This is a genomic window from Desulfobulbus alkaliphilus (assembly GCF_016918545.1).
Taxonomy (GTDB): Bacteria; Desulfobacterota; Desulfobulbia; order Desulfobulbales; family Desulfobulbaceae; genus Desulfobulbus; species Desulfobulbus alkaliphilus.
The window spans coordinates 1-57,671 of sequence record NZ_JAFFQC010000022.1; the positions used below are offsets into that span (position 1 = coordinate 1).

39 protein-coding genes and 1 tRNA gene (1 of these 40 running past the window's edge) are annotated in these 57,671 nt (G+C 56.1%); 15 read left to right on the top strand and 25 right to left on the bottom strand.

The window, feature by feature from the left end; translation table 11 throughout:
• Positions 1-476: 476 nt before the first annotated feature.
• From JWG43_RS12080 to JWG43_RS12105, 6 genes are all read right to left on the bottom strand, one after another.
• Entirely contained in the window at positions 477-884 is a 408-nt protein-coding gene (locus JWG43_RS12080) for a bacteriohemerythrin (RefSeq protein ID WP_205243192.1), read from the bottom strand.
• Between the two features lie 38 nt (positions 885-922).
• A complete protein-coding gene (locus JWG43_RS12085) occupies positions 923-5,083 on the bottom strand; it encodes a response regulator (protein ID WP_205243193.1) in 4,161 nt (1,386 codons plus the stop codon).
• A 105-nt stretch (positions 5,084-5,188) separates the two neighbouring features.
• Positions 5,189-5,890: a PilZ domain-containing protein gene (locus JWG43_RS12090; RefSeq protein ID WP_205243194.1), complete on the bottom strand. Its 702-nt coding sequence runs from the start codon at positions 5,888-5,890 to the stop codon at positions 5,189-5,191.
• 147 nt (positions 5,891-6,037) lie between these two features.
• Positions 6,038-8,470: a PAS domain S-box protein gene (locus tag JWG43_RS12095; RefSeq protein ID WP_205243195.1), complete on the bottom strand. Its 2,433-nt coding sequence runs from the start codon at positions 8,468-8,470 to the stop codon at positions 6,038-6,040.
• A gap of 356 nt (positions 8,471-8,826) precedes the next feature.
• Complete coding sequence (locus JWG43_RS12100) at positions 8,827-9,120, bottom strand: hypothetical protein (protein WP_205243196.1); 294 nt, start codon at positions 9,118-9,120, stop codon at positions 8,827-8,829.
• Positions 9,121-9,230: 110 nt separating this feature from the next.
• Entirely contained in the window at positions 9,231-9,701 is a 471-nt protein-coding gene (locus JWG43_RS12105) for a GNAT family N-acetyltransferase (protein ID WP_205243197.1), read from the bottom strand.
• Between the two features lie 94 nt (positions 9,702-9,795).
• Between JWG43_RS12105 and JWG43_RS12110 the strand changes: the two genes are divergently transcribed.
• Positions 9,796-10,203 carry a transposase gene (locus JWG43_RS12110; RefSeq protein WP_205243198.1) on the top strand — a complete coding sequence of 136 codons (408 nt, stop codon included), beginning with the start codon at positions 9,796-9,798 and terminating at the stop codon, positions 10,201-10,203.
• A 201-nt stretch (positions 10,204-10,404) separates the two neighbouring features.
• Here the strand turns inward: JWG43_RS12110 and JWG43_RS12115 are convergent, their stop codons facing one another.
• From JWG43_RS12115 to JWG43_RS12180, 14 genes are all read right to left on the bottom strand, one after another.
• On the bottom strand, positions 10,405-14,121 hold the full coding sequence (locus tag JWG43_RS12115; RefSeq protein ID WP_205243199.1) for a PhnD/SsuA/transferrin family substrate-binding protein: 3,717 nt from the start codon (positions 14,119-14,121) through the stop codon (positions 10,405-10,407).
• Between the two features lie 360 nt (positions 14,122-14,481).
• A complete protein-coding gene (locus JWG43_RS12120; protein WP_205243200.1) occupies positions 14,482-17,544 on the bottom strand; it encodes a hybrid sensor histidine kinase/response regulator in 3,063 nt (1,020 codons plus the stop codon).
• A 174-nt stretch (positions 17,545-17,718) separates the two neighbouring features.
• The gene (locus JWG43_RS12125; protein ID WP_205243201.1) at positions 17,719-18,678 is read right to left on the bottom strand and encodes a GGDEF domain-containing protein; all 960 of its coding nucleotides are present in this window, start codon (positions 18,676-18,678) and stop codon (positions 17,719-17,721) included.
• A gap of 3 nt (positions 18,679-18,681) precedes the next feature.
• Positions 18,682-19,326, bottom strand: a complete 645-nt coding sequence (locus JWG43_RS12130) for a cobalamin B12-binding domain-containing protein (protein WP_205243202.1) — start codon at positions 19,324-19,326, stop codon at positions 18,682-18,684.
• 2 nt (positions 19,327-19,328) lie between these two features.
• Positions 19,329-19,814: a hypothetical protein gene (locus tag JWG43_RS12135; protein ID WP_205243203.1), complete on the bottom strand. Its 486-nt coding sequence runs from the start codon at positions 19,812-19,814 to the stop codon at positions 19,329-19,331.
• A 314-nt stretch (positions 19,815-20,128) separates the two neighbouring features.
• Positions 20,129-23,317, bottom strand: a complete 3,189-nt coding sequence (locus tag JWG43_RS12140; protein ID WP_205243204.1) for a PAS domain S-box protein — start codon at positions 23,315-23,317, stop codon at positions 20,129-20,131.
• A 300-nt stretch (positions 23,318-23,617) separates the two neighbouring features.
• On the bottom strand, positions 23,618-27,229 hold the full coding sequence (locus JWG43_RS12145) for a PAS domain S-box protein (protein ID WP_205243205.1): 3,612 nt from the start codon (positions 27,227-27,229) through the stop codon (positions 23,618-23,620).
• 254 nt (positions 27,230-27,483) lie between these two features.
• Positions 27,484-29,682, bottom strand: a complete 2,199-nt coding sequence (locus tag JWG43_RS12150; protein WP_205243206.1) for a histidine kinase dimerization/phosphoacceptor domain -containing protein — start codon at positions 29,680-29,682, stop codon at positions 27,484-27,486.
• A gap of 302 nt (positions 29,683-29,984) precedes the next feature.
• Complete coding sequence (locus JWG43_RS12155) at positions 29,985-30,215, bottom strand: hypothetical protein (RefSeq protein ID WP_205243207.1); 231 nt, start codon at positions 30,213-30,215, stop codon at positions 29,985-29,987.
• Positions 30,216-30,228: 13 nt separating this feature from the next.
• On the bottom strand, positions 30,229-30,690 hold the full coding sequence (locus JWG43_RS12160) for an EVE domain-containing protein (protein WP_205243208.1): 462 nt from the start codon (positions 30,688-30,690) through the stop codon (positions 30,229-30,231).
• A 269-nt stretch (positions 30,691-30,959) separates the two neighbouring features.
• A tRNA-Met gene (locus JWG43_RS12165) sits at positions 30,960-31,036 on the bottom strand.
• Between the two features lie 45 nt (positions 31,037-31,081).
• Positions 31,082-31,546: an acyl-CoA thioesterase gene (locus JWG43_RS12170; RefSeq protein WP_205243209.1), complete on the bottom strand. Its 465-nt coding sequence runs from the start codon at positions 31,544-31,546 to the stop codon at positions 31,082-31,084.
• Positions 31,536-32,771, bottom strand: a complete 1,236-nt coding sequence (locus JWG43_RS12175) for a cofactor-independent phosphoglycerate mutase (protein ID WP_205243210.1) — start codon at positions 32,769-32,771, stop codon at positions 31,536-31,538. Before JWG43_RS12175 ends, JWG43_RS12170 begins: the two co-directional genes overlap by 11 nt.
• 16 nt (positions 32,772-32,787) lie before the next feature.
• Positions 32,788-34,095 carry a homoserine dehydrogenase gene (locus JWG43_RS12180; protein ID WP_205243211.1) on the bottom strand — a complete coding sequence of 436 codons (1,308 nt, stop codon included), beginning with the start codon at positions 34,093-34,095 and terminating at the stop codon, positions 32,788-32,790.
• Between the two features lie 317 nt (positions 34,096-34,412).
• Here JWG43_RS12180 and JWG43_RS12185 point away from each other — a divergent pair, with 317 nt between their 5' ends.
• The 5 genes from JWG43_RS12185 (at position 34,413) to cobA (ending at position 39,407) form a co-directional block, all read left to right on the top strand.
• Positions 34,413-35,087, top strand: a complete 675-nt coding sequence (locus JWG43_RS12185) for an adenylate kinase (protein WP_205243212.1) — start codon at positions 34,413-34,415, stop codon at positions 35,085-35,087.
• A gap of 105 nt (positions 35,088-35,192) precedes the next feature.
• On the top strand, positions 35,193-35,777 hold the full coding sequence (locus JWG43_RS12190; RefSeq protein ID WP_205243213.1) for a D-sedoheptulose-7-phosphate isomerase: 585 nt from the start codon (positions 35,193-35,195) through the stop codon (positions 35,775-35,777).
• Positions 35,778-35,810: 33 nt separating this feature from the next.
• A complete protein-coding gene (locus JWG43_RS12195) occupies positions 35,811-36,764 on the top strand; it encodes a GSU2086 family protein (protein WP_205243214.1) in 954 nt (317 codons plus the stop codon).
• A 77-nt stretch (positions 36,765-36,841) separates the two neighbouring features.
• Positions 36,842-37,780 (top strand): hydroxymethylbilane synthase, encoded by a 939-nt coding sequence (gene hemC, locus JWG43_RS12200; RefSeq protein ID WP_205243215.1) that lies wholly within the window; start codon positions 36,842-36,844, stop codon positions 37,778-37,780.
• Between the two features lie 46 nt (positions 37,781-37,826).
• The gene (cobA, locus tag JWG43_RS12205) at positions 37,827-39,407 is read left to right on the top strand and encodes a uroporphyrinogen-III C-methyltransferase (RefSeq protein WP_338033264.1); all 1,581 of its coding nucleotides are present in this window, start codon (positions 37,827-37,829) and stop codon (positions 39,405-39,407) included.
• A gap of 43 nt (positions 39,408-39,450) precedes the next feature.
• Here the strand turns inward: cobA and JWG43_RS12210 are convergent, their stop codons facing one another.
• A complete protein-coding gene (locus JWG43_RS12210; protein ID WP_205243217.1) occupies positions 39,451-39,648 on the bottom strand; it encodes a hypothetical protein in 198 nt (65 codons plus the stop codon).
• Between the two features lie 514 nt (positions 39,649-40,162).
• Between JWG43_RS12210 and JWG43_RS12215 the strand changes: the two genes are divergently transcribed.
• From JWG43_RS12215 to JWG43_RS12225, 3 genes are all read left to right on the top strand, one after another.
• Positions 40,163-40,843 carry a hypothetical protein gene (locus JWG43_RS12215; RefSeq protein ID WP_205243218.1) on the top strand — a complete coding sequence of 227 codons (681 nt, stop codon included), beginning with the start codon at positions 40,163-40,165 and terminating at the stop codon, positions 40,841-40,843.
• 148 nt (positions 40,844-40,991) lie between these two features.
• Positions 40,992-42,710 carry an FG-GAP repeat domain-containing protein gene (locus tag JWG43_RS12220; protein ID WP_205243219.1) on the top strand — a complete coding sequence of 573 codons (1,719 nt, stop codon included), beginning with the start codon at positions 40,992-40,994 and terminating at the stop codon, positions 42,708-42,710.
• Between the two features lie 243 nt (positions 42,711-42,953).
• Positions 42,954-44,159: a hypothetical protein gene (locus tag JWG43_RS12225; protein ID WP_205243220.1), complete on the top strand. Its 1,206-nt coding sequence runs from the start codon at positions 42,954-42,956 to the stop codon at positions 44,157-44,159.
• A gap of 311 nt (positions 44,160-44,470) precedes the next feature.
• Here the strand turns inward: JWG43_RS12225 and JWG43_RS12230 are convergent, their stop codons facing one another.
• Positions 44,471-46,303 (bottom strand): response regulator, encoded by a 1,833-nt coding sequence (locus JWG43_RS12230; RefSeq protein WP_205243221.1) that lies wholly within the window; start codon positions 46,301-46,303, stop codon positions 44,471-44,473.
• Positions 46,304-46,659: 356 nt separating this feature from the next.
• On the opposite strand from JWG43_RS12230, the gene JWG43_RS12235 reads away from it, so the two are divergent.
• Genes JWG43_RS12235 through JWG43_RS12250 form a run of 4 tightly spaced genes read left to right on the top strand, consistent with a single transcriptional unit; the run spans position 46,660 to position 51,101 of the window.
• Entirely contained in the window at positions 46,660-47,094 is a 435-nt protein-coding gene (locus JWG43_RS12235; RefSeq protein ID WP_205243222.1) for a HEAT repeat domain-containing protein, read from the top strand.
• Complete coding sequence (gene yoaA / locus JWG43_RS12240; protein WP_205243223.1) at positions 47,087-49,141, top strand: DNA repair helicase YoaA; 2,055 nt, start codon at positions 47,087-47,089, stop codon at positions 49,139-49,141. Before JWG43_RS12235 ends, yoaA begins: the two co-directional genes overlap by 8 nt.
• 10 nt (positions 49,142-49,151) lie before the next feature.
• Positions 49,152-50,168, top strand: a complete 1,017-nt coding sequence (locus tag JWG43_RS12245) for a polyprenyl synthetase family protein (protein WP_205243224.1) — start codon at positions 49,152-49,154, stop codon at positions 50,166-50,168.
• A 9-nt stretch (positions 50,169-50,177) separates the two neighbouring features.
• Complete coding sequence (locus JWG43_RS12250) at positions 50,178-51,101, top strand: divergent polysaccharide deacetylase family protein (protein ID WP_205243225.1); 924 nt, start codon at positions 50,178-50,180, stop codon at positions 51,099-51,101.
• Between the two features lie 49 nt (positions 51,102-51,150).
• Here JWG43_RS12250 and ispH read toward each other — a convergent pair whose 3' ends face one another.
• Together ispH and JWG43_RS12260 are read right to left on the bottom strand one after the other, a co-directional pair.
• Positions 51,151-52,071: a 4-hydroxy-3-methylbut-2-enyl diphosphate reductase gene (gene ispH, locus JWG43_RS12255; protein ID WP_205243226.1), complete on the bottom strand. Its 921-nt coding sequence runs from the start codon at positions 52,069-52,071 to the stop codon at positions 51,151-51,153.
• A 1-nt stretch (position 52,072) separates the two neighbouring features.
• Positions 52,073-53,596, bottom strand: a complete 1,524-nt coding sequence (locus JWG43_RS12260; protein ID WP_205243227.1) for an AAA family ATPase — start codon at positions 53,594-53,596, stop codon at positions 52,073-52,075.
• A 779-nt stretch (positions 53,597-54,375) separates the two neighbouring features.
• Here JWG43_RS12260 and aat point away from each other — a divergent pair.
• Entirely contained in the window at positions 54,376-55,074 is a 699-nt protein-coding gene (gene aat / locus JWG43_RS12265) for a leucyl/phenylalanyl-tRNA--protein transferase (RefSeq protein WP_205243228.1), read from the top strand.
• Between the two features lie 159 nt (positions 55,075-55,233).
• On the opposite strand, the gene JWG43_RS12270 is transcribed toward aat, so the two are convergent.
• Positions 55,234-57,339: a RelA/SpoT family protein gene (locus JWG43_RS12270; protein WP_205243229.1), complete on the bottom strand. Its 2,106-nt coding sequence runs from the start codon at positions 57,337-57,339 to the stop codon at positions 55,234-55,236.
• A gap of 313 nt (positions 57,340-57,652) precedes the next feature.
• On the opposite strand from JWG43_RS12270, the gene rnr reads away from it, so the two are divergent.
• Positions 57,653-57,671: the beginning of a ribonuclease R gene (gene rnr, locus JWG43_RS12275; protein WP_205243230.1), read on the top strand. 2,108 nt of this gene lie beyond the right edge of the window; the window shows 19 of its 2,127 coding nt (coding positions 1-19); its start codon is at positions 57,653-57,655; the stop codon falls past the right edge of the window.

The window sequence follows — 57,671 nt, forward strand, 5'->3', positions numbered from 1 at the left end:
CATAGTAATCAATATGTTACACTATTAACGGCTCTCGTCGTTATTCATGCTCTCATTTTCTTCATGTCTGGAGCATGGTGACAACAACTTGATTTATTGTTGTTTTTGAGTTTTAGTTCAGGCACTAATTAAAACATGATTACAGCTAGATATATCTAAAACAAGAGTCCAGCCGTCACGGGTTCAGGTTTCAGGTAGCAGGGCGTGAACATCTCCACCACTGCCTTTTTGAAAAATCTTCCCCAGAACCACCCATGAGTGCCTCACCATTCATCTCAGGTCGAAGTCCGCAAGGTGGTGACCGACGGCAACCCTTTTTGACGTCAGGGATGCTGGCGAGATCCCGGTGTATAAGTCTTCAGACCTTTCTCAGATCATGGGCCAAGTCAATAACCTCGGGAAGAATGCCATTCAGGTTGCTGCCCCCAACAAAACCCACTGTCTGCTGTTGTGCTGGAGCCACGGCAAAGGGAGCCTTATTTCAGACCCTTCTCGTTGAAGAATTGAGAATATTTCATGTCAGTCACTTTGATATGGTTTTTAAGCCAATCACTCAGGAAGGTCATGACTTCAACAGATAAACCAAGTGTCCCTTTTTCAAACCCATCTTTGAACTCTGAAACTTTCTTGACAAAGGCAGCATGCTCTTTCTTATGGCTGTCAATTTCCGGGTATCCAAATCGATGAAAATATTTTTCTTCTGTATTGAAATGTGTACCTGTATAGGTGATCAAACCTTTGACGATACCTCCCAAAACATCTTTTCCTTTCCCTTGCTTCATGGCATCATTAAGCTCATTGACCATGAACACCAGCTTTTGATGTTGTCGATCAATCTCTGCCACCTTTACGCTAAAACTGCTATCCCATTGTATTAATGCCACCTCATACCTCCTTACGTTCTTTGTGGTCGTTCAGTCATCTAACCTGCGCACCCACATAGTGGGTCTTTGGTCATGGCCTGTTGTAATGCTGCAAAGGATGCTGCCAATTCATCCATGCGCGTTTTTATGCGCTCCAGGTCGCCCGCCCTGCCCGCCTGCTCCAATTCGAAGGCCAAAGCCCGCAGTGCCTCGGCGCCCACATTCCCCGCCGCTCCCATGATGGTGTGGGCCTGACGTTCGGCCCCGGCGACGTCTCCGGCTTCCAGGTAGCCTTTGAGGGCCTTGATCTGCCGAGGCATGTCAGTTATGAATCCCTGAAGAATAACCTCCGCCAAATCCTCGTCACCCATCAACCGCTCCAGCATGGCAGCGCGGTCCCAGATGCATGCCAAAGGCTGCCGGTCTTCTTCCGGCTCTTGAATCTTTTCTTCCGGTTGCTGACTTCCAACTCCTCTCTCCTGCATTCCGTCCTTGTCCTCTTTCGGCAACCATTTCTCCAGCACCTCGGCCAGGGCCAGGGGAACGACGGGTTTGGCCACGTAGTCGTCCATGCCCGCTTCGAGACACTTTTCCTTGTCGCCCCGCATGGCGTGGGCGGTCATGGCGATGATGGGAATGCTCCGATGAAGGATTGACGTTTGCGGATTGCGGATGTACCGGGTTGCTTCCAAGCCGTCCATTTCCGGCATCTGCACGTCCATGAGTACCAGGTCGTAGGGCAGGATCTTGAGCGCTTCGATGGCCTCGCGTCCGTTGGCCACCGCATCGGCCGAAAGGCCCAGTTTTTTAAGGATACCGAGCGCCACCTGCTGGTTGGTGATATTGTCCTCGGCCAGCAGGATGCGGGCCTTGCGATCGGCAAAATCGGGCAGCGCCTCACGGGCTGTATGGCGCGTGGCGATGGGCCGGAGCGGGGCGTCCGGACCTGCAGCCAGAGCTTGAGAGAGTACGCCTTTGAGTTCCTCGTGCCGGACCGGCTTGGTGGCGTAGGCGGCAAAGCCAATCTCCCGCAGGCGTCTGGCATCACCCCGTATCCCCAGCGAGGTGAGCATGACCAACCGCGTGTCCGCAAGTTTTGCGTCCGCCTTCACGGCCCGACCCACAGCTTCACCGTCCATGCCCGGCATCTGCATGTCCACAATGGCCAGCCGGAAGGGATCATCCTCATCCAGTACGCGATAAAGCGCCTCCAGTCCCGACGGTCCGTCGTGTGCCTCCTCCGGGCGCATTCCCCAGGAGTTCAGACGGGTCAGGAGGATCTCCCGGTTGGTGGCGTTGTCGTCAATGATCAGCACCCGCACCCCGGAAAGCGCAGCGGGCAGCGGTATCTTTTCCCGGGCCGCCTCCGATTGCAGACCGAAGCGGGCCGTGAACCAGAACTCCGACCCCTGGTTCTCGACGCTTTCCACACCGACCTCACCGCCCATCAACCCTGCCAGTTGTTTCGAGATGGCCAGCCCCAGACCTGTACCGCCGTACTGGCGCGTAGTCGAAGCGTCCACCTGGGTGAACTGTCCAAACAAGATGTCGATTTTGTCCGCCGGGATGCCGATACCCGTGTCGCGCACGGAGAACCGCAGCAGACAGGAGTCATTTATTCTTTCTTCCGTCTCCTGCACTCTACTCACCCGCACCGTCACTTCCCCCTTGGGCGTGAACTTCACCGCGTTGCCGGTCAAGTTGGCAAGGATCTGGCGCAGACGGCCCGGGTCGCCCGAAAGCAGCAACGGCACGTCTGGGTCCGCGGCACAGAGCAACTCCAGGCCCTTGTCATGGGCCTTGAGGGCCATGGTCACGGCAAAGTCATCCAAAAGACTCTGCAGGTCGAAGTCCAGGGTCTCCAGGTCGAGCTTGCCCGCCTCGATCTTCGAAAAATCCAGGATGTCGTTGAGAAGTCCCAGCAGTGATTCGCCGCTGAACTTGATAGTTTCGGCAAAACGTCGCTGCTCCCCGGTCAGCCCGGTGTCGAGCAGCAGGCCGGTCATGCCGATGACCCCATTCATGGGCGTGCGGATCTCGTGGCTCATGTTGGCCAGAAACTCGCTTTTGGCGATACTGGCCATCTGTGCCTGCGCTGCCATCTCGTTGGCACGAGCCGTGGCATCTTCCAGTTCCCGGTTGGTCTCCCGCAGTTCCTCCCGCCGCCGGTATTCCTCGGTGACGTCGCGGAAGACGAGCACCGCGCCGGTGATGGAGCCGGAGGCGTCGCGGATGGGCGCGCAGGAGTCGGCGATCTGATGTTCGGTGCCGTCTTTGGCGATGAGCGCGGTATGGTTGGCCAGATCCACATTCACGCCCTCGGCCAGCGCCCGCACCACCGGGTTTTCGGCGGTTTCGCGGGTGTGGGCATTGACGATTCGGAAGACCTCTTCCAGGGGTCGGCCCGCCGCATCAGCACTGGTCCAGCCGGTCAGTATCTCCGCCACGCGGTTGAGGCTCGTGACCCTTCCTTCGCGGTCGCAGGCAATCACCCCGTCGCCGATGGAGCGCAGGGTGGCCGAGAGGTGTTCCTCGCTTTCGCGCAAGACCTTTTGCTGGGCGCGGACTCCCGCATCGGTACGGCGCAGCATCACGAAGACCATAGCCAGCAGCACTGCCAGTAGCACGAAAGCGCTCATGCCCACCGTCATCATCAAGCGCCGGTGAGCGGCTTTCATTTCCGTCACATCATGCAACAGGAGCAGTTCGCCAACTTCCCGCCCAGAGGCCTCGGCCACGGGCTGTATCATGACCCTCCAGGACTTGCCGTTGAAGCGGATATCGGTGGAAGCATCAGGGTGGTCGTGTCCGTGCATTTCGCCGCCAATAAGGCATTCTGCCTCGGCGGGCAGTGGAATGGAGGCATAGATGACCGCGTGATCGGGGAGGCGGTCCCAGTCGGACTTGCGTCCGAGCATGGCCATGCCCGCCTCCCAGCGCGAGCGGTCGAGGGCATCCTTGCGGATCGCCAGGATATTCTCGGCGCTTTCAAACGTGACAATGGCGTCCAGTACATCCTCGATCTCCTTGCCGAGTTCCACGTAACCAAGGAGTTTCCCGTCCTCGAAAACCGGACGCACCACCCGCAAAGTGAAGGTGCCGCGGGACCCCAGTTCGATGCCCGAGGCAGGCTGGCCGGTACGCTCAGCCTCGCGGGCGGTAAATCGGTTGTTGGTCCCGCCGCGCCGGTCGGGGTCGTAGACCCGTATCAGGTTTTCCCGTGCGTAATTCCAGAAATATATATGGGTGATGGCGTGATCCCGGCGTATGTTCTCGGCGAGCTCCCGCCAATCGGCCAGCAGGCGATCGCCATCGCCAGCGGCCATGGCCTGCCTGGTGCGGGTGTCCGAGGCAATGACCAGAGCCATGGCCTTGAGCCCCCGCGCCTGTTCAGCCAGAAGCTGTTCCAAGTCACCGCTGGCTTGCTGTTTGATCAGCAAGCTGACTTTGCGAAGTTGATCCTCCTGAATATTCATCAGGCCCCAGAATCCACCACCAGCAAGCAAAAGAAGAATAGCTGTCAAGCCCGGCAGCAAGCGGCGCAGGACAGGCTTGGGCGACGACGAGGCGCGGCTGGTTGCGAAAAGTGCGGCCACAAGGCCGATCATCATGAGAAGCACAAGCCCCACCGGAAGTGCGACCTGGCCGGCCACATTCCGTTTCCAGTCGCGGGCATCGATGTCCATGCCCAGCACGGCGATAAGTTCGCCGGTTTGCGGGTCGGTCAGCGGAACCAGGGCTGAAATCCACGTGCCCCAGCGGTCTGTCACCGGACCTTCAGTCAGTGCGGTTTTCGTGTCAAACGCGTGCAGAGACTCCGCCGACATTTCCTCATACACCTGCCCGGCCGGCGATTCGTCCTCCGACCCCACCGGTTCGCTGTCGACAAAAAAGAACACTGTTCCATCTGCCTTGCGCCCCATGAGATAGATGAATCGGCACTTCGGTTCAGCGGCGCGAATTGCGGCGAACTGTTCTTTGAGCCGCAGGTATGTGGGTGAGGCGAGGTCGGCTTCGGTGCCGGAGAGGGACTGAATACTCTCGAGATTCACGGCCCCGGCCACAAGGCGCGTCTGGGCAAGCAGGTCTTCTCGCATCTGCCGGTCGGCCCGGTCAAAGAGCCACCAGGCACAGAGCGCACCGGCGACAATGACCGCCGTCAAAAGAACCAGCAGTCTGCGGCTTCCGCGGGAATCTTCATGGAATATGTGGTTTGTCAACGGTTCGTTGCCTCCAAAGAATTGTCTCTGGTATACGTAAGTCAGTATTCAGAATGGTTCCGGACAAATCCTCGAACTCGATTGTGTTGTCGATATTCAGGCCGGTTACGGTGAGTCAACAGGCCGGCTAACTTCATAGACAAGACGCTGGTAGAGTTGTTCTTGCTGGTCATCGTCAAGGTCGAGAAATTGGACGGCAAAGGATGATGTCGAGACCCGGACAACCCTGGTTTTGATTTGGAAATGCGACGGGTGGCGATCGTCTCTGTCGAACAAAAGGACAATGGTCAGTTCCTGTGCCATAGCCGGCACTATTCCTTCGACGTCGACCGAGCAACCACTGATCGACAGATCTACAAGCGTTCCGCTAAGGTTTTGATTGTTGATCGTATATTCAATAGACCGTCCGCTCAGTTTAAAGCGAATACCGTTTCTGCGCCTGGTCGCTTCCAGTTTCTTTTCCGCCGCCTCAATCTGGTCAGCGTACATGGTTTTGTAGCATTGAATTTTGTCTGTATAATTTATGATTTGCTTGTGGCTGATGGTGTCCTGCACGACCCGGACAACCTCACCTACTTTATTGGCAGCCAGGTAATCCATAATTTTTTTGTAGACGGGCAGGCCGCTGAGATAAATGAGATTACACTCGGAGCTATCATCGATCACAATGAAACCAGGTTGCAGATCCGCCACACAGAAGCGGATGTCCGTGTACAGTGCATTCAAAGTTTTTGCATCGACATGACCTGACATGGTGAGGTAGAGCCTGTTTCTGGAGATATCAGCGACCGCCTTTACCTTTGACATGGAAATCACCAAATTATTCCTTTTGTTATGAATAGAGGTGCGCTGGTGAATGTAACCGCAGATATATACATAATATTTCGAAGATTACATTTACAGGGCACTAGAGAATCAGGGGGAATGAGCCGTTTCGAAATGGACACTGACTGATCAAATTTTTCTTTTCAACGGCTCCCCATTGTCCAGCGCCTCCCGAATTTTTGCCGCCAAGTCCGTCATCAAAAACGGTTTCTGGATAAAATGTACTCTCTCACCTAGAACGCCATGGTGGGCGATGACGTTGGCGGTGTAGCCGGACATAAACAGGCGTTTCATATCAGGATAAACGGACAAGATGTTTTGGCCTAACTCGCGGCCGTTCATCTCCGGCATGACCACGTCGGTCAAGAGTAAATCGATGGAACCGGAGTGCTCACGGGCCAAACGGATGGCCTCGCCCGGTGTATCGGCCGCCATCACGGTATAGCCGAGCCTTTCCAACATCATCGTGGTCATTTCCAGGATTACCGGTTCGTCTTCCACCAGTAATATGGTTTCATGGCCGCGCGCCGCTGCCTCAGCCGGTTCCTGTCTTGATGGGGCCTCCGTTCTGATTGCATACTGCGGCAGGTAAATTTTGAAGGTCGTCCCCTGGCCGGGCTCGCTGTACACGTTGATAAAGCCCTTGTTCTGCTTGACCGCACCGTACACCGAGGCCAGCCCCAGACCGGTACCCTTGCCCTGCTCCTTGGTAGTGAAGAAGGGCTCGAACAGATGGCTGATGGTCTCCCGGTCCATACCGCAGCCGTTGTCGCTGACCGCCAGCAGCACGTACTCGCCGGGAAGGAAGCCCGCGTGCCGGGCGCAGTACTCCGCGCCGAACACAGTGTTGGACGTCTCAACAGTGACCTTGCCCACACCCTTGATGGCATCCCGGGCGTTGACGCACAGATTGGCCAGGATCTGATCAATCTGGTTGGGGTCCATCTTGACCGGACGAAGATTCCGACCGGGCAGCCAGATCAGGTCGATGTCTTCGCCGATGAGCCGACGCAGCATCTTGAGCCCCCCTTCCACGGTCTCGTTGAGGTCGATTCTCTTGGGAGCAATGGTCTGCTTGCGGGCAAAGGTCAGCAATTGGCGAGTCAGGTCGGCGGAGCGCTGAGCGGCCTGTTGGATGCCGTGCAAGGCCTTATACATCGGGTGACCGGCTGGCACCTGCTCCAGGGTCATTTCCGTATACCCGAGGATGACGCCCAGCATGTTGTTGAAATCGTGCGCCACACCGCCGGCCAGCCGCCCGACCGTTTCCATCTTTTGGGCCTGGGTGAGTTGCTCCTGGAGCTTGGTGCGCTCTTCCTCGGCTTGTTTTCGTTCAGTGATATCGCGCAACTGCTGTATGATATTGACAACGTTGCCGTCCGTATCAAAAATTGGGTTACTCCTGCAGTTGAAATGCTGATTCAGTTCCGGTACATATCTTTCCTGCTCCACAAGCTTCTTGGTTCTCAAAGCCGCCTGTGAAGTGCAGAGATCGCATTCGCTCTCGCGTCCAATAAGCTGATAGCATTTTCTGTTTAGAGCAGCTCCCGGGGGGAGGCCTATTGCATCGTATCCAGCCTGGTTGTAGAACTCAATGGTGTGATCGGGTTTCTGTATCGCCAGGATGTCAGAGGTGCCGTTGATGATGCCTTCAAGCAGATTTTTGTTCTGGACAAGAGCATCTTCCGCCTGCTTATTCTCGGTTATGTCCCTGACCCATTCCACAAAGAGCTCAGCCTCTCCGTTTTCATCCAGTATGGGAAATACACGAAGGTCGACCCACCGACCATCGGAGAGTTTTGCCTCCCGTTGGAAAGGCTTTCCGGTCTCCATGACTGTCTTGGCAAGACAGTCGGGGCATATGTCGTCATGCCCCCGATAGGTCCGGTAGCATTTCGTATTCAAAACCCGTTTTTCTTGAGAAACAGCGCCAAGACCATTCCAGTTGCTGTATAGAATATTCATACCCGTATCATGGATGGAGATCATATCCGGAACCAGGCTAAGCATTTTCTGGAAGCGTTCCTCGCTTTCCTGAAGCGTTTTTTCCATCTGTTTACGCCCGCTGATATCGCTGATCACCACGCGGCATACAGGCGCACCGTCATCCGCCTGATCGACCGTTCCCTTCAAATGTGCCCAGGTGCACCCGCCCTCGGGCTTAACCAGCCGGAGATCACACACCTGGAGGGTACCAGTCTCCAAGAGCTGCTTACGGTGCAGGTCGTAGATGTCTTGGTCATCATAGTGAATGAAGCGGGCGAGCGGTTGCGTGGCCAGTGCACTTCGGGTCGTTCCCAGCAAGGTAGCGGCGGTGAGGTTGACCTCCAGGATCACCCCCTGCTCGGACAGGGTGCAGTACCCCACTGGAGCTTCGTCGTAGAGGTCGAAATAGCGAGCACGCTCTGCTTCGATCTGGCCCTGGGCCGTACGTAATTCCTCGTTCTGCATCTCCAGCTCATTGAGCATCCGCTGGATTTCTTCAGGAGTTTGCTCCTTGGCTTGTTTGCGGAGCGCGGATACGGTGGCGGGGGGTACGGAACCTTGCGGGTTGTCGGTCATGAGGTCTTCTCCAGTAACAGGATATCAACAGGTTGGATTACAGTAGTTTCTACACCTATGCACTAGCCCCCCCTACCCCACTTATGGAATAAAGTCAACTCTGTCAAAACACCTGTAAATGCGCAATTATTTTTACTTAAACCACCCTGTGATAGACTCTTGTGCAGTCATGCTTGTCAATGGATCGGGAGGTCACATCGCACCCCAACAGTTCGAGTATGTCTTTGCCCATCTTCACCAGATTGTCCAGTTGAGTGACCAGCTCGGCCAGACCCTGGGGTATCCGAGAAGCCCATGGAGGCTCAGCGACTCTCCTCCGAGGCCGGGCAACAGCGCCAATGCTCCGTTAACCATGCTCACCAGGACCAGCAGCAAGGCGACGATTTATCATTTATACCGATCAGACTCAACATGTGCAGGCCAAAGCCCGTGCACTTGACCACAGCGTCCATGGAGGAGCTGTTTTCCATAGATGGAACAACCTCGCCCATGGTGGACGGGTCGGTTTCCGGGATCAGAAACACGGAAACCAGGATCGCCGCCGGGGCGCTGATCAGGAAGGAGGTCATGATGTGTCCCAGCACCCCCGGCACCACGGCCCCGACAATCCCGCCATAGAGCACAAGCACGGTCCCGGCTATGGTGGCCATGCCGCAAGTCATCACCTCAAAAAATTTTACTAAAGCCGTTTCCGCCTTCCTGCCACCTCTACGCCTGACTCACCAGCCCCTGGCGTCTTAAAGCTCTTTTCCAGAGAGGATCACCAGGCTCGTCCAACAAACTGTTGCCGCGTGACCAAGCCCCAGTATGGGTCTTGGTATTTGTCTTCCACGAAATCACCCTGTGTAAATTCACGTATGGCCCGACACCAAAACTTCGAAGCGTACTCTGCCCCCTGAATTTGCTTGACTTCCCATTGCCCTGGGAACATTTGCCAAAGATTGTGCGCAAACCGCATACCCCACGCCTGCTTTCGAAAGCTAGGAACAATGTAAAACTCTGCCACTTCAAATCTGCTTCCCGGTTTCACCACTACAGCAGCCAGGCCCGCCGGCGTTCCAGCCAGAATCAAGAGAAAGCCCACCACACAATCACCGAGAGGAGTATCAAGCGCAAACAACCCTTTGGTATCTGGCTTTTTACCGGTGATGCCCGAGAATTCCCCCTCATAGCTCTGTGCGAGGTTTAAATAGACATCCAGGTAGAGTTCACCGACGCGTACTATCTCCATCTTCATCTCCTGCGACTAACGTTTCGATTTACAGCAATTTGTAGCCCAAGGAAAATTTGTCCGACAACAGCGCACCTAACCGTACTGCTGATGCGTGCCCTACTTTCTGGCAAGTTGGCGAGTTCCCCAGGAGTCTGTCGGAGTTGCTCGCCAATGTTGCGGCCGCCTCGGCAAGGTCGATAATTGCCAAACCTGCGTGAATGCCTCGCTGGTCCATGGCACCTCCGCAACGATCATCGACTGCCGATTGTATCTGCCGAAAAAGTGGACAGATGACCGCGATCGTTGCAAAGTTGCCGGTGTTCCAGGAGATGTCACCTTCAAAACCAAATCGCAACTGGTCCTTGATATAGTTCACCATGCCAGGTCAATGGGCATACGATATGCCTGGGTCGGGATTGACAGTGGGTACGGTAAGGAACCTATCTTTCTCAAAACCCTTGATGACGAGGGCGAACAATATGTTGCCGATGTCCACACGGATCAGTCTTTTTTTTCTTGAAGATCCCTGTCCATACATCCCTGATCAACAGTCAACCAAAGGAAGACCTCCATCCTCGTACAAGACCGAGAGCACCAGGATGGAGGTGGAACAATGGGCCGCTGGTAGCCGAATCTCCTTAACGAGGAGCATGCTTCCCAGGCCTATGTCACCTGAGCCGGCCTAGTAACTCCGCAACCGGGCAATCAGCGATCAGTGTCTTCATGGTGGGTCTTTTTCCATGGCTTGTAGTAATGCTGCAAAGGATGCTGCCAATTCATCCATGCGCGTTTTTATGCGCTCCAGGTCGCCCGCCTTACCCGCCTGCTCCAGTTCGAAGGCCAAAGCCCGCAGTGCCTCGGCACCCACATTCCCCGCCGCTCCCATGATGGTGTGGGCCTGACGTTCGGCCCCGGCCACGTCTCCGGCTTCCAGGTAGCCTTTGAGGGCCTTGATCTGCCGAGGCATGTCAGTTATGAATCCCTGGAGAATAGCCTCCGCCAAATCCTCGTCACCCATCAACCGCTCCAGCATGGCAGCTCGGTCCCATATGCATGACAAAGACTGCCGGTCATCTTCTGACTTTTGACTCTTTTCTTTCGGTTGCTGACTTTCAACTCCTCTCTCCTTCATTCCGTCCTTGCCCTTCTTCGGCAGCCATTTATCCAGCACCTCGGCCAGGGCCAGGGGGACGACGGGTTTGGCCACGTAGTCGTCCATGCCCGCTTCGAGACACTTTTCCTTGTCGCCCCGCATGGCGTGGGCGGTCATGGCGATGATGGGAATGCTCCGATGAAGGATTGACGTTTGCGGATTGCGGATGTGCCGGGTTGCTTCCAAGCCGTCCATTTCCGGCATCTGCACGTCCATGAGCACCAGATCGTAGGGCAAGGTCTTGAGCGCTTCGATGGCCTCGCGCCCATTGGCGACCGCGTCAGCCGAAAGGCCCAGCTTTTTGAGAATGCCCACCGCCACCTGCTGGTTGGTGATATTGTCCTCGGCCAGCAGGATGCGGGCCTTGCGATCGGCAAAATCGGGCAGCGCTTCACGGGCCGTGTGGCGCGTGGCGATGGGCCGGAGCGGGGCGTCCGGACCTGCAGCCAGAGCCTGGGAGAGCACGCCTTTGAGCTCCTTGTGCCGGACCGGCTTGGTGGCGTAGGCGGCAAAACCAATCTCCTGCAGGCGCCTGGCGTCACCCCGCATGCCCAGCGAGGTGAGCATGACCAACCGTGTGTCCGCGAGCTTTGCGTCCGCCTTCACAGCCCGCCCCACCGCTTCACCGTCCATGCCCGGCATCTGCATGTCCACGACGGCCAGCCGGAAGGGATCAGCCTCGCCCAGGGCGCGGTACAGTGCCTCCAGTCCCGACGGTCCGTCGTGTGCCTCCTCCGGGCGCATTCCCCAGGAGCTCAGGCGGGTCAGGAGGATCTCCCGGTTGGTGGCGTTGTCGTCAATGATCAGCACCCGCACCCCGGAAAGCACAGCGGGCAGCGGTATCTTTTCCCGGGACGCCTCCGATTGCAGACCGAAGCGGGCCGTGAACCAGAACTCCGACCCCTGGCTCTCGACGCTTTCCACGCCGACCTCACCGCCCATCAACCCTGCCAGTTGTTTCGAGATGGCCAGCCCCAGACCTGTACCGCCGTACTGGCGCGTAGTCGAAGCGTCCACCTGGGTGAACTGTCCAAACAATATGTCGATTTTGTCCGCCGGGATGCCGATACCCGTGTCGCGCACGGAGAACCGCAGCAGACAGGAGTCATTTATTCTTTCTTCCGTCTCCTGCACTCTACTCACCCGCACCGTCACTTCCCCCTTGGGCGTGAACTTCACCGCGTTGCCGGTCAAGTTGGCAAGGATCTGGCGCAGACGGCCCGGGTCGCCCGAAAGCAGCAACGGCACGTCTGGGTCCGCGGCACAGAGCAACTCAAGGCCCTTGTCATGGGCCTTGAGGGCCATGGTCGCGGCAAAGTCATCCAAAAGCACCTGCAGGTCGAAGTCCAGGGTCTCCAGGTCGAGCTTGCCCGCCTCGATCTTCGAAAAATCCAGGATGTCGTTGAGAAGTCCCAGCAGTGATTCGCCGCTGGACTTGATAGTTTCGGCAAAACGTCGCTGCTCCTCGGTCAGCCCGGTGTCGAGCAGCAGGCCGGTCATACCGATGACCCCGTTCATGGGCGTACGGATCTCATGGCTCATGTTGGCGAGAAATTCGCTCTTGGCGATACTGGCCATCTGCGCCTGCGCTGCCATCTCGTTGGCTCGAGCCGTGGCATCTTCCAGTTCCCGGTTGGTCTCCTGCAGTTCCTCCCGCCACCGGTATTCCTCGGTGACGTCGCGGAAGACCAGCACCGCGCCGGTAATGGCACCGGAGGTGTCGCGGATGGGCGCACAGGAGTCGGCGATCTGGTGTTCGGTGCCGTCTTTGGCGATGAGCGCTGTATGGCTGGCCAGATCCACATTCATGCCCTCGGCCAGCGCCCGCGTCACCGGGTTTTCGACGGTTTCGCGGGTGTGGGCATTGACGATTCGGAAGACCTCTTCCAATAGACGTCCCGCAGCCTCGGAGTTAGACCAGCCGGTCAATCGCTCCGCCACCGTATTCAAACTCGTCACCCGCCCCTTGGCATCACATGCGACCACTCCGTCGCTGATGGAACGGAGGGTAGCGGATAGATGCGCTTCACCGGCCTGCAACCTGCGATTTAGAATAACGAACCTTAGGTTGAAACCCCATAAAAGCAAAATCAGTATCAGTAAACCGAGCAACCAAGGCCAGAAGGTTCTCAAAGCCTGCCCGGCAGTCAATTGACCGTATTTTTCATAGGGCGGAAGGCGCAGGACGCGCAGCAATTCATGGACCGGCGCATAATCTTCAGGAGTGGACCAGCCTGCACCGCGGATTGAACGTGCAGCTTCATGGTCTGCTTCCATCTGCAACAGAGCCACGGCCACCCGCTTGCTCAAATCCGGATCGGTGTCAGCAAGAGCGGCAAGGGGCCATTCCGGATACAGCCTTGAAGAAAGAGCATAGGGATATTCCGGATACTCGGCTGCACGGCTGCCGATTACCTGGATGGTATCCATATCCAGCAGACCTTCCGAGAACATTCTTTCCAGCTGGGTGGTGCGAACCGTGCCGGCATCGACATAACCATCCAGGACCGCTTTGACCACGGCATCATGGGTGCCGCTGAAAACCAGTTCTCCAAAATCTCGCTCGGGATTGATTCCGGCAACCAGCAACTCCCGCAGGGCGGCGTGCCAGCCCCCCAGAGACCGTTCGCTGACTGCCGCGAATCGCTTGCCCTGCAAATCACTCAAATTTTTGATGTCTTTCCGATCCACCCTGCTCAGGATAACTCCACCGAAACGAGACTGGGGACCGGAAGGAGCCGGAACTTGCAGCGTGACTATTCTACGAATGAGGCCATAGTGCTCCAAATATGCATAATAAGAAGGATTAGTGGACACGAAATCCACTTCCCCCCGCCGTATAGCAGGAATGATCTGTTCAAAATCCAGCGGGACAATCTCGAAAAACAAGGGGGCCAGCCGCTCGTTCAAGTATTCGGCCGTGGGCCCCCATTCCTCCAGGCACATGTCATACCCCCGATTAGCCAGTACCCCGATGCGTATAGCCGTCTTTTGATTCTTTCGCCGCTCGGCAAGGCCACTGGCCGGTTGTGCCGAGACGCTCGTGGGGTCCTGTACAGCACCATCGGCCTTCGTGCCGGTCAGAGCCGGTTTCCGTTCATGGTTTACGCCCCACCCGGCCACTCGCCAGGTTTTGTTGAGCAATCCCTCACCCATGGCGCGGTCGGCCCCGCCAACCAGCCACCATGCGCAAAGTATTCCGACGGCAACAAGCGCCGCCAGCAGCACCAGCCGCCCACGTTGGTTCGTACAGGCATTTTCACGGGATATGTGGTTCTTCGTCATCGGCAATATCGGTTATTGACTTGTATGGAAGCCTGCAGGGGTTCTTTTCCCTGGCCCTGTGTAGTCATGCTTGTCAATGGATCGTGAGGTCACCTCGCGCCCCACCAGTTCGAGCATGTTTTTGCCCCGTCTTCGTCAGGGTCTCCCCGTCATCGTCATACACATGGAAACTCGAAGCAGGTTCGCAAGGACCAACAAGCCCGTATGCGGAGTGAAAAGGTGTTGAGGTGGGCGGAGGCATGACTGCGATCCCGCCCCACATGTTCGCTGCTGGTCAGGCCTTGAACTGCTTCAGCACCTATGTGGTCGTTCTGTCCTTATGTCAGCAGATTATTTTTGGTCAACGCGGGAAAAGGCCCATCAACATTTGTTCCCATCCAAGACCTTTCGGATCAATGCACCGATATCCTTCATGGCCAGGGGCTTCAAGGCAAATCCCTTGATTCCTGAAGCCCTGGCCTTGTCTTCGCTGATCAAGCTGCTGTATCCGGTACAGAGAATGATCGGCATCTCGGGGCGTATCCGCAAAATTTTCCCGGCAAGATCAAGGCCGGTCATGCCCGGCATGGTCTGATCGGTGATAATCAAGTCGAAGGCATCCTGTTGCTCCTGAAATGTCGTCAGGGCTTCAAAACTGTTTCTCCTGGTGGTCACACGATAGCCCAATCGTTCGAGCATGGCCTGACCCAACTCGGTCAACATCTCCTCGTCATCAACGAGAAGGATATGTTCTTTGCCGTGAAGGGTGCAACCCGTTGATTCGCTCTCTTCCACACCATGCCCTTCGAGGACCGGCAAGAGGACGAGAAACTCGGTACCTTCGCCTATCTGACTGTTGCAGGTAATCGAACCGTTGCAACTCTTGACGATGCTATAGACCATGGAAAGTCCGAGACCGGTTCCTTTACCGACCTCCTTGGTGGTAAAGAAAGGATCGAAAATCCTCTCCCGAATCTCCGGAAGAATCCCCTCCCCGGTATCCCTGATCGACAGTAGCACAAACGTCCCTGGTTGCAGATCCGGTACAGTGGCGAGATCGTCTGAGGAAAGGATTTTCTTGTGCAGGGAGATGGTAAGCGTGCCACCTTTCGCCTCCATGGCATGAAAGGCATTGGTGGCAAGATTCATGACCATCTGGTGAATCTGGATGGGATCGGCCAGAACCATTTCCCCTTTGGCATCGATAACCTGCTTGATGGTGATAGTCGTCGGCAACGTCGAACGTAGCAGGGCGATGGCCTCCTTGACAATCATTGCAGGCTGCACCGGCACTTTCTTTCCTTTGACCTGGTGACTGAAGCTCAGTATCTGTTTGACCAGGTCTTTGGCTCTGTGACCGGCTTTGACAACTTGATTGATACTGTGGATGCCGGGCGATCCAGGCGGAAAATCATCGCGGATCATTTCCGAATAACCAATAATCGCCCCGAGTATATTGTTGAAATCGTGGGCAATGCCTCCGGCCAGGGTGCCGATGGCCTCCATCTTCTGAGCTTGCTGGAGTTGGGCATTGAGCAACTTTCTTTCTTCTTCCGCCTGCTTGTGCTCGGTGATGTCGCGGGAAATTGTGGCGAAGTTTATGGCCGCTTTCGTTTCCAGGTCCTCGGTGAGGAAAATATCGTACAGGACCGGAATCGGTTGACCCGTCTTGAAATGACGGAAACGGAACTCGCCCACCCACCGTCCTTCCTTCATGACAGCGGGCAGGATAGTGTTCTCTACGAAGGGCCAATCCTCGGCCAAGAAATACTCCTCAATCTTGGTTTCAGCAACCGCTTCGTCATCATCCAACCCCACCAACGCCTGTCCGGCGGGATTCACAAAGAACGCCATCTTGTTCATGTCGGCCACGCCAATGAAGTCCTGACTGCGCTGGATAATATCCGCCAGAACCTGGTTTCGCCTCTCCATGCGCTTCAGCTCCGTCACATCCAGAATTGCGCCGATAAGACCGGTGACAACTCCGTGCTCATCGGTCAGCGAAGCTTTATGAAAGATAACCTCCCGCAAACCGCCGCGCGAAGTTTTGACTTTGTAGGGGTATACTTGTGTTCCTGGATTGTTAAACAACTCCAGGTCCTTAGCATGATAAACCTTTGCGAGGTCAGGTGAAGTGATATCAAAAACAGTCTTGCCGATCAACTCATCCTTGTTCTTGCCATAAAAATTTAAAAAGGTTTTGTTGAAACCTTGATAGCGTCCATCTTTGCCTTTGTAGAAGACGGGAACCGGGATGGCTTCCAAAAGCGATCGTGTAAAATGTTCGCTTTCCTGCAGCGAAGCATTGGCCGCACGCAGTCTCTTCCCGTGAGTCAACAAAGTCACAATCAAGACTGCCTGCAAGCCACAGAACAGGGCAATGCCGAGGAACCAGCCCCAGTATTGTTTCCATACCGACACTTGGTGGTTAACGACAACACTCCCCCTGGGAAGGGAGGATTTCTTGATCCCAAAGCGCTCCATCACATTGGCATCAAACATGGGCACGTTGGGACTGTCCATCACCACGGGAATCTGTTCCGCTTTCCGACCCTCCAAGATACGGATCGCCAGATTGCCCGCCGTGCGCCCCTGGTCCTGGCCGGAAGAGACGTACCCGCCCAGGGCGCCATCGCCCAGGTCGAAAGACCAAAGTGTGAAGACCGGGACCGGAGCATGGGAGGACAGAATCCGGATACTGTCCTGGATGGGTACATACCCGCCTTCGGGTTTAATGAGGTCAATCAGGCGCAGAACCAGGCTGTTGGTGGGCAGACGGCTCAGAATGTCCGGGGCGTCCTTGTCAGTCATATTCAGCAGTTCGTCGAACTGAACCCGACCTTTCATCCGGGCGGCCGCGGCCCGGTACTGCTCCAGATTGGTGCGGCCGTTGGCCTCCGTGTCGCTGACCACGGCCAGGATCCGGGTAGTTTGGGGGAACAACTTCAGGGCCAGTTCCAGAGTTGTATCCAGGCTCAGAGCCTCGTTGACTCCGGTGATGTTGGACTGCCCCTGGATGAGCTTCGGGCTGAAATTGTTGACACCGCAGAACACCACAGGAATATTGGGGAAAAGGTCTTCCCGGACGGCAAGCAGGAAATTCAGGGCAGGGTCATCCGCAACCAGGATCAGGTCCTGGGGATTGCCCAGGTATTTGCCCCGAAGGTATTCCTTGATCAGCCGGGGGTAGTCCGGGTCGGCGTACCGGCGCAGATCCAGGTTTTCGATCGACAGGCTGGCGTACTCAAGGGGGCCCAGGGCCTCGCGGACTCCCAGGACAATGCTGTCGTTCCAAGGGTCGCCCTGGTGGTAGGAGGTGAGCAGGAGAACCTTCCTCGGGAATGGCTCGGCAGTTATAGCATCGTGGGGAGCAAGGAGCACGGCAAGGAGGAGGAGGAAAAAAAGCAAACCTGCACCAGGACCTCGCTTTACCATATTCACCATGAACTCCCCCGCTCCCTGCTCAATCGGCTTGATAGAGTGAAAGCGATAACAGAATGGCCTTCTTCGAAATCCTGAAAAAGCCCTTTCCAAGGAAGGGCATTCCGATCCAATCTAGTTAATGCTATCTTTTCTATACGGCTTTGGCAAGTAACTTGGATCCGTGAACCTGCCGGATTATTGCCAATTGGATAGCTGCGTATCATTGCCGGTTGCTATCACGGTCCGGTTCCGGCCCGATGTTTTGGCTCGGTACAGGGCTGTGTCCGCCCGTTTGATCAAACCGGCGCTTTTTTCATTGGGCAACAGCTGGCTGACCCCGAAGCTGGCGGAGACGGGATGACCATTCCGCAGCAGGTCTTTTTCAGGCAAGGCCAGCCGGATCCGTTCCGCATAGGCATGGGCTTCATGGGTCTCGGTGCAAGGGAGCAGAATAATGAACTCCTCCCCGCCAAAGCGGGCCACCAGGTCTTCAGCTCGAGTGCTGGTCTGCATCAGCTCGGCAAACCCCTGAAGAACCCGGTCCCCGGCATCGTGGCCAAAGGTATCGTTGATGATTTTGAACTGGTCGATATCAGTTATGATCAGCGACAGGGGGTGAGATTTACGGACTGCAAGGGAGATCATCTGTTCGATCCGTTCGGAAAAATAGCCCCGGTTGACCAGTCCGGTCAAGTGATCAGTGCGGGAAAGTGCCAGGATTTTCTCATTAGCACGGGCCAGTTCTCGATTTTTCTTGTTCAGTTCCCGGGTCAGGTTGTTCAGCTCCTGATTAACGGACAACAGTTCACTGCTCAATGATTCCAGTTCCTCCACATCCAGATGTCCAAAAACAAGGATTTGTTCCGTGGTTGAATAAAAAAAGCAGTGATACGTCTGAGTATTCCCGGACAACGTAACAAAATCAAGCAGATGAACTGTATCGGAACAGGAAACGGCAGAATCCAGGAGAAAGGCATGATGAAAATCGATGAGGATGTCCTGAAAGGGTTTTCCCGGAGTATCCGGCCCCAACAGCAGGGATCCGAACCGGTTGACCTGCCGGATGATGCCATGTCGATCCAGAACCATAAACAGCACCGAAGCCTGGTTGACAAGGTAATCAAGAACCGGCTGCTGGTCGGTATCCCACAACATCTTTTATGCGGCAATCATCGAGGTGAGTTGGTCAAGGGACGGGACATAAGTCGTCCCCGGATAGTTTTTTATGATCTCGGCACCACCCCAATTGAAGGCCTGCCCCCCCACAAGAATGTCCAGGTGGTGAAAATTCCCGCGAATGGCCTCTACCCCGTCTTTGAGTGCCGGCATGTTGCAATAGACGCTCACTGACAAGCTCACCAGATCGGGATTTTCGTCCTGTATATGGGCCAGCATGTGGTCCACCGGGGTGTTGGCTCCAAGAAACTGGCTATCCCAGCCGTTGAGCTCAAAGATGTCCGCCACCATTTTGCCGCCGATCTGATGGAATTCGTTAGCCGCGCAGGAAGTGATCACTTTTCCGCCGTTTCGGGAACAGGAGCCTGCTTTTTCAAAAAGCCGGGGATAGACCAGGTTGAGCAACCCTTCGGTGATGGCGGTCACCAAGTGTTCCTTGGCCACCGAGATCCTATTGAACTCCCACAAAAGGCCCACCTCATACAGGCTTTTCTGAAACAAGTCGGCATACAGGGTCTGGATATCGATGTCCCGGTCCAGCAGTTGTTGGACCATACGGCTGCAGGCCCGGCGGTTTCCGTTTAAAAGCAGGGCCAGGTAGTTCTGGTACACATCCTCGGTGATCATTTTTACGCACCTGATCCATGTAGGTCATCCGGGCTGTTCAAGCCGGAGACTCTCAGGTCGGCGTCGGTGATAGCGGCAAATACCGGAATGTTAACGATCAGCCAGTGATAGAAAGGATAAATCTGTTGCCACGCATCCGCGGACAATTCCTGTTGCAGCAAGTCTACCCAGATATTGAGATTGGCGGCCCAATAGGTGGTTTGAAAGCCATGGGACCGATACGCACGGAATACCCAAAGCACGGTTTCCACAAATACGGTGGGGTGATAATCGGAAAACAGAGAGAACATGAACCGGGGAAAATTGCGGTTGTTATCCTCAGCCATTTTTTCATTGCCCTTGCCCACCAATTTCTCAAGATCCGGTCGCGCCATGAGCACAAGGGTACCCGCGGCGGCGACCTGTTCCCATTTATGTCCAAATTCTTCGATGGATTTTTCATCCGGCGATTGCAATCTCCCAGCAGAACTCAACAGCGTATCTTTCATCGCTTCCCCCTGTGATGCAAAGGGTCACAGACTTCTTTCGATGTGGTCTTCATGCCCGCATCCCAATTTCGTAAACAAAAAGGTCGCAAAGAAAAATATATAATAAAATTCACCACACATCTCAACAAATACCCAATAAAAGGGCTATAATCGTGTTGATTCAACAACATACAGATTTTCCGCACATTAGAACCGGCGAACCACGTCGATTTCGCAAGGTGGATTATCGGCAGGTTCAAGTCGGATTGCACGGGGTAACCGTTCACCAGCACTCAGTCGGGCAACCTTTACTTGCACCTGGTGAACATGTAACGTCACTCATCCATGACCTCACGCAGCTTCGTTCCTAATTCCTTTATTGAGAACGGTTTCTGGATGAAATGAACGCCCTGGTCCAGCACCCCGTGGTGGACGATGATATCGGCGGTATAACCGGACATGAACAGGCATTTGATATCGGGGCGGCGGGTCAGCAGGTTTTCAGCCAGGGCACGGCCGTTCATCCCGGGCATGATCACATCGGTCATGAGCAGGTCGATCCGGCCGGAATATTCCCCGGCCAGACGGATGGCCTCCTCCGGGGAGCCCGCGGCCAGGACGGTGTACCCCTGACGCTCGAGCATGATTGAGGTCATGTCCAAGGTCGCCGGTTCGTCTTCCACCAGCAATATGGTTTCGTGGCCCCGCGCTGCCACCTCAACCGGAACCTGTTGCGGCAGAGGCTCGGTTCTGATCTCGGTATACCGCTGCAGGTAGATTGTGAAGGTCGTCCCCTGCCCAGGTTCGCTGTCCACGGTGATGAAGCCGTTGTTCTGGGTGACCGCACCGTACACCGAGGCCAACCCCAGGCCGGTGCCCTGGCCCTGCTCCTTGGTGGTGAAAAAAGGCTCGAACAGGTGGCTGATGGTCTCCTGGTCCATGCCGCGGCCGCTGTCACTGACTATTAGCAGTACGTACTCGCCAGGTGCCGCTCCGGTGTGCACAGCGCACCAGGCCTCGTCGCAGGACGCCATCCCGGTCTTGATGGTGACCTTGCCCGGCCCCTCGATGGCGTCCCGGGCGTTAATGCACAGGTTGGCCAGGATCTGGTCGATCTGGGCGGGATCCATGTTGATCGGATACAGGTCCCGGCCGGGCAGCCAGATCAGGGCGATGTCCTCGCCGATGAGCCGGCGCAGCATACTGAGCATCCCGGCCACGGTCTCGTTGAGATCGATCACCCTGGGGGCAATGGGCTGTTTGCGGGCAAACGCCAGCAACTGGCGGGTCAGGTCGGCGGAGCGCTGGGCCGCCTGCTGGATTCTATGCACGGCCTTATAGATCGGGTGACCGTCTGGCACCTGCTCCAAAGCCATCTCGGAATAACCGAGGATCACGCCCAGCATGTTGTTGAAATCATGGGCCACCCCGCCGGCCAACCGACCGACTGTTTCCATCTTCTGCGCCTGGATGAGCTGCTCCTGAAGCTTTACACGCTCCTCCTCCGCCCTTTTCCGATCGGTGATGTCGATGTGTGTACCCACAGTGAGATCGGTTACGCTTTTGTCCGTGTTCCGCAACGTCTGGCCCCGTGACCAGATCCATACCCATTCCCCGTCGGCGCCCTGAAAGCGGAAAGAATTCTCATATATTCCCACGGATCCCCGGCGCAGGTATTCGGCAAACCTCTCGGAAGCCGCTTGCCGGTCGTCAGGATGGATGAGATTGGTCCAGACCTCGCTCAGATTTGCCCGACCATCCATTTGGAACTCGTCCGGATCGCGCCCAAGCATGGTGAAATATTCGGGACTGCACCACAGGTAGTCTGTATTCTGGTGATACTCCCACGCACCGGTGTTCGACATGGCGATGATGGATCTGTACCGCGCTTCACTTCTACGCAGTTCTTGCTCCGCTTTTGTCCGATCGGTGATGTCGCGGAAACTCCAAACCCTGCCGATTATTTCGCCATCGAGCCTTCGTGGTTGCGAATAGCGTTCAAGCCAACGACCATCAGCAAGTGCAATGACATCAAAACTTATTTCCTCGGGATTATCATACAGGCTTTTGACTCTGGCAAAAAACTCTTCGGAGTTTTGCACATGACCAGCAACATATTGGAGCAGTTTTTCATCATCTCCTTCAAGGGCCATTTCTTTTGGAATTCTCCATAAATCCAGGAACCTTGCATTCCACTGCTCAACTCTGCCCGCCCGGTTGACTGTCAATATTCCGTCCTCGGTTGATTCCAGTGTAGCGGCAAGCAGGGAGACAGATGACTTGAGTGCCTCTTCCGCCCGCTTGCGGTCGGTAATGTCAACAAGGGAGAACTGCATCATCTTCCTGCCTGCAACATTGAAACTCTGCAGATGGACTTCAGCGTCCCAGAGTTCACCTCCGGGCCGTTTATGCAGCCACTCAAAGACAACACTCCCCCTGTCAAGTGCCTGTTTTATGTAGAAGAGAGCTTTTTCTTCCGACGGCGTCCCATCATACTGAACCAATGCCGATACATCCAGAGGGGTCTTGCCGATCGTTTCTTCTTTCGAATTGTACCCGTATATTGCCACAGCAGCAGGATTACAGTCCAGATACTGAAAGGTCTCAACGTCCATGACAACAATCGGAATTCTGGAGCTTTCAAAAACCCTTTTCCTGAATTCTTCGTTTATTTGTAGTGCCTCCACCGCCCGCTTACGTTCGGTGATGTCCTCAAGGGTTTCGACAGCGCCAATCACATTGCCTTGGGCGTCTCTGATAGGAGCCGCGGTGAATGTAAGCCAGGTACCGGAGGCTCCCATGAACGGGAAGAAGTCGGTTGCCTCGTATGCCCCTTTGATATAACGGGACTGTCTGATTTTTCCGCCATATCGCTGATAGATCTGTTCAATATTTCCGTCGACAAGAAGATCCGCCAGGACCGGACGTTTTTCCGGGTAGAATGCACTCCAATGGTTGTCAGTGCCGATGATGTCGGCAGCACTGATCCCGCTGTAATCCTCAATGGCGCTGTTCCAGAAAATGACGCGATGGTCTCGATCGATGACAAACTGAAGAACCGGCACCCCCTCGAGGATGGACTTTACTTTTGCCTCGCTCGCCCGCAACGCTTCCGCGGCCTTTTTCGACTCTGTCACATCCGTATTGAATCCTTGATACGCAACGATTTGCCCATCGTCGGCCCGTACTGCTCGGACATTTCTCGATACCCACAACTCGGTCCCGTCTTTACGGCAAAATCGGCACTCGTGGTTGCACACCTCGCCCTGCTCTTCCATCAGGCGCATGAATTCCCCCCGGTCAATGGGATCAGCATACACCTGGGTGGCAATATCCGTAACCGACTCGATCAGATCTTCCGGGCTTTCGTAGCCAAGCATGCTCGCTGTCGCGGGATTGGCCGCTATGTAACGACCCTCGGGTGTCGAGGAGAAAATGCCGATGGGGGCGTTGTCGAAGATATTTTGAAGATCAAGGGCGGAGAGAGGGCCGCCGGCGGTGCGGGAAGAGGTTGATTTCGGCATGAAGGGTTCCTCGAGATTACAGGTCTTATTGTTGATTCGTTTTCTTGCGGCGGAATCTTTTGATAATAACCTTCACCAGTCGCCCTTCGGGGCGCGCGGATGAACGCGCACGAATCCAGGATGTTGTTTTCTCACGAGATACGGTTCGTATGTGGAACGCCAACAACGATACCGCTGCGGGGACTTGAAGGCTCTCAATGGTATATTTCCTGCCCGACTGCTGACGCTGATTTGACAGCGCAACAAAGAGTAAAAGGGACAGGGCCGTTGCTGGATAAACATAACCTCTTCAAATCGTTATTAAACCGCACTGCCATTGTCCAGGATCTCCCGCACTTTGATAGTCAAGTCGTTCATTGAGAACGGTTTCTGGATGAAATGGACGCCCTGGTCCAGTACCCCGTGGTGGGCGATGATATCGGCGGTATAGCCGGACATGAACAGGCATTTGATATCGGGGTGGCGGGACAGCAGGTTTTCAGCCAGGGCACGGCCGTTCATCCCGGGCATGACCACATCCGTCATGAGCAGGTCGATCCGGCCGGAGTATTCCCCGGCCAGGCGGATGGCCTCTTCCGGGGACCCCACGGCCAGGACGGTGTACCCCTGGCGCTCGAGCATGATTGAGGTCATTTCCAGGGTCGCCGGTTCGTCTTCAACCAGCAAGATGGTTTCGTGGCCGGTTGCCGCTGCTTCAACCCGATCCTGTATCGGCTGGGTCTCGACTCTGGTCTCGGTATACCGCGGCAGGTAGATCTTGAAGGTCGTCCCCTGCCCGGGTTCGCTGTCCACGGCGATGAAGCCGTTGTTCTGGGTGACCGCACCGTACACCGAGGCCAGGCCGAGACCAGTGCCCTGGCCCTGCTCCTTGGTGGTAAAGAAGGGCTCGAACAGATGACTGACGATCTCCCTGTTCATGCCGCAACCATTGTCGCTGACCGCCAGCAGCACATATTCGCCGGGCGTAGCCTCGGGATGAAAGGCGCGCCAGGTCTCGTCAACCGTGGTCACGCCCGTCTCGATGGTGACCTTACCTACCCCCTCGATGGCATCCCGGGCGTTGACGCACAGGTTGGCCAGGATCTGATCGATCTGGGCGGGGTCCATGTTGATCGGATACAGGTTCCGGCCGGGCAGCCAGGTCAGGGCGATGTCCTCGCCGATGAGTCGGCGCAGCATACTGAGCATCCCTTCCACGGTCTCGTTGAGATCGATCCTCCTGGGGGCAATGGTCTGCTTGCGGGCAAACGCCAGCAGCTGACGGGTCAGGTCGGCGGAACGCTGGGCCGCCTGCTGGATGCCGTGCAGGGCCTTGTACATCGGGTGACCGGCAGCCACCTGCTCCAGGGCCATTTCCGCATATCCGAGGATCACGCCCAGCATGTTGTTGAAATCGTGGGCCACCCCGCCGGCCAGCCGACCGACCGTTTCCATTTTCTGGGCCTGGAGGAGCTGGGCCTGAAGCTTCTCATTCTCCGCCGCGGCCCGCTTATGCTCGGTGATGTCCCTGAATTCAGTCACGCGGACCATCTTGCCCTTGTAAGGAATGTTTCTCGCCTCAAGGCGGAGCGGATACTCTTCGCCGTTCTTGCGCAGCCCGAAGGCTTCATAGGGCTGCTCATAACCGGAACGGATATTGTGCAGGACTGCCGGGCGTGATTGTTCGGCTATGAGAAGAAGTCCATCCATGCCAATCAGTTCTTCATGGGTAAATCCGGTCATCGCCGCCAGGCCCTGGTTGCATTCCAAGATAAGGCCCTGGTCGTGGATACCGATACCGCCGAATGAGGCATTGTGGAGGGCCTTGAAACGCAGTTCGCTTTCCCGCAGCTCCTCCCGCTGCCGGTACTCCTCGGTAACGTCCCGAAAGACCAGCACCGCGCCGTCGACCACCCCGGAAGCCTCCCTGATGGGGGCGCAACTTGCGGCAATCCGGTATTCCCTGCCGTCGCGGGTGACGAAGGTGGCATGGTACACCCCATCGACATTCGCTCCCTCGCGTAGTGCCTGGAAGACTTGCTGTGCATCCGTTTCACCCTTTTCGCCATTGATCAACCGGAACACCTCGTGAATCGGCCGGCCGAGGGCCTCTTCACTCTGCCAGCCGGTAAGGGTCTCGGCGGCTCGGTTGAGACTCACAATCCGTCCCTCGTTGTCGCTGGCGATCACTCCGTCGCCGATGGAACGCAGCGTGGCCGAGAGATGCTCTTCACTTTTGCGCAGGGCGACTGTCCGCTCCCGCACCAGCCTTTCGAGCACCTGCCGGCGACGAAGCAGCGCCGTCACGACAACGGCCAACGCAACGGTAAGCAGCAGGCCCACCAGAGCCGCGCTCAGCCCCCCTCGTGCCGGTTGCGCGCGCACAAACTCCGGCCCGGCATGGGCGGTGACGATAAAGGTCTTACCGAAGGCCAGAACAGGCCGGTGCAAGGTCGGTTGCGCAATCGGTGGACTGTCTTTCGTCCAGGAGTGAGCCAGCGGTTCAAAGCTCCCATCGCCGTGGGCGCAGATCAGGTCCTTGGCCACCCAATCATCAACGTCTGAAACAGCCAGCACGTCACCCAGGCGCAGCACGGCAAAAGCCATCCCCAGCGGGTGCCGGTGCTCCGGATCGGCAAAGACCGGCCGGAGGAGCAGCATCCCCTTCTGGTCACCGGTCTCCAGCACCAGTGTCAGTGGTTCGGTGGCAGTTGGCAGACCGGTGCGCAGGGCCTCCTGGATGGCGGCGAGCCGTACCGGTTCCGAACCGATATCAAAACCGATCGCTGTACGTTTGTCTTCCGGCGCCCCCTGGAATACCGGGTAGTATATTTCACGCTCCCCGACGGGCTCGGCCTTCCCGGCGGCGTTCCGCTGCCAGATCTCAAAGCCCTCCATCCCCGCCGCCCGTGCCGCTTGCACGAAGCGCTCTTTGTCTGCCCCGGGGAGAATCTGGACCCAACCCCAGGCATCGACGGCCGGATTCCGGATCAGGTACTCCGTGAAATTCAGGAATGTCTCGGCCGTGACGTGCTCGCTGTTTTCATGGAACTTTGCCAACCCTTCGAGTTCCACATCCCGCAGGCTACGGAAGACTTCAGCGATCACATTGGTCTGGCTTTCGGCCAGAAGTCGAAACGATTCAGCCTGATTTCTCTTGGAAACCCCCTGGGCCAGCCAAGCGATGAGCAGGGTCAGCACCAGGCCGATTGCAACCACCATGATCGTTTCCAGATGCCCCATCCAGCGCGGCGGCTCTTCGAGTCGCGCGCGCCGGGCAAGCAGAAAGGAACCGGCAACAACGATGGCGACCAGCGCAAGCGTCGACAACCCCACGACCAGGACACCACCTTGAGCAGCCACACGCCACCCCCAGGCACGGGCGTCGGTATCCATGCCCAGAACGGCGATGAGATCATTGGTCCGCGGATCCAGAACAGGTATGAGCGAGGAGACCCAAGTCCCCCAGCGGTCGGTCATCGGCCCTACGGTCATGGCGGTTTTGGTCTCGAAAACGCGCAGATCCTCTGGCGAAATTTCCTCGTAGACCTGCCCGGGCGGCGATTCGTCCTCGGATCCGGCGGGTTCACTGTCTATCAGGAAAAAAACCGTCCCATCCAGCTCTTGACCCATGAGATAGACAAACCGGCACTGCGGATCAGCCGTACAGATCGAGGCAAGCTGCTCTTTGAGCCGCAGGTAGACCGGTGACGTCAGATCAGCCTCTGTGCCGGTCAGTGCCCTGAGCCGTTCGAGATTGATGGACTCGGCCACCAATCTCGCCTGCCCGAGATGCTCTTTCCGCAGTGCAAGGTCGGCGCGGTTGGTCAACCACCAGGCGACGAGCGTCCCGGTCACGATGAGGACTGTCAACAGACCCAGGAACAAGTGCCGACTCATGGCAAGATCTTTCATGGTCTGCATGAGTTTCATCTGGCTCTCTCCTTGTTGAACCTCTTGAAGCTAACGCGCTGGTTGGGTTTCTTGCGGCAAACACTCATCTTGACCGACGCCCCCCTGCCCCTGGCAGGTCCGAAGCATCACCACAGGGGGTACCCATGCCTGGAACCAGGACATTTCAAGACAATCCATACAACCCTGTGCACCAATCGTCCGAGAGCGCTGGTGGCCTGGCCGTCGGTCCGAGATCCGTATATTCCCGGGTACAGACGATGAGCACCGTCGTGTCAGCCATGGATGGGCTTTTCTTTTTTTCTGTCGGTAAAGATAAGGGTCACACTGGTGCCCTCCTCCAGATCGACGATAAAACGACCGCCGAGTTGGTGCTGGCCGAGCATGCGAACCAGGGTCATGCCGAGTGTTCTGGTTTTTGTCCAGTCAAATCCAGCTGGCCAGCCGATACCGTTGTCGGCCACCGTGAGGGTGTAGGTATCCTTGTCCCGGTGCAGACGGACCAGAATTCGGCAATCACCCTTGCCGGGACGCGGTTTGCCTTCCGGGAAGGCGTATTTGAGGGCATTGGTCACCAGTTCGTTGACGATCAGGCCGCAGGGAGAGGCAAGATCCAGGGGGATTGTGACCCCGGGGGCATCAACCCGGACGATGATCCCAGGAGAGCCGAAGGTGGTCCGAAGATGGGAAATCAGAGCCTGCAAATAATCATGAAAATCGATGCTAGCCAGTGAATCGGCCCGGTAGAGCTTTTCGTGGACCAGACTCATGGATCGGATGCGGTTGCTCAGCTCGCTGAGGATGACCTGGCCTTTGGGTTCTTCAAGGGTCCGCCGTTGCATGTCCATGAGGCTGATAATGGCGGCCAGGTTGTTTTTCACCCGGTGGTGCACCTCACGCAGCAGGACCTCTTTTTCACCGAGGGCGGTGGCGAGCTGTTGTTCGTGACGTTTGCGCTCGGTGATGTCCACATGGGTGCCGACCAGGCGGACCGGTTTGCCGGTTGCATCGATAACCGCACGGCCCCGGGCAAGCACGTCTATCAGGTGACCATCCTTGTGATGCATTTTGAACTCTGCTGCAAACCGTTCCCGTTTGCCTGCCAGATGTTCTTGCACCAGCTGCCACGTCGATTTGACATCTTCCGCAACGGTCAGTCGTTCCCATTCGGAAATACGATTTTCCACCTCCTCTTCCCGGTAGCCAAACATCTGTTTCCAGCCAGGAGAATAATACACTTCGTCGGTCTCCAGGTTCCAGTCGAAGATCCCGTCCTTGGCCGCCTGCATGGCCAGTGAAAATCGTTCCTCGCTCTTGCCCAGGGCCTCTTTGACCATCCTGTAATGCCTCGATTTCTTGATTAAAGCAAGGATCAGAACTGTCTCAACGATCACAAAGAGCGCCAGGCCGACAATCAGCCAGAGATATTCCCGCAGGGTGGACTGCGGCTGGTTGAGGACGACACTCTCCTTGGGTAGTCTGGCCGGATCGATTCCAAAAAAAGACAATTCCCGGTGGTCGAACATAAAAAGATTCGGGCTGTCCCGAACGATCGGGATGGCCCCTGCCGGTTCACCGTTGAGCACCCGCAGGGCTAACTCGGCGGCGGTACGCCCCTGTTGCAGGCCGGAAACGACCCGGCCACCCACCACCTTATGGCCGAGGACAAAATCCCAGGATGAATACACCGGCAATCGTGCCGATTGGGCGATCAGCTCGGTCATTTCCGGAACACTGAAGGCTTTATCGTGCCGGTCACGATAAAAGGAGAGGAGCAGGATAATGGTTTTGTTTTTATCCAGGCGGGTGAGTTCCTCTCGTAGCTCCTGCTCGCTGAGTTCAGCCAATTCGATGATGCTGGCAAAGCGGCCGCTATAGTGAGATTTGATTTGCCGAAAGCGTTCCAGATTGAGTCGGCCGCTTTCAGTGGAATCACTGACCACGGCAAGGTGTTTGGTTTTCGGTTGCAGGGTCAGGGCGATGTCCAGTGTTCCGGCCAGATCAAAGTCTTCGACAACACCGGTGACAGCGGCAAAACCGTCGATCATGGCCTCCTCAAAAAGGTTGACCCCGCAAAACACCACGGGGACTCCGGGAAAGAGCGAATCCCGCAACAGGAGGATGGATTGAAATGCGGCATCATCACTGACAATGATCACATCCAGGGGCGTTGCCTGGTACTTGTGGAAGAGCAGCTCTCGGAAGGCAGGGAGAATCCGTTCCGGTTGGTGCCGCTTGGCATCAAGGTATTCGATATGGATGTCGATATCTGGAACCGCGCCATGCAGGATATCCACCATGCCGTGGTTGATGCTGTCGGTCCAGGGAAAATCCGGATGATAGGAATGGATGACGAGCACATGTCGGGTGGCAGGATCATCGTGTGCCGCAACCGGTGGAAGACAGGCGAAAAACAGGATGATGCATAATACCAGCGACCTTCTGGTCACGGCGATGAGCCGACCTTTGCCCATTTTTATGTCCCTCTTGCCTGAATGCGTGAGTGTTCGTCCGTGCGTCAGCTTCGTTGTTCGTGGCCGTTCGATTAAAGTACACTTTATCGGACGGTTACTGACAATGAAGATGGCGTGCTGACGGATCCCCCGAAGGGAGGCTGGTGAATTTTTCCCAAGGATCTTGTTACAATTAAAACATGATTACAACAAGATATACCTAAAACAAGCGTCCAGTCGTCACGGATTCAGGTCTTGGTCAATCAAGGATTTCCTAAAGGTATATGTAATTCTCTCATCATTGAGCCGGTCCCGTCAATCTCTTATGTGGAGTGTTGATCAGAAACCATGACAACTTTTTTATTTTCGAAAAGAAAATGGTATAAAAAAAGAGCGGGTACATGCCCATAAGCGCCCACCACCAGGAGAATAATCAGATTATGACTACCACGATATTTTTGACAATTCTCCTTCGCCAGCAGCCCTTCGAAGCGTTCGTTCACGGATCCAGGTATCCCTTTTACTTCACGATGCCCTCTACCCTGCCCCGCCACACTGATCCCCTACCTACCGCCACTGAGAATGATCACTGATGAAATTCCACTGCGCTTCGGTGAGCGGCATTATCGACAGGCGGTTACCCCGCTGTACCAAAGGGCATTCGGCCATTTGCGGCTGCCGCTTGAGCCAAGCCAAGGATATCACCCCGCGGAACTTGGTCACAAATTCCACATCAACACAATACCAGCGCGGATTGGCCGGTTCACTTTTAGGATCAAAAGAGCGATGTTGCGGGTCGAAGGCGGACTGATCGGGGTAACCGGCCCGACAAATGCGCATGATTCCGACAATGCCAGGGACAGGGCAGTTGGAGTGATAAAAAAATGCCAGATCACCGACCTGCATCCGGTCACGAATCATGTTGCGGACCTGGTAGTTGCGAACTCCATCCCAAGGTTCAACCCCTGCTCGTTGCAAATCGTCGATCCCGAACACATCCGGTTCCGATTTCATCAGCCAGTACGCCATGGCTTTCCCTGGGTTGTGAGAAAGATGTAGACCAACCGTTCTTCCGGTATGCTCAATCCGTGACGGCTGGATGCCTGTTTTGGATATATATTACTGTAATCACATTATAATTGCAGAGGAATCCTGGAAAAACCAGAGAAACTAGGGGTCAGATCTTGAATCTTGAATCATCTGAAAAATGGAATAATTCAAGATTCAAGATCTGACCCCAGCTTATACTCGAAAACGAAAAGGGGTTAAGTCAAAACGACTTAACCCCTTGAATTTTTTGGTAGCGGGGACAGGATTTGAACCTGTGACCTTCGGGTTATGAGCCCGACGAGCTACCAGACTGCTCCACCCCGCGTTACAAGCTGAGCATTATAGCAGACTGAGCGTTGCTGTCAACTGTTCATTTCACTTTCTTGGCCTTTTCGCGCAGGACAGTGATTTTTTCCAGGACCACCTCGGGCAAGGGTGTTAATTTTCCCGCACGATTGACACAGGCATGGACAGTACAACCGCGGACCAGGAGTTGGTCCCGCCCGTCCGCCTGGGGACGGGTTATGGCGTAATGGAACCGACAGGTCATTTTGGTGTTGTCCGCCAGGGAAACCGAAAGGGTGAGCAGATCGTCGTAGGCTGCCGGGGCCTTGAAACGGAGATAACTTTCGATCACCGGCAGAATACAGCCCAGTTGTTCGATCTCGCTGTAGGGCATGACCCAGGCACGCATCATCTCGGTGCGGGCGATTTCGAAATACCGGAGATAATTGGCGTTGTACACCACTCCGGCTGCATCGGTATCGCCATAAATCACCCGATAGGAAACGGAAAAGACCGGCTCGGTCAAGCTGACCTGGATATTACTTTTCATCTTTCTCCTGGCTGATGAAGCGGCGGAAAAAGGCCGGTCCGGAAGGCAGGACAAGGCCGGTCCTCTCCACCGCCGCCAGAACATGCGCCTCGGTGTACTCGAGGCCGGAGGGCTGTGCACATCCCCGGGAGTCGTAGAGAAACATCGGCACCGGCCAATCCTCGTGGGTCTTGCGATGCACCGGGGTATAGTGATCCATGGTCACCACCAGCCGGAACGGTTCCCCGCGGCGCTCCATCTCGGCAACGATCGGGGCGACGATGCGTTGATCAAAATCCTCGATCGCCCGCACCTTCTCCCGGGCCAGCCCCTGATGGCCAGCCTCGTCCGGGGCCTCAACGTGAACCAGGACAAAATCATCGCGCTCAAGGACCTCCAGGGCCGCCCGGGCCTTGCCTTCATAATTGGTATCAAGGTACCCTGTGGCCCCCTCAACCTCGACAACCCTGAGCCCGCTGAGTACACCAAGCCCCTTGAGCAGATCCACGGCCGAGATCAAACCACCGCGGATACCATAGCGGCTTTCCAGCGTCTCCATCACCGGTCGTTTGCCTTCCCCCCAGAGCCAGATGAAATTCGCTGTTATTTTTCCCTGCTCCGCCCGGCGCAGGTTGACCGGATGCTGATCCAGAATCGCCGCTACCCTGGTATACAGATCCCGGAAGGCCTCCACCTGCAGATAGGTCTGATAAAATGCGGCAACATCGCCATCGGAATGATCATGGGGGGGCACGGTCCGCCAACCTTCAGGGAGGGAGCCGCGGTACACCAGGAGGTGGCGGTAACTGATGCCGGGATACAGTGTAAGCTGCGCGCTGCCGCACTCCGCCTGCAGGGTGGTCAGCAAGGCACGGCTTTCCGCGGTGCTGATGTGGCCGGCACTGTAGTCCTTCATGATCATTACGCCGCTGCTGTGCCGCTCCACATGGACGAGATTACAACGGAAGGCGATCTCCTCGGCACCAATATCCACCCCCATGCTCGCTGCCTCCAAGGGAGCCCGACCGGTATAACAGGTTTCCGGTTGGTAGCCGAGCAGGGACAGATTGGCGATATCGCTTCCGGGCGGATACCCGGCGGGCACGGTGCGCACCAAAAGCATCTCGGACTGCCTGGCCAATCGGTCCATGGCAGGAGTTGCCGCGGCTTCCAGCGGCGTTTTGCCGCCCAGTTCCGGGACGGCAACATCCCCCATGCCGTCGCCGATCAAAAGAATGTATTTCATGAACTGTCCTGACGACCTACTCGTCTTCTTCGAGAATACGGATTTTGACCACCGGTGCGGTCACGGTTTCCAAGCGGCTGATTTCATCGAGGGCGGCACTGACCGCCGACTCCCTGGCGCTGTGGGTGACGATCACCAGAGGGACCGCACCGACTTTTTTCCGTCCTTTCTGGATGACGGATTCAATACTGATTTCATACCGGCTGAGTATCCCTGAGATTCGGGCGAGCACACCGGGCTGATCAAGGACCGTAAGTCGGAAGTAATACGGTCCATATAACTCTTCCATGGGGGTGATCCGTCGCGGCTTCACCTGATCGGGCAGATAGGAAAGGGGCGGCACCCTGCCAATGGCACCATGCTGCATGTTTCTGGCAATATCGACCACATCCGCGGCCACGGCGCTGCCGGTGGGCACCATGCCGGCCCCCAGGCCGTAGAGAAGGACATTGCCCACCATGTCACCGTGAAAATGAATAGCGTTGAAGGCACCGTTGATCGAGGCCAGCAGATGATCCTGCGGCACCATGGTGGGATGAACCCGGGCCTCGACATGATCGCCGTGATTACGGCTGATGGCCAGGAGTTTGATCCTGCAGCCCAACTCCCGGGCCAGTTCGATATCCATCGGTTCGATGCGGGAAATACCCTCGGTGGCGATTTCATGGTGGGTAACAGGCATGCCATAGGCCATGCTCACCAGGATGGCGAGTTTGTGGGCCGTATCGATGCCTTCGATATCGTAGGTCGGATCGGCTTCGGCAAACCCGAGCCGCTGGGCCTCCTGGAGGACCTCGGCAAAGGGAATGCCCTCGTCGGTCATCCGGGTGAGAATATAGTTGGCGGTGCCGTTCATAATACCCATGATGGAGAGAATGCGGTTTGCCACCAGTCCTTCCCTGAAGGCCTTGATCACTGGAATCCCCCCCCCGACACTGGCCTCGAACCCCACCTCCACTCCCTGGCGGGCCGCGGCGGCAAAGATGTCACTGCCTTCCTGGGAAAGCAGGGCCTTGTTGGCGGTCACCACATGTTTGCCGGCAGCGATGGCCTGGAGAACCAGGGTCTTGGCCGGTTCAATGCCACCGATCAGTTCAACGATGATATCGATTTCCGGGTTGGCAATCAGATCCTCGCCGTTTCTGGTCAGCGGAATGGGACCAAATCGCTCCGGCACCTCGGTGGTCGTGCGGTCGGCGATTCCAGCCAGTCGAAAAATCATTCCCGTGCGCTTGACCAGCCGCTCCTGCTGCGCGAGCAGAACTTCCGCCAACCCCTTGCCCACCGTGCCGAATCCAATCAGTCCCACTCTGATTTCTTTCATGTCCTGCCCCACCTGAAAAAAGTATTGAAAAACATCCTTGCTGACACGCTCAAGACCGGTGTTTTCTACTCTCTTTACCCCTGCTTGTCAAAAAGTATGCGCCACCGCGCCGCGGAGTCCCGCGAAAACCCGGGTCGCTTTTCCACCATCAAATCTCCTGATTCAAATCATCATTTTTCATGGCGTATTCAGGCAAGGTGCTGTATATATGTGCTGTTACTGAGAGATCATTCATTTTTTCTGGTCATTTTTTTAAAACAATATAAAGATGTTATTATCAACCATCACCGATCGGATTTAACCTGGAGGTAACCGGTATGAACATTCTCACTTTCGGCCCCAACGGCAGCGGCAAGGGCACGCAAGGCGCCATCATCAAAGAAAAATACGGCATCGATCACATTGAATCAGGCGCCATTTTCCGCGAACATATCAAAGGCGGCACCGAACTGGGAAAAAAAGCCAAGGCCTTTATCGACCGCGGCGACCTGGTTCCCGACGATATCACCATCCCCATGGTGCTGGAAACCCTTGGAAAATCCAAGGAAAAAGGCTGGCTGCTGGATGGATTTCCCCGCTCGCTGGCGCAGGCCGAGGCTCTGGACAAAGCCTTGAAAGAGGCCGGCATGAAACTGGACTTTGTGGTGGAAATCGTCCTTGACCGACAGATTGCCAAAGAGCGGATCATGGGTCGGCGTCTGTGTGCCAACGACAACAACCATCCCAATCATATTGCCTTTGAAGCCATCAAACCGGTTGAGAAAGACGGTAAGCTCGTCTGCCGGGTCTGTGGCGGTGCCCTGTCCACCCGCGCCGACGATCAGGATGAAGAAGCGATCAACAAACGGCACAACATTTACTACGACGACAACACCGGCACCATGGCGGCGGTCAATTATTTCAAAAAAAACGGGGGCACCAAGGTCATTTCCGTGGACGGCTCTAAAAATATCAAGGAAGTTTCCGAACTGATTATCAAGGAACTGCCGTAACCGTTGCCACCGCTCTGCCACTGCCGTTGAAAACGTTTCCGCTCCTCTGGGCGCGGAAACGTTTTTTTCTTTGCCTGCCGCCTGTTTTCCTTTATGGTCAGCGCCATGAAAACACTTCTTTCAACCAACCTGATCCACTCCATCATGGCCAAGGAAGCCTTTTTCAAAGAGGCTGCAGACAACATCATCCTCCTGACCGAGTGGATATGTGAAGTGTTCGAAGATGGCGGCAAACTTTTGATCTTCGGAAATGGTGGCAGTGCCGCCGACGCCCAGCACCTGGCCGCTGAATTCGTCAACCGCTTCCTCATCAATCGCCGGCCCCTCGCCGCCATTGCCCTGACCACCGATTGTTCCGTTCTGACCGCCATTGCCAATGATTTTTCCTTTGACCTGGTCTTTGCCAAACAGATTCAGGCCCTGGGCAAACCCGAAGATCTGGCCCTGGGCATTTCCACCTCGGGAACATCCGTGAACGTGGTCAAAGCCATGGAGACAGCGCGAAATATCGGCATGAAAACCGCGGCCCTCACCGGCGGCATCTCTCGTCCCGGCGGCGATCTAACCGCTGTCTGCGACCTGGTGCTCAATGTGCCCTCCGACTCCACACCGCACATCCAGGAGACCCATCTCTGGGTGGAACATGTGCTCTGTGAAATCGTTGAAAAAAAGATGTTCGGCTCCCTCTGATCCCTCCTTGCCGATTGGCCCCTGACCTGTCCCATGACCTCCTTGCCCGTGCCGCCTCTCGATTTCACCGACCTGAACACCTATTCCATTCATGACCGTCATTCCAAGGTAACGGTCAGCGATTTTGCCCTCCCCGTTCAGCCGGGGATGACGGTGCGTCAACTTCTCGCCGCGCTGCCCAACCAACTTGCCGGAGTCGATTTTCCCGACCTCGTCCACCGTATCGCCGAGGCCAGCCGGCAACAGCGACCGGTGCTGCTGGGCATGGGCGCCCATGTGATCAAGGTGGGCCTCAATCCGGTGCTCATCGATCTGATGCAGCGCGGTATCATCACGGGGTTGGCCCTCAATGGGGCCGGAATCATCCATGACGCCGAAATCGCCATGGTGGGCCGCACCTCGGAAGAGGTTGCCGAAGTCCTCGGAGCCGGAGCCTTCGGCGCCGCCAGGGAAACAGGCGAAGTGCTCAACCGGGCCATCTCAGCTGGAGCGACCCGGAAAATCGGAATCGGCCAGGCGGTGGGCGAGGTGCTGCTGGCCGGCGACTTTCCCCACAATGACCTGAGCCTGCTGGCCATGGCCCGCAGGCTGGACATCCCGGTCACCGTGCATGTCGCCATGGGAACCGATATCATCCACATCCACCCCAGCGCCGACGGTGGTGCCATCGGCAGTGCCGGCCACCATGATTTCCGGATCTTCTGCCGCCTGGTCAGTGAACTTGAGGGCGGAGTCTATCTCAATGTCGGTTCCGCGGTTCTTCTCCCGGAGGTTTTCCTCAAGGCCCTGACCGTGGTCCGCAATCTCGGCCACAAAGTGCAGCGCTTCACCACGGCAAATTTTGATTTCATCCGCCATTACCGGCCAACCACCAACGTGGTCCAACGGCCCACCCTGGAGGGGGGCAGGGGCTTTCATTTCACCGGCCACCACGAATTGATGCTGCCGCTGCTGGCCGCCGCCCTGGTCGATGAAATTGACAAATAACCAGCGAAACAGTATATGGCCGCTACACAGTTCCCGGAAGGGAGGATACAATGCGGTCATCTGATCGGGATTGAAGTATGAAGACATTGTTACGCATAGGGACACGCGCCAGTCAACTGGCCGTAACCCAATCCACCTGGGTCAAACACCGGATCGAGACCACCTATCCACGGATCCGGGTCGAGTTGACCAGAATCACCACCAAGGGCGACCGGATTCTCGACGTCCCGCTGGCCAAGGTCGGCGGCAAGGGTCTTTTTGTCAAGGAAATCGAAGACGCTTTGCTGGCCGGCGAGGTCGACCTGGCGGTGCATTCCATGAAAGACGTGCCCACCGAGTTGCCGGAAGGACTGCATATCGGTATTATCCCCATGCGGGAAATTCCCCAGGATGCCTTTGTCTCGGCCCGCTATGCATCACTTGACGCCTTACCGCACGGCGCCAAAGTCGGTACCTCCAGCCTGCGGCGCAAATCCCAGCTGGCAGCCTTGCGGCCGGACCTCACCATCGTTGACCTCCGGGGTAATATCGACACCCGCCTGCGCAAACTCGACGAAGGTCTCTTTGATGCCATTTTGCTGGCCGGCGCCGGACTCAACCGGATGGGTCTGCAGAAACGGATCACCACCCTGCTGTCTGCCGAGCAGATGCTGCCCGCCATCGGCCAGGGTTCTCTGGGCATAGAGCTGCGGAGAAGCGACAGCGATCTGCTCCAGCTCCTGCAATTTCTTCACGATCCGGACACAGCGGTCACAGTCGCGGCGGAACGGGCTTTTCTCCTTCGCCTGGAAGGGGGCTGTCAGGTGCCCATCGGTGCCCATGCCCTGCTGACCGCAAACACCATCAGCCTGACCGGACTGATTGCCGGTGTCGACGGTCGACACATTATCAAGGAAACCATGACCGGGCCGGCAGAACAAGCTGCTGCTCTCGGCACCACTCTGGCGGAGTCGCTGCTGGCCAAAGGCGGCAAAGCGCTGCTCGACGCTGTCTATTCACCTCCGCCCACACAATGACATGAATGCCTTTTCTCCCCTTTCCGCTCCAACCTCGACAACACCCGTGACAACCACTGCAACCGCATCGCCCCCAACCCTTGGCAAAGTCTACCTGGTCGGGGCCGGCCCCGGCGACCCCGGATTGATCACCCTGCGGGGCAAGTATCTTCTCGAACATGCCGAAGTGGTTGTTTACGACTATCTTGCCAATCCGAAACTGCTGAGTTACGTCCCCAAAACCGCGGAATTCATCTATGCCGGCAAAAAGGGCGGCGGCCTGCACGCCTTCACCCAGAAGGACATCAACAGGTTGTTGGTCAAGCACGCCCAGCGGGGCAAGACCGTGGTTCGCCTCAAGGGTGGCGATCCGTTCATCTTTGGTCGCGGAGCGGAGGAGATACAGGAACTGGTGGCGGAAGGGATCGATTTTGAAGTCGTTCCCGGGGTGACATCGGCGACCGCCGCCGCCACCTATGCAGGCATCCCCATAACCCATCGGGAATATACGGCTTCGGTTGCCTTTGTCACCGGCCATGAGGATCCCGCCAAAAAAATGTCCAATATCTCCTGGGAAAAACTGGCCACCGGCGCGGGCACCATTGTTATTTACATGGGTATCAAAACGCTGCCGAGCATTACCAGGAAACTGATCGATCACGGCCGTTCTCCCGACACACCGGTTGCCGTGGTCCGCTGGGCCTCGACACCGCAGCAGCGCTCGGTGGTCGGTACCCTTGAGACCATCTGCGAAGTGGTCCAACAGGCGGATATCAAACCACCGGCCCTGGTGATCATCGGTGAAGTGGTCAAACTGCGCTCCACCATTGACTGGTTCGAGAAGCGGCCCCTGTTCGGCAAACGCATCGTTGTCACCCGCACCCGGGATCAGGCCAGCGATCTCGTCGCCAAGCTGGAAGAACACGGTGCGGAATGTCTTGAGTATGCCACCATCCAGATCGAACCCGTCGAGGACTACCGGATTTTCGATGCGGCAATGGCCACCATTGCTGAATACCAATGGATTCTGTTTACCAGCATCAACGCTGTCAGCTATTTTTTCCAGCGGCTTTTCCACCTGGGCCTGGACAGCCGCCACCTCGCCGGTCCAAAAATCGCCGTGGTCGGCCGGGCCACCGCGGAAAAATTGCTGCAATACGGTCTTAAAGCCGACCTTATCCCGGAACAATTCACCGGCGAGGGGCTGGCCAAAGCACTGGTCCAGACGCGGGTGGAGGGGAGCCGCATCCTGCTGCCACGGGCCATGCAGGCCGCCGAACTGCTGCCCGAAACCCTGACCGATGCCGGCGCCACGGTCACCGTGGCGCCGGTGTACCGTAACGTCCCTCCTCCGGGCCTGGGGGACGAATTGCGCCGGCATCTGCTCAGCGGGACCATTGACATGGTCACCTTCACCAGCTCATCGACGGTCGCCAACTTCCTTGCCATGCTCAAGGCTGACAGCAAAGATGAGGCACATGCCCTGTTCAGCAAGGTTCAGATCGCCACCATCGGTCCCGTGACCACGGCCACTGTCCTTGAACACGGTCTGAGCGTTGCGGTCCAACCAGAAAAATACACCATCGCCGACATGGTCCAGAGCATTGTTGCCTTGTACCGCACATCAGCTCCTTCTGCAAACCGCTGAGCCACTGCTCCTGCGAATTGCTCTGCGGAAGAAACAACCGGTCTCACCGGGTCGTGATTCCGAGGATTCTCCGCGCCCAGATGAAGAAATGCCCCTGCTCTGCGCCCGGTGCAACGCTGTTGTCACCCACCAGCGCTTCGCCATACGGATGCAGGGCCGCCATGAACACACTTTTTTCAACCCCGCGGGTATAATCTTCGAGCTGCGGTGTTTCCAGCAGGCCCCGGGGGCCGTACCCCATGGCGAGCCCACCACAGAATTCACCTGGTTTCCGGGGTTTTGTTGGCAGGCAACCCTCTGCACTACCTGTCAAACCCATCTGGGTTGGCTGTTCAGCAACGGTGGCTCTTTTTTCGGCCTGATCAGCACCAGACTTCTCTAACTACCCCCCCTGCCCGCTTTTTATGACAGACAAATTCCTGCATCCGTAAGCGTTCACCCGTACGTCCGTTTTCTTTGTCGGTGACCGTTCGATTAGAATAGACTTTATCGGATGGTTACGGGCAATGAAGATGGCAGGCGGACGGACGCCCGAAGGGCGGCTGGTGCAGGTTATTTTCAAGGATTCCTCAGGAATTACAAGCTGATGACAGTAAGATATATTCCAAAAAATGCGTCCAGCCATCACGGATTCAGTAAAACACTATAAAAAGATCCACGGCTGCATTGTGTACAATATTTTGTATTGTTTTTCGCCTGAGCAGGTTGTATTATATAATCTATAAATGAAATTTTTTGTATACCCCATGCCTGCTATGCTCAAACACATATCAACCATCCCCAGACTGGTTCTGCTCCTGCTCCTCACCGGACCAATCGCCGTTTCCCAGGCGAACGATGACCCTGTAGGCATCGAGACAGGTTGGGACAAGGCCGTCCACAGCCTTCTGGCATCCGGATTATTCGGTTTTGTTGACCAGGAGGACCCGGGACTGACAATAGACATCCGGCGCTCCGAAAACATGCTCAAAGGTCTGTCCCCGGATCACCCGACCCTTGAAGGTCAGGCCATCACCTTTTCCTATGAGGGCTCATCAGGGGTTCTCGGTTTTTCCGCCGGGTATATTCTCACCAGCCAGCCCGATGCTCAGCAGCCAGACACCCTACTGCTGGACCTGGATCCTGCCAACTCCTGGTACCTGGCCCTGGATCTCTCCCGTTCATATCAACTGGATGATAATTTCTCTCTGCAACTCGGCCACAGAACCATGGTAATGAAAAATCCTTTTGACGCCGACGATGGCCATGTGTTCTCCATGCTGTTCAACATTCCCCTTTCCTACAGGAATTTCCTGACCATTGCTCCTGAAATTCAATGGACTCGTCCGGCTGCCGGACTTGAAGCGGCCGAACGTACTCCACCCGGAGCAGGCTTGGGAAAACAGGCGGGGGAGGATGTTTTTTATGGTGGCCTGTCCATTAGTTTTTCGTACTGATCGACAGACAGACCAGACCATGTCCTCATCAAGCCAAGTCGCAAGCTCGTTTCCAACCAGATCACCTTTGTGCACCTTGTGGTGCTGATCAGTTCCCCGCAGCTAAAGTCCAAACCCCTCTGCACCCCACTTAAACTGGAGTATTGCCTTGTCCCCCACGCATCCAAGGCCATCGGCCCATGCCCTGATCCTACATAAGAACGGTGGCTGGCACCTCCCTTTCCTGACCCATCAGTGGCTGATCTGGTTCTGGCTGTCCCTGCTGGTCTGTGCTTCCTGGTCGTCAGCCGCCGAGTCGGACAAGGCCCGGGTTCTTTTCCTGCCCTTCAGTATCGAGATTGCCGGGCCGTACGAACACCTGCAAAACGGGCTGCCCAGCGTGCTTGCCAGCCGCCTGGCCTCCAGGGCGAACATCATTGCCATCTCCCGAACCGGCGCCGACGACCAGATGGCCAAGGCTTTGCAAGCCGGGGAATACATGGTGTTCAGCAACCTGCTCCGCCAAAGCGAGGCTGATTACCTCATCCTCGGAGCGCTGCAATCAACCGGCGCCGGCACTTTTGAGCTATCCTCCTATGTTTTCACCTCCACCCCTGGAGAACCTCCGGAAAAATTCACCTTACCCCTCGTTACTGTTGATGAGGCCCTGACCACCATCGACCATATAGCCTGGGAAATCAGTGGCGCGGTGTTTGCCATGCCACGACCCGAATCACTGATCACTGCCCCTGATAGTGGCGACGACATGCTGGCCTTTCAATCCGCCCATCCGGAGCGGGCTTATCGTCAGGAACAGCTCGGCAGCAGGACACCGGGCTTGGAAATCGAGGGTCAATTCACACTGGTTTCCAGCCTCCGCGGCCGAAAAATGCCCTTACAGGTCATGGATATCAATACCTCTGACCTCAACGGCGACGGACAAGTTGAAATCCTCCTGCTGACCACCAACGCTTTGCTGCTCTACCGGGAAATGGAGGGGCAATTCCAGAAGATCGACGAGATCGATCTGCCGGGCTACCTGCGTTACCTTTCAGTCACCACGGCCGATTTCAACGAAAACGGGATGGCGGAAATTTTTATCGCTGGCAGTAATAACGATATCCCCGCCACCACAATCCTTGAATGGAACGGACAAAACTGGCGGACCTTATGGACTAACCTCACCTGGTATCTGCGAGTCATGGACGTTGGCACAGCACCCCCGATCCTCTTGGGTCAGAAAACACCGAGTGCAGGTTCCGTGTACGAGATGCAACTGGACCCCTCCCAGGGAGTACGACCACTGAGGGAACTGGCCCTGCCACGAGGCATCAACCTCTATGATTTTGCTCAGGCGGACATCACCGGGGACGGCAGCATTGAAACCATCGCTATCGGGGCTGACAACCGGATGCGGGTCTACAATGCCGCCGGCACTCTGCTGTGGACCAGCAGCGACATCCATGGCGCCAGCAGTAATTTCTTCGGTACCTTGAGCAGTACCGCTCAGACCGGTCGAGGAACAGATCCGGAAACTGTCTATATCAAAACCCGGATCGTGATCCAGGATCTCGATGGTGACGGCATCAACGAGGTCCTGGTTGGCCGAAACCGACTGGAAACGGTCCCCTTCATGCCCAATCTCCGCTACTTCGACGGTGCTAGCATTGCCGCCCATAAATGGGAGGAGGGCCGACTGGTCCCTCTCTGGGAAACAAGGAGAACCCCCGGGTATATTGTCAATTACCAGTTGAGCCCCGCGCAAGAGGACACCAACCGCTTCGAGCTTGTCCTGGTCGAAGGGGAAGGCGGCTCCCCGTTCTTCTTCTGGCGCTCTCCCTCTTCAATGCTGGCCAGATTAACCGTGGAAGTACAAAAAAACCTGTGAACAAGAGGTGCGGATTGCCAGGCACCAAGGACCGCATGCAGGGTATGGCAATGGACAACCTCCCAACAACAGGTTCTTTTTTTCAACCCCTCCCTGTGGGGGTAAAAAAAATTTTACTACAGTAAAAAAAACTTGACGTTTGATGCTGCCCGCTTTATTTTACGGATAAATGAGATCTACTCAAACACTGTTTCTTGCAGTCCCGAGAAACGCGTAACTAACACCTGATAAAAGGAGAGGAACATGAAAAAAGTACTCGTAGCAGGCGCTGCTCTGATGCTGGCCGGCGGTATTGCGTTGCCCGCCATGGCTTCCGAGCCCGGCGTGTCGATCTTTGGTGATTCCCGTGCCCGCATCATCTACACGGACGCCTATGACTATAACGGATATGCCAATGAAGGACGTCCTGACCTGAGCTCCAGATTCAACATGGATTCCCGTCTGCGTTTTAATGTCAAGGGGACTGCGGCCGGCGGCGCATTTGTTCACGCCCGGATTCGCGCCATTGACAACCAGTTCAACGGTGACACCCGATTCTCGGACGCCAACAACCTCTGGGCCGATGTCGCCTATCTCTCCATCCCCTTTACCGATGACTTCACTTTTCAAGCCGGTAAATACCGGGCCTTCTACGGCACAGGTTTCTTCTTTGACGATATCGGTGTTTCCGGCCTCCGCGGGATCTACACAAGCGACACCTTCCAGTTCATGCCATTCCTGGATATGGTGGCCGAAGGGCAGCAATCCATCAACCCGACCGACCGGGTGGAGGACAACGATGTCCTTCGCTTCGGTGGTGTGGTTGCAATCCAACCCAACCCCGACTGGGAATTCGGCTTCATGGCCGCGTATCAAACTGATGACCGGGCGGCATTGGCAGTCGAAGATGTCGGCGTGCTACCCGCACCGGATCGAGATGGCTTCATAGGCATGGTGTACACCAAGGGCACCAGCGGCAACATGGCACTGCAGGGTGAATTCGCCTATGTCGAAACAGCCGGCATGATGGACGCCACGGCTGACGACGCCTTCGGCGGCTATATCCGCCCCAGCTTCACCATGGATGCTTTGACTCTGTCCTTTGACCTCGGTTTCACCCAGGACGGCTACGTAGCGGATGCTGCCTATGGTTTTGTCATGATCGGCGGCGAGTGGGCTACCCAGGCCATGCGATTTGGTCAGGAGGGTGACTGGATCTGGGGTGCTTTCAGCAGTAAGTATCAAATCAGCGAAGACCTGTTCGTGGTGGGGAACCTCGTTTATGCCGATATCGACAGCACCACCGCGAGAGGGCTTAGCGATGCATGGGAAGTATCCGGCTTGCTCCAGTACAACATCAGCCCGGGAGCCAACCTGCAGTACCGCATCGGTTACCTGAATCCTTCCTATGACAACTGGAACGACGACTCTGTTTTCGGAACCGTTGCCCGATTCAACATCAGCTTCTAATTGCTTAGAGCATACCCCTCTATGCTCGTAGAGGGTCAAAAAGGGTCCTTCTCTTGAAGGATCCTTTTTTTTTTACTGAGAGTCAGTGTCCGCTGCTTGCAGGATAGCGTTACTCCAGCTACCCTATTAATCAATACAGGCGGCTGTCCATCAGCAAGAGCCCACACCCTTGAGGGTGCGCTACTAGCGCCAACCGCGTGACCGCTTGTTCGCACCCAGGGTTGGCCTCCTACAGCAGGACCGTCCCCCTTCAATTCCTGTACCCTTTGTTGATATTCCCACAAAACCAGCGGCAGCAGCGTGTTATGCCCTTAAACAACCCGGGGAAAGACGACCGTGGCGATGGTCCCATGCCCGTTTTCTCGACTCTCCAACCGCAGGGTGCCGTGGTGATCTTCAACGATTCGTTTTACCAAAGTCAGGCCCATACCGGTGCCGATCATCTTGGTGGTGAAAAAGGGATCAGTGGCTCGGGCAGGATGGATGCTGCCCAGCCCTTCGCCACTATCGCTGATGACAATTGTTACCCGTCCCTCCTCCAGGCGGACCGCAACGGTCAACAGCCCGCCCCGGGGCATGGCTTCAACACTGTTGCGAATCAGATGCACCAGGGCCTGCTGAATCAATCGCGGATCAGCGTTAATCAAAGGATCTTCCTCCGGCAAGAGCACCTCCTGCTCTATTTCCTGTTCGTGCAGAGTATTGAAATGGAGCAGCAGGGAGCGATGGACCAGCGGCAGCAGATGGGTTTTTTCCAGGACCGGCTTCACTTGCTCGACAAAAGTGAACAGGTCTTCCAGAGTCTTCTCGATTTTCTCGGATTCACTGATCATCAGATTGAAAAACTGCAAGGTATCCCTATCCTCGGTCTTACGGGCAAGCAGGCGGGCCGTGCCGCCGATGGCGGTAATCGGATTTCTGATACTATGCGCCAACTGCGCCGCCATATGGCCAACAGTTGAATAGCGTTCCGCCTCGATAAGCAGGTCTTTATTCTTATCCAGCTCTCTGGTGAGAGCTTCCAGTTCCTGTATTTTCCTCTGCATGGCCATGTACAGGTGGCAATGCTCGATGGCCAGACTGGCTTGACCGGCGAAACTTTCCAAAGCACTGATCTGTTCTGTGGTAATCGCGCTGCGGGTCACAAAATGATCGGCAATGATGACTCCCAGGGAACGACTGGGTGAATAGAGGGGGACAATGACAAAGGTATCCTCACCCAACAGTCCCAGCAGTTCTACAGGCACCGGATAGTTGCACTGACCGTTGAGGACATGGATTGATCGCCGTTCACGAACCGCTCGCAGGAGGATATGGTCCGCATCAAGGACGTGCACATTCAAGGCCCGAACGATGCGATTGACCTCGGTATCGGTTTCCAGCCCTTTACTGTGGATGTTCTCGAGAAGATCGTGCAATCGCAGTTCCCGATTGCGGATATCCTGCCAGATACGCCCGCCATCCTCCCGCTTCCCCGGGCCAATAGCCAGCCGCCCCTCAAGGATTTCGCCGGAAGCATCGAACAGGGCAAGAAAAGCCCGGTTATATTGCAGCCCTTCCTCGGCGGTAATCCCCACGAGTATAGCCTGGAGAATCTCATCCAACTCGATGGTACTCAGATAGGCCGTATTCATTTTCATGGCCAATTCATGATTGAACTGGATGCGGAATCTCGCCTCTTCAATTTGACGCTGATAGTGCCTGTTGTTAATTTTCAGCCGGCGTTTTTCCAGGACTTTGCGCAGAGTGGTGAGCAGGTCGGTGAAGTGAACAGGTTTGGTGAGGTAATCGTCGGCACCAAAGCGGAGACAGGCCAGAGCTGTCTGCAGATCCGTCACCGCGGTCAGCATAATAACGGCCAGATCAGGATCATCCTGTTTCAATTCAGGGATCAATTCAGTGCCATTGGCATCGGGCAGTCCGATATCCAGAAGGACAAGAGCAACCTTGCCCGTGCGCAAATACCGTCGTAATTCTTCGGCTGTGGCCGCGGTGATGGAGGCAAAACCCTGTTGCTGAAGAAAATCCTGCAGCAGGATGACAATATCGGCATAATCATCGACAATGACGATAACCTCATCCTTGTCCAGGAGTTCATCATCAGCAATGGACAGCGGGGGCTGGGCATATTTCTGTTCCATCATACCTGCGCAGTGGAAGGGGCTTTTGTTGGTTGCGGGCACCAGCTCCTTTTCTGGTCACTGACAGTTGAACCGAACAAAACGGAGTGTCAGGGAATTGCCGGATGCCCTGTGACCGCCTACAATACAGGATCCTGATGCATCAGACAGGAACACGTGATCGGGTACACCTATTTATTCTTGGGATCGATAACCAGGCATGAAGCCGCAACGTAATGCAGGCCAAGGTATTACAGGGTTTACTTTATTTGTACTCCCGATAAAAACCTGTGTCAAGCAACCAGAACGGTCGTTCCTGATTGCTTCATCGCGCCGGTCGTGGTAAGGACAGCCTGTCAGATCACCGCCAAGCAAGCATAATGGATCAACAAACGCACCATATCACCAACTCCCACCCCGGGGAGGTCAGCGACGACGACCTGCTTGAGGTCATCGCCGACTTTCTCGCCCTGGGTCATGTGGAAAACATTGTCGCCATGTTCCGGCAGGATCAGCGTCTTTTTGCGTGGGCCGGCCGTCTCCTCACCGATAATCGTCTCTCGGTTCGTCTGGGTGTCTCGGTCCTGTTCGAACACCTGGCCGAGATCTGCCCGGAAAAAACATCGCTGGCAATCCCCTCCCTGGAGCGGCAACTTGTCCATCCCACTGACTGGGTGCGTGGCGAAGCCGCCTCGGTCCTCGCTATTATCGGCAACGATGAGGCCTTATCTCTTATCCATCCCCTGGTGAACGATCCTTCTCCCCAGGTTCGAGAAGTCGCCCGCGATATCCTCGGAATCTCTCCGCATGGATAGCTTGTTCGGGCCTGAAGGCCTCCTGGCCCGCCAGGTGCCAGGCTACACATGCCGCCCCGGTCAACTCGAAATGGCTCGAGCCGTGCACAATCTGCTTGCAGTGCAGGACACCGACGAGCCCATCGAGCAAGCGACATCCCTGGTCATTGAAGCGGAAACCGGGCTGGGAAAAACCCTGGCCTACCTGATACCCGCGGTGCTCAGCGGGCGTCGGGTTGTGGTCTCCACCAACACCCGCAACCTGCAGGACCAGATCCTCGAGCGGGAGGTCCCTCTTATCCGCCAATATATCGCCCCGGAACTGCGGGCACTGTGCGTCAAGGGCCGACAGAATTACCTCTGCCTCCATCGGTGGCGGCAGTTGGCCGCTGGCGGTCAGCTCGACCTGTTCGAAGAGAACGTAGAAGCACGCATTGACCAGTGGGTCAACAAAACCGTGCATGGTGACCGATCCGAGCTGGGATGGCTGTCGGCGACATCGCCCCTCTGGCAGAAAATCTGCTGCCTCTCCCATTCGTGCCTGGGCAGCAACTGCCCCGAGTCCTCAGCGTGTTTTCTCAACCGCCTGCGCCGTGATGCCGCCGCCAGCCGGCTGCTCATCGTCAATCATCACCTACTGTTCTCGGATCTGGCCATCCGTAAAACCGGGTACGGAGAGGTTCTGCCCCGCTACGACAGCGTTATCTTCGATGAAGCCCATCACATCGAGCAGGTTGCCACCACCTTTTTCGGCTTCACCTTTTCCCGCTACCAACTCATCGAGCTTGCCGGCGATGTCGAGCGCAGTGCCGATAACAAAGCCGGTGGAGAGCAGAAAAAACAGCTCCTCCAGGCCGCAAATCGGCTGCTGGCCGCGGCGGAACGATTTGCCGCTGCCTTCCCTCCGGCAAAAGGACGTTTTCTACTCCAGTCTCTGCCCAGCCAGTCGACGGCAATCACCACCATCCGTGACGATCTTCAGCTAGCATTGCACCACCTGGAGAAGATCCTCGCTACCATGCCAGCAAACGATGGCCCCTGGAGCCTGTATCTTGACCGGACCCTTGACCTGCAGGCTCGCCTGGAAATGATCCTGGCCGAACAGTTTGACGACCTGCCGGTCACGGAAATACGCTACACCTACTGGTATGAACGTCATGAACGGAATCTGAGTCTGTTTGCCACCCCGGTGGATGTGGCCCCGGAACTGCAAACCACCCTGTTTGCTGCAACAAGCCGGTGTCTCTTCACCTCGGCGACCCTGACCACCGGCTGCAGATTCAACTATTTTCTTGAACGACTGGGCCTTGCCGGGGACACACCCACCCTGGCGCTGGCTTCTCCCTTCGATTATCAGCAGCGCACCCGTATTTTTATCCCTGCCGCCGACTTTCCCGAGCCGGCGGCCCCCGGATACCTGCAGGCGCTGCACAGCTGCATGGAGACACTTATTGATCACGCCCAGGGACGTACCCTGGCCCTGTTCACCTCGTTTCAGGCCATGAATCAGGCCTGGCAGAATCTTCGTGACCGCCTGCCGTATCCTGTCCTGGTGCAGGGCGAAGCACCCCGGCGTGTCCTGCTTGACCGATTCAGCCGGACCACCGAGTCCATTCTCTTTGCTGTTGCCAGCTTCTGGGAAGGGGTCGATGTCCCGGGGGAATCACTGAGCCTGGTCATTATGGACAAATTACCCTTTGAAGTGCCAAGCGACCCTGTTATCATGACTCGCATCAACCGGATAAAAGCAATGGGAGGCAACCCTTTTGCCGACTTTCAGGTCCCTCGGGCCATTCTGACCCTGCGACAGGGGGCCGGGCGGCTGATGCGCACGGCAAATGACCGGGGCGTGATCGCCATCATGGACACCCGTTTGTTTACCAAGGGATACGGACGTCTGTTTCTCAGCAGTCTCCCCCCTGCCCCGGTGACCAGGGACCTCGAAGAGATCGCGGATTTCTTTCAAGGCAACCCGGCAGCCGACAACCGGCAGACCCGCGCTCATCCTGAAAAAGCCACTGCCAACAGACCCCTTCGTACCGAGGACGACCCCCTCTTCGAGCTGTAAGCCAACAACCATGAATCCTTCTGCTCCGGACCAATTCTCCGCCCTGCTGGCCGCCGCCGCAGCAATCGGTGCCCGCACGGACACAGCTATGCGCTCCGACCTGGAGACAGCACTGGCGGACTGCGATCCACTCCTGATCGAAGTGCTCCACTACGCCCTTTTTAATGGCGGCAAACGAATTCGCCCCTTGCTCACCGTCCTCTGTTCGCGCTGCTGCGGGCGGGACGATGCCCCTTTGTATCTGCTGGCGGCAGCCTTCGAGTATCTGCATGTGGCCACCCTTGCCCACGATGATGTCATTGATCGGGCCGATCATCGCCGCGGTCGCCCCTCGGTGGCTGCCCGTTTCGGTCCCACGGCAGCGATTCTGGCCGGAGACTGGCTGCATGCCCGCAGCATGCATCTCATCGGCCGACTGGCCGGAGCAGACGGGCTGGACATCTTCTGCGCCGCGACAGCGGCCATGGTCAACGGAGAATTTGCCCAGTTACGACACATCGCTGATCTCAACACCAAACAGCACCACTATTTTGCCGTCATTCGCCAGAAAACCAGCAATCTCATCGCGTCCGCCTGCTCCATCGGCGCCCTCTACGCCGGCGCGGATAGACGACAACGCGATGCTTTGGCAACCTATGGGGACCGGATCGGGGCAGCTTTTCAAGTGGTGGATGATCTCCTCGATTTCAAAGGAGAATCGGGCACCACCGGGAAAAAAACCGGCAACGACTTTGTCGAGGGAAAAATGACCCTGCCGGTACTGCTCGCCCTCGAAAAAGCCTCAGCTGAACAACGGCAGGTCATGAAAACACTGTTGGAGGGCGATCGTAGCCAGGTGGAAGCCCTGGCCCGAATCCATGCCCTTGTCGAGGATCTGGACGGGTTCAAAGGAGCTGCCCGGATCGCCCGCCGGTTGATTGATGAAGCTCTTGAGCCCCTGGCCATTTTCTCCCGTGGGCAGCAGGAGCAGGAGAACACCGAACGACTCAGAGAGCTGGCCGGCTTTATCCTCGCCAGAAAAAAATAATTGTTCATCATGATGGTCAACAAATCCCGTACAGCTGTCTGGGTTGCCGTGGTTTTGTCCCTGCTCGCCGCCATGCTGCTCTCTGGCTGCAACCCTTTCCAGGAGCATGCCGAGCAGAACAAGACCGATGCACGGACCGGCGGGGTAGTGGCCACCCACCTGCTCGTTGCCCCCCTGATCATCCATGCACGAGCCGGCAAGCCGCGGAATGCGGAAAACGAAGCCGTATCGATTGCAGAACCAGAGCAGCAGCACAAGGCTATACAGTCTTCACCAGCACCCAGAATCGCCATTATCATCGATGATATGGGCTTCCATCGCCAACTCGGTGATCAGCTGCTGGGGCTTGATCTCAACCTGTCCTTCTCTTTCCTGCCCCATGCACCTTTCACCACGGAGCAGGCCAGGACCGCCCATCGAGCCGGTCGCGACGTCCTGGTGCACCTGCCGATGGAACCAAAAGATATTTCCTGGGACCCGGGACCGGGTGCCCTGATGGTCGTTGATACTCCCGAGGTGATCAGAGAAAAAATCGAAAAGATGCTGGCCGCTGTGCCGCATGCCATCGGCGCCAACAACCATATGGGCTCCCGCTTCACCGAAGAACAAGCAGCAATGCGCCTGGTCATCGCCACCCTGCAGAAGCACTCCCTGTTTTTTATCGATTCCTTTACCAGTATCGATTCACAGGGATTGCAGGCGGCACAACGTTCAGGCCTGCCCTCGGCGCGGCGCCACCTCTTTCTCGACAATGATCAGGACCCGGACCTTATCCTTGACCAGATTGTTAAACTCATTGCCCTGGCGCGCCAACAGGGAACAGCCATCGGAATCGGTCACCCCTATCCGGCCACTCTCAAAGCCCTGTATCGGTGCCAGAAAACAATCTGCCGGGAGATCGAGGTTGTTGGTGTTCATCAACTGGTCCGCTGAACGGTGACCAGTCTGTCAAGCCATCTCAATGCCCCGGAGCAGTCCAGGGTCACAATTCCAGATCAGGAACGAAAAAATTGATATGCTCTTCCTTTCCGTCCATTTCCTCAACCGTATCGGCCCCATGTTGCCGCAGCCAGTCGACGACCTCCACCACCAGATGTTCCGGCGCCGAGGCTCCGGCACTGACACCCACCCGTTGAATGCCGCTGAACCAATGCGACTCGATCTCGCCGGCATGGTCGATGAGATGAGCAGAAACACCCCGCAATGCCGCGACCTCGCGCAAACGGTTTGAGTTGGAACTGTTTTTCGACCCGACAATGAGGACCAGCTCGACCCGGTCCGCCAGCAACCGGACCGCAGCCTGCCGGTTGCTGGTGGCATAGCAGATATCGGTCCGGTCCGGTTCCGAGATCAACGGAAAACGCCTTCGGAGAGCGGCCAGCATCTCGGCAGTATCGTCAACGCTCAAGGTCGTCTGGGTCACATACCCCACTTTGGCCGGATCAGCCACCCTGAGGTCAGCCACCTCAGCCGGGGTTGAGATGACATGCACCCGGCCGGTGGCCTGACCACAGGTGCCTTCAACCTCGGGGTGTCCTTTATGACCAATGACGAGGATATCGTAGCCAAGCTCGTTGAGGTGGACCACCCGCCGATGCACTTTGGAGACCAGGGGACAGGTCGCGTCGATGGTGCGCAGCCCCATGGCCCGTGCCTGATCCTCAACAGTCCGTGACACCCCATGGGCACTGAAAATGCTCACCGCACCACGGGGGATATCCTCCAGTTCCTCGACAAAAACGGCTCCGCGTCTGCGCAGGGCGGCAAGAACATGGGTGTTGTGGACAATTTCATGGAGAACGTACACCGGGGGGGCGTAACGCTCGAGGGCTCGATGAACGATGGCAATGGCCCGGTTGACCCCGGCGCAGAATCCGCGTGGCCTGGCAAGCAGAACGTTCATATCACCTCTCGGTTTTTTTCAGCGCCTCGGCAATGGAAAGTGGGTAGGGATGGTGTTGACGCAGAAAGACCGGCATATTGTTGCGTGCCTCCCTGGCCTCATCCATGGTGTCGTAGATACCGTAAAAGATGAACAGTGTCGGTGGGGTGGTTTTTCGGTTGAGGATATAGAGTTGGTCGACGATCTGACGGTAGTCTTCGTCAACGAGCATCCTGGCCACACTGGTCTGTGCCTGCTCCGAAACCAGCATCATCAACTGAATGGTGTACCCGCCCCGGTAGGCGCCGGCTAACCACCCGGCGCTGGCCCTCTGCCGTTCTCGAACCAGAAGGTCACCTTCGGATATTTCCTGTTCCGTCACCGGTCGCATGGCCTGGGCCTGGAGAACCGGTACAGGCTCCTCCACCGGGGTGACGATGGGTGACTCCCGCTCAACCGCCTCAGGATCCGTAACAGGGGTTTTGTCCTCCGTCACCTGGCTGGGAGGTGTTTCGACCTCCGCCAACTGGTCTGGAGGTACTGGTTCTTCGGGAACGGAGGGCAAGGTCTCCTCGATGGGTGGTTCAACGCTGACTGCAGTTGGTACAATTTCCTCTTCAGCGGTCCCGCCGAGCATGAAACCGATCAGGAGACCAATGACCATCAGACAGCCGAGGCCGGCGGCGAACCTGTTGCGCCGGAGCATTTGATAGATTCCTGACATCCGGCTCTCCATCCGCAACCCTTTGTCGGTCTGGGAATCGACGTGGTCGAGCAGCACCATGAAGGATTTTTCCGAACAGGAGACCTGCAGAGACTCTTCCGCCAAAATATTGATCATCCGGGGGTTCCCCTGAGAGGATGCAAAAATTTTGGCAACCGCTCCATCGGTGAACACATCACCGTGGCGATCGACACTGAGACCGGCGGCCTGCAGGCGAAAACGAAGATACTGTGCGGTTTCATGTTCGTTCAACGGCTGCAGGGTGTAGCTGGTATGGGTATCAACCGTGGCGGTAAAGGCGGCGAGTTGTTCGAAATTGGCATCTAGACCAGGCCGGCCGCTGAGCACCACTGTCAGGCCGAGACCCTTCCATTTCTCACTGACATTGCGCACCAGGCGCTCTAAAGTAGCGAGGAATAATTTTTCCGCCTCGTCAATGCACAAGACCGTCTTCCTTCCCGCTTCCTTACGCAGGCGCAGGAGGCGCAGCATCTCATCGGAAAAGCTGATCCCTTCATGCCCACCGCTCGGATCCATGCCGAGATCAAGGCAGACTATCCGCAGCAGATCATCAAAAGCCCCCACCGGGTTGTCAATATAGACGACGCCGTACTGACCGGGCAGCCGATTGATAACCGCTTGACAGATCAAGGTCTTACCATACCCCTCACGGCCGATGAGCCTGATTATTGGTTTACTTTTGAGGATATCGAGAATCAGTGACTGGCGCACTTCTTCTCGCCCGGCTTCCGGAAAAAAAATCTCCGGATCCGGTTCCTCACCAAAGGGGGACTGACTGAGATGAAAATGTTCAAGATACATAAGCGTTCAGATGGACATGCAAAAAAAAATCGGCGCTGGTCTCGGGGCCTGAACAAAACGGCTGGCAGGGGCTTGACAGTGAAAAATCACGTGGCCAATCAGTCGAACCAAAAGGTATACGTTCACCTGGATCCGTGAGCGTTCGTCCGTGCGTCAGCTTTGTTGTTGGTGACAGTCCGATTAAAGTACACTTTATCGGACTGTTGCGGGCAATGAAGATGGCGTGCGGACGGATGCTCCGAAGGGCGGCTGGTGATGGTTCCTATCAAGGATTCCACTGCATTTATAATATGATTACAGCAAGATATATCCAAAAATAAGATCCAGCCGTCACGGATTCAAGGTTTCTCATTTTCACTGATACGGCCATCATGTCCGCCAATGAATAGAGCCACATCCTGCCCATGGCGGTAACGCATCAACAAGTCGATTGATTATCAATTAGTTACCGCTTCCTGTAAACCTCTTTTTAGGCCAATTGATGAATTTTCCAGACTTCATGCACCATGCACCTGCCTGGATCCGTGAGCGTGCATCCGTGCGTCAGCTGTATTGCCTGTGATCGTGCAATAAAGTACACGTTATCGGACGGGTACGGATAATGAAGATGGCGTGCGGGATGCTCTCATTTTTTGCCCTATCGTTCAACTGGCTGCGGAAACGACAGAACGGAGTCGACAGAGTTTCGCAACCAAAGCATGCCTTCATGCTTGCCTTTTTCGTGTTCCACGGTAGGATTTCACCCGACACGCTTCAATTTTCCTTGACCAGACCCAGTTATGCCCGTTTTCCGCCTCATTGACGCTCATATTTTTCCGGATCCGGAATTCGCCGAACCCGACGGTCTCCTGGCTGTGGGAGGGGATCTCAATCCAGCCCGCATCCTCACTGCCTACAGCCAGGGCATCTTTCCCTGGTATGCGGAGGGGGATCCCATCCTCTGGTGGTCACCGGCCCCACGCCTGGTCCTCTTTCCCAACGAATTCCATCTGCCTCGACGATTACTGCGCACCATCAAGGCCGGCAAATTCACCGTGACCACGGACACCGCTTTTGAACAGGTCCTAACAGCATGTGCAACAGCTTCAGGCCGCCGGGAAAAAGGGACCTGGATCACACCGGAGATGCAACAGGCGTACATCCGCTTACACGGACTTGGCTTCGCCCACTCCGTCGAATGCTGGCGGGAAGGTGTTTTGGCTGGAGGGCTGTACGGGCTCTGCCTGGATCGAATTTTTTTCGGTGAATCGATGTTCACCATGGAGAGAGATGCATCCAAGATAGCTCTGGCTTTTCTGATCGATCAGGCCCTTCACCTTGATATTGCCTTGATCGATTGCCAGATGACCACTGAACATCTGGTCCGGTTCGGAGCCCGTGAACTGTCCAGGGAAACATTCCGTGCCTATCTTGATGCCCATATCAATGGTTGCCTGCCTCAAAAGAAATGGCGCCTGCCACGGACCGCAAAGGAGTAATAAATCCGGGGAGGCGCCATCGGCGAACAAGGTCGAACATCTCCGATTCCAACCCCTGCATACGGCAGAGATCCTGGACTCTCAAGATTTTTTTACTATAAACACCACAGAGTGGCAGGTCAAGTCACCAACTGTTCGTGCGCGGCACCACCTGCGTCGTCATTGCTCCAGTTCAAATTCATACCGCAGGCCGGAACGTTCGAAATGACGATTGATTTTCTTCAACCCGTACAGGTTGGTCACCCTGAAATTGATTTCCCAGTCACCCACCATGGCTGTTCCCTTACCAAGATAGACGACATCAACGACCTTCATCTCCTCTGGGGCCACGGAAAGCAGCATGAGCAGCCGATTTCTGCTTGCCTGCATGATTATGATTTTCTGAGCCTTATCGATCCTGGTCCCTTTGAGTTTCCAGCGGACTTCCACCGCATCCTCCCGCTGAAAATTGATCTTCTGTAACTGAGCGCAATCTTTGCTGTGCAAAGACAGTCCCCGCTCACTGAGCAGCCCGACCAGGCCTTTATCCAGAGGGCCGGGCTTGCAGCAGGCCGACGATTTAATCACCACCGGATCCACGGTGGCCAGATCGACCCGATTAAAGACTCCGGTGGGTTGATACAGCGTCGGGCGGCCAACATAGAGACCATGACGGATCTCATAAATCAATTCGCGCAACCGCACTCTCCCCTCGCCCACCTGCAGGTACAGCTCATCCAGGGTATCGATCCCGAAATATTCGAGAATGTCGGCCATACCTTTTTTTTCCACGATCTCAAACGGCACGCCATAGCGCCGCAGTTCCTGTGCCAACACCGTCTTCCCTATCTGGTGGGACACAGCCTCCCGCCGCAACCGGAATGCCTTGGCCAGTTCGGACCTGGCCTTAGGGGTCTGACAGAGTTTCTGCAATCCAGGCTCAAAGTGCACCTGTTCCTCCTGACGGATAACCTTGATAACATTGCCGTCACGGAGTTGATGCTCAAGGCCGACCTTCTGCTTGCCTATCATGCCACCAATGGCGGTATGACCTATGGCGGTATGCACCCGAAAAGCAAAATCAAGGAGAATGGAATTAACCGGCAAGCAGATAAGATCACCCTGGGGTGTGTAGGTGTAGATTTCCTTACGGCCGCTGGCGGCAATCATGTCCCGGTAGGACACTGAATCGTCGCTGCCGAGAATGTCAAACATTTCCTGGATTTCCTTGACAAATCGTCCCCGGCTTTTGCCATCAGCTGTCCAATCACGGACCATGCCGCGCTGGGCTCGGCGGGCCATTTCTTCGGTCCGGATCTTGAAAAGATATTTACGCCCATTGATATTGGGTCGGGCATGCAGCCCCTGGTATCCGGATGGTTTGGGACTGGCGATAAAATCCCGGATGGTCCGGGGGATGGGCGGATAGATTTCATTCAGGACACCCAGGGCCTGATAGCAACCATTTTTGGTTTCCATCAGAATAAGAAATTCCTGAGGGCTCTCGATCTCTTTAATCAAAATTCGGTTGCGGACATCATAATATCCCCACAACCCCTTGGTTCGCAGGTGGATCTTGCCGGCCAGTCCCCCTTTTTCCAGCGCCTGCTGCACATTGTTGATAATCTGCAGCACTTCAGGATCATTGCGCAGACTGTTGATATGCATCTGCAATCGGCTGCCTTGACGCGGAAACTTATACGCCAGCGCCAGATTGTACAGTTCCCGCTTGATGGCGAACAGTCCCAGAATGGTGGCCAACGGAGCGTAGATATCCAGGGTTTCGTCGGCAATTTTCTGCCGTTTGTGGCGGGGCATACTGGAAAGGGTGCGCAGATTATGCAAGCGGTCGGCGAGTTTGACAATCATAACCTCCAGCTTGGCCGCGGCACCACTGAATATTTTCCGATGGACCAGTTTTTTGAAGGTTTGCCGGTCACCGGTATAGTGCGTTACCTTGGTACATCCCTCGACAATGGCAGCAACATTGGCACCGAATTTTTTGCCGATAACTTCGGTGGTTACCTCCGGAACATCCTCGACGGTGTCGTGGAGAAGTGCCGCCGCCAGAATTTCAGCATTGCGGATGTCCAGTTCTTCGGCAAGAATTCTCGCCACCGAACAGGGATGCATGATATATGGATCGCCGGAACGACGCCATTGCGCACCATGTGCCTCGAGAGCGAAATCGAGTGCGTCGCGGAAAACCTGGGATTCAGGACCTTCGCCGATAAAAGCGGCCATGACCCGACGGTACCCGTTGATGTCAAATTTTGCGTACTGCATCCGCCCAGTATGTTCCTTGTGACCGTTCATCACCGGCATAGGTGATCAAAACTCTAACCCGGCAATACCCGCCGGTCTTTTCCTTTCCTTGCCCGCTGAATAGTGTATGATTCATTTTTTTACACTCAATGAGCAATACGTACTGTAGCAGATCACCCATTGCGGACAAAGTGAAATCTTCTTCCTGGCAATATCCAGACAAGCAATGACGAGGCGACAAGAAAAGATGGCCAGAAAAATCCACCGTGGCAAAAAAAACACCGGTCCACGAAGAAACAAACGGCAAAAAAGGGATGAGAGAGAAAAGACAACCATGTTGCAGTCAAAAATCC

Bases quoted from the DNA above. Each gene is read 5' to 3' on its own strand.
- JWG43_RS12090 (WP_205243194.1), bottom strand. From the start codon at position 5,890: ATGTCAAAGGTAAAGGCGGTCGCTGATATCTCCAGAAACAGGCTCTAC.
- JWG43_RS12095 (WP_205243195.1), bottom strand. From the start codon at position 8,470: ATGACCGACAACCCGCAAGGTTCCGTACCCCCCGCCACCGTATCCGCG.
- JWG43_RS12100 (WP_205243196.1), bottom strand. From the start codon at position 9,120: ATGGCCACCATAGCCGGGACCGTGCTTGTGCTCTATGGCGGGATTGTC.
- JWG43_RS12105 (WP_205243197.1), bottom strand. From the start codon at position 9,701: ATGGAGATAGTACGCGTCGGTGAACTCTACCTGGATGTCTATTTAAAC.
- JWG43_RS12115 (WP_205243199.1), bottom strand. From the start codon at position 14,121: ATGACGAAGAACCACATATCCCGTGAAAATGCCTGTACGAACCAACGT.
- JWG43_RS12120 (WP_205243200.1), bottom strand. From the start codon at position 17,544: ATGGTGAATATGGTAAAGCGAGGTCCTGGTGCAGGTTTGCTTTTTTTC.
- JWG43_RS12125 (WP_205243201.1), bottom strand. From the start codon at position 18,678: ATGTTGTGGGATACCGACCAGCAGCCGGTTCTTGATTACCTTGTCAAC.
- JWG43_RS12130 (WP_205243202.1), bottom strand. From the start codon at position 19,326: ATGATCACCGAGGATGTGTACCAGAACTACCTGGCCCTGCTTTTAAAC.
- JWG43_RS12135 (WP_205243203.1), bottom strand. From the start codon at position 19,814: ATGAAAGATACGCTGTTGAGTTCTGCTGGGAGATTGCAATCGCCGGAT.
- JWG43_RS12140 (WP_205243204.1), bottom strand. From the start codon at position 23,317: ATGCCGAAATCAACCTCTTCCCGCACCGCCGGCGGCCCTCTCTCCGCC.
- JWG43_RS12145 (WP_205243205.1), bottom strand. From the start codon at position 27,229: ATGAAACTCATGCAGACCATGAAAGATCTTGCCATGAGTCGGCACTTG.
- JWG43_RS12150 (WP_205243206.1), bottom strand. From the start codon at position 29,682: ATGGGCAAAGGTCGGCTCATCGCCGTGACCAGAAGGTCGCTGGTATTA.
- JWG43_RS12160 (WP_205243208.1), bottom strand. From the start codon at position 30,690: ATGGCGTACTGGCTGATGAAATCGGAACCGGATGTGTTCGGGATCGAC.
- JWG43_RS12170 (WP_205243209.1), bottom strand. From the start codon at position 31,546: ATGAAAAGTAATATCCAGGTCAGCTTGACCGAGCCGGTCTTTTCCGTT.
- JWG43_RS12175 (WP_205243210.1), bottom strand. From the start codon at position 32,771: ATGAAATACATTCTTTTGATCGGCGACGGCATGGGGGATGTTGCCGTC.
- JWG43_RS12180 (WP_205243211.1), bottom strand. From the start codon at position 34,095: ATGAAAGAAATCAGAGTGGGACTGATTGGATTCGGCACGGTGGGCAAG.
- JWG43_RS12185 (WP_205243212.1), top strand. From the start codon at position 34,413: ATGAACATTCTCACTTTCGGCCCCAACGGCAGCGGCAAGGGCACGCAA.
- JWG43_RS12190 (WP_205243213.1), top strand. From the start codon at position 35,193: ATGAAAACACTTCTTTCAACCAACCTGATCCACTCCATCATGGCCAAG.
- JWG43_RS12195 (WP_205243214.1), top strand. From the start codon at position 35,811: ATGACCTCCTTGCCCGTGCCGCCTCTCGATTTCACCGACCTGAACACC.
- hemC (WP_205243215.1), top strand. From the start codon at position 36,842: ATGAAGACATTGTTACGCATAGGGACACGCGCCAGTCAACTGGCCGTA.
- JWG43_RS12210 (WP_205243217.1), bottom strand. From the start codon at position 39,648: ATGGGGTACGGCCCCCGGGGCCTGCTGGAAACACCGCAGCTCGAAGAT.
- JWG43_RS12215 (WP_205243218.1), top strand. From the start codon at position 40,163: ATGCTCAAACACATATCAACCATCCCCAGACTGGTTCTGCTCCTGCTC.
- JWG43_RS12225 (WP_205243220.1), top strand. From the start codon at position 42,954: ATGAAAAAAGTACTCGTAGCAGGCGCTGCTCTGATGCTGGCCGGCGGT.
- JWG43_RS12230 (WP_205243221.1), bottom strand. From the start codon at position 46,303: ATGATGGAACAGAAATATGCCCAGCCCCCGCTGTCCATTGCTGATGAT.
- JWG43_RS12235 (WP_205243222.1), top strand. From the start codon at position 46,660: ATGGATCAACAAACGCACCATATCACCAACTCCCACCCCGGGGAGGTC.
- yoaA (WP_205243223.1), top strand. From the start codon at position 47,087: ATGGATAGCTTGTTCGGGCCTGAAGGCCTCCTGGCCCGCCAGGTGCCA.
- JWG43_RS12245 (WP_205243224.1), top strand. From the start codon at position 49,152: ATGAATCCTTCTGCTCCGGACCAATTCTCCGCCCTGCTGGCCGCCGCC.
- JWG43_RS12250 (WP_205243225.1), top strand. From the start codon at position 50,178: ATGATGGTCAACAAATCCCGTACAGCTGTCTGGGTTGCCGTGGTTTTG.
- ispH (WP_205243226.1), bottom strand. From the start codon at position 52,071: ATGAACGTTCTGCTTGCCAGGCCACGCGGATTCTGCGCCGGGGTCAAC.
- JWG43_RS12260 (WP_205243227.1), bottom strand. From the start codon at position 53,596: ATGTATCTTGAACATTTTCATCTCAGTCAGTCCCCCTTTGGTGAGGAA.
- aat (WP_205243228.1), top strand. From the start codon at position 54,376: ATGCCCGTTTTCCGCCTCATTGACGCTCATATTTTTCCGGATCCGGAA.
- JWG43_RS12270 (WP_205243229.1), bottom strand. From the start codon at position 57,339: ATGCAGTACGCAAAATTTGACATCAACGGGTACCGTCGGGTCATGGCC.